The organism is Dasania sp. GY-MA-18 (genome assembly GCF_024734385.1).
In the GTDB taxonomy this organism is placed as follows: Bacteria; Pseudomonadota; Gammaproteobacteria; order Pseudomonadales; family Dasaniaceae; genus Dasania; species Dasania phycosphaerae.
In genome coordinates, this window is the sequence record NZ_JANHAP010000003.1 from 287,739 (window position 1) to 345,409 (window position 57,671).

The 57,671-nt window shown below is 48.8% G+C and carries 52 protein-coding genes (2 of these 52 cut by a window edge); 24 read left to right on the top strand and 28 right to left on the bottom strand.

Annotated features, from left to right (window positions below):
* Window positions 1-153, top strand: the final stretch of a protein-coding gene (gene dbpA / locus NO559_RS05475) for an ATP-dependent RNA helicase DbpA (protein ID WP_258330790.1). Its footprint begins 1,239 nt before the window's first position; only the last 153 of its 1,392 coding nucleotides appear in the window; the start codon falls outside the window, past its left edge; it ends in the stop codon at window positions 151-153.
* A gap of 62 nt (window positions 154-215) precedes the next feature.
* On the top strand, window positions 216-1,361 hold the full coding sequence (locus NO559_RS05480) for a MalY/PatB family protein (RefSeq protein WP_258330791.1): 1,146 nt from the start codon (window positions 216-218) through the stop codon (window positions 1,359-1,361).
* Here NO559_RS05480 and htpX read toward each other — a convergent pair.
* The 6 genes from htpX to NO559_RS05510 form a co-directional block, all read right to left on the bottom strand.
* Entirely contained in the window at window positions 1,358-2,248 is an 891-nt protein-coding gene (gene htpX / locus NO559_RS05485) for a protease HtpX (protein WP_258330792.1), read from the bottom strand. The genes NO559_RS05480 and htpX overlap by 4 nt on opposite strands.
* 107 nt (window positions 2,249-2,355) lie before the next feature.
* Window positions 2,356-4,794 (bottom strand): acyl-CoA dehydrogenase, encoded by a 2,439-nt coding sequence (locus NO559_RS05490; protein ID WP_258330793.1) that lies wholly within the window; start codon window positions 4,792-4,794, stop codon window positions 2,356-2,358.
* A gap of 72 nt (window positions 4,795-4,866) precedes the next feature.
* Entirely contained in the window at window positions 4,867-5,484 is a 618-nt protein-coding gene (locus tag NO559_RS05495) for an exopolysaccharide biosynthesis protein (RefSeq protein WP_258330794.1), read from the bottom strand.
* A complete protein-coding gene (locus tag NO559_RS05500) occupies window positions 5,481-5,864 on the bottom strand; it encodes a GFA family protein (protein ID WP_258330795.1) in 384 nt (127 codons plus the stop codon). Before NO559_RS05500 ends, NO559_RS05495 begins: the two co-directional genes overlap by 4 nt.
* Window positions 5,865-5,937: 73 nt before the next feature.
* Complete coding sequence (locus tag NO559_RS05505; RefSeq protein ID WP_258330796.1) at window positions 5,938-6,600, bottom strand: YoaK family protein; 663 nt, start codon at window positions 6,598-6,600, stop codon at window positions 5,938-5,940.
* A 155-nt stretch (window positions 6,601-6,755) separates the two neighbouring features.
* Window positions 6,756-8,666 carry an ATP-binding cassette domain-containing protein gene (locus tag NO559_RS05510; protein ID WP_258330797.1) on the bottom strand — a complete coding sequence of 637 codons (1,911 nt, stop codon included), beginning with the start codon at window positions 8,664-8,666 and terminating at the stop codon, window positions 6,756-6,758.
* Between the two features lie 58 nt (window positions 8,667-8,724).
* On the opposite strand from NO559_RS05510, the gene NO559_RS05515 reads away from it, so the two are divergent.
* On the top strand, window positions 8,725-9,234 hold the full coding sequence (locus NO559_RS05515; protein ID WP_258330798.1) for a TIGR02444 family protein: 510 nt from the start codon (window positions 8,725-8,727) through the stop codon (window positions 9,232-9,234).
* A gap of 49 nt (window positions 9,235-9,283) precedes the next feature.
* Here the strand turns inward: NO559_RS05515 and NO559_RS05520 are convergent, their stop codons facing one another.
* The gene (locus NO559_RS05520; RefSeq protein ID WP_258330799.1) at window positions 9,284-10,195 is read right to left on the bottom strand and encodes a hypothetical protein; all 912 of its coding nucleotides are present in this window, start codon (window positions 10,193-10,195) and stop codon (window positions 9,284-9,286) included.
* Window positions 10,196-10,539: 344 nt separating this feature from the next.
* Here NO559_RS05520 and NO559_RS05525 point away from each other — a divergent pair, with 344 nt between their 5' ends.
* Complete coding sequence (locus NO559_RS05525; RefSeq protein WP_258330800.1) at window positions 10,540-11,262, top strand: FKBP-type peptidyl-prolyl cis-trans isomerase; 723 nt, start codon at window positions 10,540-10,542, stop codon at window positions 11,260-11,262.
* Window positions 11,263-11,458: 196 nt separating this feature from the next.
* On the opposite strand, the gene NO559_RS05530 is transcribed toward NO559_RS05525, so the two are convergent.
* From NO559_RS05530 to NO559_RS05550, 5 genes are all read right to left on the bottom strand, one after another.
* Complete coding sequence (locus NO559_RS05530) at window positions 11,459-12,457, bottom strand: WD40 repeat domain-containing protein (protein WP_258330801.1); 999 nt, start codon at window positions 12,455-12,457, stop codon at window positions 11,459-11,461.
* 161 nt (window positions 12,458-12,618) lie between these two features.
* Window positions 12,619-13,089, bottom strand: a complete 471-nt coding sequence (gene rsd, locus NO559_RS05535) for a sigma D regulator (RefSeq protein ID WP_258330802.1) — start codon at window positions 13,087-13,089, stop codon at window positions 12,619-12,621.
* Between the two features lie 156 nt (window positions 13,090-13,245).
* A complete protein-coding gene (locus tag NO559_RS05540; RefSeq protein ID WP_258330803.1) occupies window positions 13,246-13,974 on the bottom strand; it encodes an LrgB family protein in 729 nt (242 codons plus the stop codon).
* Window positions 13,967-14,308, bottom strand: coding sequence for a CidA/LrgA family protein (locus NO559_RS05545; RefSeq protein WP_258330804.1), 342 nt, complete (start codon window positions 14,306-14,308; stop codon window positions 13,967-13,969). The genes NO559_RS05540 and NO559_RS05545 overlap by 8 nt, the downstream gene beginning before the upstream one ends.
* Entirely contained in the window at window positions 14,305-14,799 is a 495-nt protein-coding gene (locus tag NO559_RS05550) for a disulfide bond formation protein B (RefSeq protein WP_258330805.1), read from the bottom strand. Before NO559_RS05550 ends, NO559_RS05545 begins: the two co-directional genes overlap by 4 nt.
* A gap of 122 nt (window positions 14,800-14,921) precedes the next feature.
* Between NO559_RS05550 and NO559_RS05555 the strand changes: the two genes are divergently transcribed.
* Entirely contained in the window at window positions 14,922-15,356 is a 435-nt protein-coding gene (locus tag NO559_RS05555) for a flagellar basal body-associated FliL family protein (RefSeq protein ID WP_258330806.1), read from the top strand.
* On the opposite strand, the gene NO559_RS05560 is transcribed toward NO559_RS05555, so the two are convergent.
* The 6 genes from NO559_RS05560 to moaA all read right to left on the bottom strand — a co-directional run bounded on the left by NO559_RS05560 (window position 15,327) and on the right by moaA (window position 21,595).
* A complete protein-coding gene (locus NO559_RS05560) occupies window positions 15,327-15,941 on the bottom strand; it encodes an ACP phosphodiesterase (protein WP_258330807.1) in 615 nt (204 codons plus the stop codon). The genes NO559_RS05555 and NO559_RS05560 overlap by 30 nt on opposite strands.
* Window positions 15,942-15,959: 18 nt before the next feature.
* Window positions 15,960-17,546: a glutamate--cysteine ligase gene (gshA, locus tag NO559_RS05565; protein WP_258330808.1), complete on the bottom strand. Its 1,587-nt coding sequence runs from the start codon at window positions 17,544-17,546 to the stop codon at window positions 15,960-15,962.
* A 140-nt stretch (window positions 17,547-17,686) separates the two neighbouring features.
* A complete protein-coding gene (locus NO559_RS05570; protein WP_258330809.1) occupies window positions 17,687-18,049 on the bottom strand; it encodes a PilZ domain-containing protein in 363 nt (120 codons plus the stop codon).
* Between the two features lie 10 nt (window positions 18,050-18,059).
* Window positions 18,060-19,781: a DUF1631 domain-containing protein gene (locus NO559_RS05575; protein ID WP_258330810.1), complete on the bottom strand. Its 1,722-nt coding sequence runs from the start codon at window positions 19,779-19,781 to the stop codon at window positions 18,060-18,062.
* Between the two features lie 178 nt (window positions 19,782-19,959).
* Window positions 19,960-20,427, bottom strand: a complete 468-nt coding sequence (locus tag NO559_RS05580) for a hypothetical protein (RefSeq protein ID WP_258330811.1) — start codon at window positions 20,425-20,427, stop codon at window positions 19,960-19,962.
* Between the two features lie 154 nt (window positions 20,428-20,581).
* Window positions 20,582-21,595, bottom strand: a complete 1,014-nt coding sequence (gene moaA, locus NO559_RS05585) for a GTP 3',8-cyclase MoaA (protein WP_258330812.1) — start codon at window positions 21,593-21,595, stop codon at window positions 20,582-20,584.
* Between the two features lie 59 nt (window positions 21,596-21,654).
* Between moaA and NO559_RS05590 the strand changes: the two genes are divergently transcribed.
* Window positions 21,655-23,046 (top strand): SLC13 family permease, encoded by a 1,392-nt coding sequence (locus NO559_RS05590; protein WP_258330813.1) that lies wholly within the window; start codon window positions 21,655-21,657, stop codon window positions 23,044-23,046.
* 80 nt (window positions 23,047-23,126) lie between these two features.
* Window positions 23,127-24,344, top strand: a complete 1,218-nt coding sequence (locus tag NO559_RS05595) for an EAL domain-containing protein (RefSeq protein ID WP_258330814.1) — start codon at window positions 23,127-23,129, stop codon at window positions 24,342-24,344.
* Between the two features lie 49 nt (window positions 24,345-24,393).
* On the opposite strand, the gene NO559_RS05600 is transcribed toward NO559_RS05595, so the two are convergent.
* Complete coding sequence (locus NO559_RS05600) at window positions 24,394-24,870, bottom strand: peroxiredoxin (protein WP_258330815.1); 477 nt, start codon at window positions 24,868-24,870, stop codon at window positions 24,394-24,396.
* A gap of 99 nt (window positions 24,871-24,969) precedes the next feature.
* Between NO559_RS05600 and NO559_RS05605 the strand changes: the two genes are divergently transcribed.
* The 3 genes from NO559_RS05605 to NO559_RS05615 are packed head-to-tail and all read left to right on the top strand — an operon-like array spanning window position 24,970 to window position 26,783.
* Window positions 24,970-25,620, top strand: coding sequence for a class I SAM-dependent methyltransferase (locus NO559_RS05605; protein ID WP_258330816.1), 651 nt, complete (start codon window positions 24,970-24,972; stop codon window positions 25,618-25,620).
* Window positions 25,607-26,152, top strand: a complete 546-nt coding sequence (locus tag NO559_RS05610; RefSeq protein WP_258330817.1) for a cytochrome b — start codon at window positions 25,607-25,609, stop codon at window positions 26,150-26,152. Before NO559_RS05605 ends, NO559_RS05610 begins: the two co-directional genes overlap by 14 nt.
* Window positions 26,153-26,156: 4 nt before the next feature.
* Complete coding sequence (locus NO559_RS05615; RefSeq protein WP_258330818.1) at window positions 26,157-26,783, top strand: YceI family protein; 627 nt, start codon at window positions 26,157-26,159, stop codon at window positions 26,781-26,783.
* 67 nt (window positions 26,784-26,850) lie between these two features.
* Here NO559_RS05615 and NO559_RS05620 read toward each other — a convergent pair whose 3' ends face one another.
* Entirely contained in the window at window positions 26,851-27,462 is a 612-nt protein-coding gene (locus NO559_RS05620; RefSeq protein WP_258330819.1) for a Yip1 family protein, read from the bottom strand.
* Between the two features lie 288 nt (window positions 27,463-27,750).
* Between NO559_RS05620 and hemH the strand changes: the two genes are divergently transcribed.
* The 8 genes from hemH to NO559_RS05660 all read left to right on the top strand — a co-directional run bounded on the left by hemH (window position 27,751) and on the right by NO559_RS05660 (window position 39,178).
* Window positions 27,751-28,794 carry a ferrochelatase gene (gene hemH, locus NO559_RS05625; RefSeq protein WP_258330820.1) on the top strand — a complete coding sequence of 348 codons (1,044 nt, stop codon included), beginning with the start codon at window positions 27,751-27,753 and terminating at the stop codon, window positions 28,792-28,794.
* 55 nt (window positions 28,795-28,849) lie between these two features.
* Window positions 28,850-29,620 (top strand): enoyl-CoA hydratase, encoded by a 771-nt coding sequence (locus NO559_RS05630; protein WP_258330821.1) that lies wholly within the window; start codon window positions 28,850-28,852, stop codon window positions 29,618-29,620.
* A gap of 136 nt (window positions 29,621-29,756) precedes the next feature.
* Complete coding sequence (locus NO559_RS05635; protein WP_258330822.1) at window positions 29,757-31,589, top strand: PLP-dependent aminotransferase family protein; 1,833 nt, start codon at window positions 29,757-29,759, stop codon at window positions 31,587-31,589.
* A gap of 136 nt (window positions 31,590-31,725) precedes the next feature.
* Window positions 31,726-32,574 (top strand): carbon-nitrogen hydrolase family protein, encoded by an 849-nt coding sequence (locus NO559_RS05640; protein WP_258330823.1) that lies wholly within the window; start codon window positions 31,726-31,728, stop codon window positions 32,572-32,574.
* Window positions 32,575-32,708: 134 nt separating this feature from the next.
* Complete coding sequence (locus NO559_RS05645) at window positions 32,709-35,198, top strand: TonB-dependent receptor (RefSeq protein WP_258330824.1); 2,490 nt, start codon at window positions 32,709-32,711, stop codon at window positions 35,196-35,198.
* Window positions 35,199-35,295: 97 nt separating this feature from the next.
* Entirely contained in the window at window positions 35,296-36,318 is a 1,023-nt protein-coding gene (locus tag NO559_RS05650) for a C45 family peptidase (RefSeq protein ID WP_258330825.1), read from the top strand.
* A gap of 125 nt (window positions 36,319-36,443) precedes the next feature.
* Window positions 36,444-37,652, top strand: a complete 1,209-nt coding sequence (locus tag NO559_RS05655; protein WP_258330826.1) for an MFS transporter — start codon at window positions 36,444-36,446, stop codon at window positions 37,650-37,652.
* A gap of 158 nt (window positions 37,653-37,810) precedes the next feature.
* Window positions 37,811-39,178: an APC family permease gene (locus NO559_RS05660; RefSeq protein ID WP_258330827.1), complete on the top strand. Its 1,368-nt coding sequence runs from the start codon at window positions 37,811-37,813 to the stop codon at window positions 39,176-39,178.
* A gap of 14 nt (window positions 39,179-39,192) precedes the next feature.
* Here NO559_RS05660 and NO559_RS05665 read toward each other — a convergent pair whose 3' ends face one another.
* Window positions 39,193-39,819 (bottom strand): TetR/AcrR family transcriptional regulator, encoded by a 627-nt coding sequence (locus tag NO559_RS05665; protein ID WP_258330828.1) that lies wholly within the window; start codon window positions 39,817-39,819, stop codon window positions 39,193-39,195.
* A 166-nt stretch (window positions 39,820-39,985) separates the two neighbouring features.
* Between NO559_RS05665 and NO559_RS05670 the strand changes: the two genes are divergently transcribed.
* The gene (locus NO559_RS05670; RefSeq protein ID WP_258330829.1) at window positions 39,986-42,025 is read left to right on the top strand and encodes an NADPH-dependent 2,4-dienoyl-CoA reductase; all 2,040 of its coding nucleotides are present in this window, start codon (window positions 39,986-39,988) and stop codon (window positions 42,023-42,025) included.
* Between the two features lie 54 nt (window positions 42,026-42,079).
* Here the strand turns inward: NO559_RS05670 and NO559_RS05675 are convergent, their stop codons facing one another.
* Window positions 42,080-42,766, bottom strand: a complete 687-nt coding sequence (locus NO559_RS05675; protein WP_258330830.1) for a porin family protein — start codon at window positions 42,764-42,766, stop codon at window positions 42,080-42,082.
* A gap of 209 nt (window positions 42,767-42,975) precedes the next feature.
* On the opposite strand from NO559_RS05675, the gene NO559_RS05680 reads away from it, so the two are divergent.
* Both NO559_RS05680 and NO559_RS05685 read left to right on the top strand, forming a co-directional pair.
* Window positions 42,976-43,800 carry an aldo/keto reductase gene (locus NO559_RS05680; protein ID WP_258330831.1) on the top strand — a complete coding sequence of 275 codons (825 nt, stop codon included), beginning with the start codon at window positions 42,976-42,978 and terminating at the stop codon, window positions 43,798-43,800.
* 14 nt (window positions 43,801-43,814) lie between these two features.
* Entirely contained in the window at window positions 43,815-44,201 is a 387-nt protein-coding gene (locus NO559_RS05685; RefSeq protein WP_258330832.1) for an MmcQ/YjbR family DNA-binding protein, read from the top strand.
* On the opposite strand, the gene NO559_RS05690 is transcribed toward NO559_RS05685, so the two are convergent.
* The 6 genes from NO559_RS05690 to NO559_RS05715 form a co-directional block, all read right to left on the bottom strand.
* Window positions 44,196-44,588 carry an MAPEG family protein gene (locus NO559_RS05690; protein WP_258330833.1) on the bottom strand — a complete coding sequence of 131 codons (393 nt, stop codon included), beginning with the start codon at window positions 44,586-44,588 and terminating at the stop codon, window positions 44,196-44,198. The two genes, NO559_RS05685 and NO559_RS05690, sit on opposite strands and share 6 nt — an antisense overlap.
* A 15-nt stretch (window positions 44,589-44,603) precedes the next feature.
* The gene (locus NO559_RS05695; RefSeq protein WP_258330834.1) at window positions 44,604-45,395 is read right to left on the bottom strand and encodes an ABC transporter substrate-binding protein; all 792 of its coding nucleotides are present in this window, start codon (window positions 45,393-45,395) and stop codon (window positions 44,604-44,606) included.
* A gap of 61 nt (window positions 45,396-45,456) precedes the next feature.
* A complete protein-coding gene (locus NO559_RS05700) occupies window positions 45,457-47,298 on the bottom strand; it encodes an ABC transporter ATP-binding protein (RefSeq protein WP_258330835.1) in 1,842 nt (613 codons plus the stop codon).
* Window positions 47,299-47,465: 167 nt separating this feature from the next.
* The gene (locus tag NO559_RS05705) at window positions 47,466-48,986 is read right to left on the bottom strand and encodes a hypothetical protein (protein ID WP_258330836.1); all 1,521 of its coding nucleotides are present in this window, start codon (window positions 48,984-48,986) and stop codon (window positions 47,466-47,468) included.
* Between the two features lie 126 nt (window positions 48,987-49,112).
* The gene (locus tag NO559_RS05710) at window positions 49,113-49,913 is read right to left on the bottom strand and encodes a TSUP family transporter (protein WP_375542736.1); all 801 of its coding nucleotides are present in this window, start codon (window positions 49,911-49,913) and stop codon (window positions 49,113-49,115) included.
* Window positions 49,914-49,940: 27 nt separating this feature from the next.
* Window positions 49,941-50,570 (bottom strand): LysE/ArgO family amino acid transporter, encoded by a 630-nt coding sequence (locus NO559_RS05715; protein ID WP_258330837.1) that lies wholly within the window; start codon window positions 50,568-50,570, stop codon window positions 49,941-49,943.
* Window positions 50,571-50,694: 124 nt separating this feature from the next.
* On the opposite strand from NO559_RS05715, the gene NO559_RS05720 reads away from it, so the two are divergent.
* The 3 genes from NO559_RS05720 to NO559_RS05730 all read left to right on the top strand — a co-directional run.
* Window positions 50,695-51,585 carry a LysR family transcriptional regulator ArgP gene (locus NO559_RS05720; protein WP_258330838.1) on the top strand — a complete coding sequence of 297 codons (891 nt, stop codon included), beginning with the start codon at window positions 50,695-50,697 and terminating at the stop codon, window positions 51,583-51,585.
* Between the two features lie 139 nt (window positions 51,586-51,724).
* Window positions 51,725-56,629, top strand: coding sequence for an NAD-glutamate dehydrogenase (locus NO559_RS05725; protein WP_258330839.1), 4,905 nt, complete (start codon window positions 51,725-51,727; stop codon window positions 56,627-56,629).
* A gap of 55 nt (window positions 56,630-56,684) precedes the next feature.
* Window positions 56,685-57,671: the 5' portion of a metal-dependent hydrolase gene (locus tag NO559_RS05730; RefSeq protein ID WP_258330840.1), read on the top strand. The gene runs 12 nt beyond the window's last position; the window shows 987 of its 999 coding nt (coding positions 1-987); its start codon is at window positions 56,685-56,687; the stop codon falls past the right edge of the window.

A 57,671-nucleotide genomic window follows, 5' to 3' on the forward strand; every position in this document is an offset into this window, starting at 1 on the left:
GAGGCCGGTATAGACGGTAAGGCGGTAGGTAAAATTAATGTGCTGGATTATGTGGCCTACGTGGCGGTAGAAAACAAACTAGCAGATAAAGCCTTGGGCCGTTTAATCAACGGTAAAATTAAAGGACGTAAATTTAAAGTTAGAAAATTGTAGCCGGTGTGGTGTTTATTAAAGGATTAAAGATTAAAGATTAAAGGTTTAAAAGTTAACAGCTTATGAGCGATTTAATAGCCGAACATTTTGATCGCAGCCCCGATAGAAAAAGCAGCGGCGCTATGAAGTGGAATCACTACGATGAAGCTTTATTGCCGCTGTGGGTGGCCGACTCCGATTTTAAATGCGCCCAGCCTATCATTGATGTGTTGCAGCAAGCGGTAGCTCAAGGTACTTATGGTTATCACTTGCCCAGTCGTTCAGCGAATGCGGCGGTAACAACGTGGTTGCAGCGCAGGCATGGCTGGGTCATAGAGGATGACTGGCTAGTGTGGTTGCCCGGGGTGGTGTCGGCTTTTAATGTGGCCTGTTGTGCTTACTCTCAGCCCGGTGACAAAGTGCTGGTGCAGTTGCCTAATTATAAGCCTCTGCGTTTATCCCCAGGCATTAACCAGCGTGAATTAGCGCCTATCGCTACGGTGAATGTGGCCGGGCGCTGGCAATTAGATTTGGATGATTTAGAGCGGCAGGCTGCCGATCCGCGCAGCCGTTTATTACTGTTGTGTAATCCCATGAACCCCTGCGGTTCGGTATTAACCGCGGCAGAGTTGCAACGCATAGCAAGTATTTGTTTAAAGCATAATGTCATCCTGTGCTCAGACGAAATTCATTGCGACTTAATTCTTAATCCTGATGAGCAGCATATACCCGCTGGCAGTTTGCCCAATATAGGTGAGCAAAGCATCACCATTATGGCGGCCAATAAAACCTTTAATGTGGCGGGTTTAAGTTCGGCCTTTGCCATTATCCCCGATAAAAAACAGCGACTACGTTTTCAAAAAACGGCTATGGGCATAGTACCCTGGGCCAATTATATGGGGGTGTTGGCTACCGAGGCGGCGTTTACCCTGTGCGATGATTGGTATCAGGCGCAGCTGAATTATTTACGCGGCAATCGCGATTATTTAGCGCAGCAGTTTGCACAGTTAGCGGGTTTTGAATACCAGCCAGCGGCGGCGACATTTTTAGCGTGGGTGGATGCCAGTGGTTTGGGGGTGTCGGATGTGCAGGCGTATATGATGGCTAAGGGCTTGGCGCCTTCGCCGGGCAGCGATTTTGGTTGGGGGCAGTTTACTAGAATTAATTTTGCCTGCCCTAGAAAGCATCTAGAGCAGGCGATAGCGCGCTTACAAAGTAAAAGCGATTAGTAGGATTGCTGTTGCTGCAACGCCGCAATGCGCTGATCTAAGGGCGGGTGGCTGGCAAACAGTGCGGCAAAGTTCATTTTACCTTCACCACGTATGCCAAAGGCCACTAATTCGCCGGTCATTTCACTGGGCTGTTCGTACTCGGCTTTTAAGCTGGCCAAGGCACTAATCATGGCAGCGGGGCTAACTAAGTGCGCGCCAGCTTGGTCGGCTCTAAACTCGCGGCGGCGACTAAACCAAGCCACTACCACCGAGGCTAAAATAGCTAAAACAATTTCGGCAGCAATGGTAGCAACATAATAACCTATGCCGTAGCCGCGTTCGTTTTTAAGTAGCACGCGGTCGACAAAGTGACCGATGATGCGAGCAAAGAACATCACAAAGGCGTTGACCACCCCTTGAATTAACGCCAGCGTAACCATATCACCATTGGCGACGTGGCCTATTTCATGGCCAATAACCGCTTCAACTTCATCGCGGCCCATGCGCTGTAATAAGCCAGTGGATACCGCTACCAGCGCGTTGTTTTTATTCCAGCCGGTGGCAAAGGCATTGGATTGTGGCGAGTGGAATATACCCACTTCCGGCATACCTATACCGGCTTTTTTGGCCAGCCTAGCTACGGTGTCGTAAATCCACTTTTCCTCTTGGGTGCGGGGTTGCTCAATAATCTGTACCCGCATAGCGCGCTTGGCCATCCACTTGGACAGCAGCAGCGATACCATGGAACCCGCCATACCAAACACCAAGCAGAAAATTAGCAGTGAGTTGAGGTTGAGGTTGCCGTTGGCTTCTAAATAATGCCCCACCCCTAAAAGATTAAGGGTAATAGATGCCACCACTATAACGGCTAAGTTGGTGAGTAAAAATAAAGCGATTCTTAGCATGTTTGCTCTCGTCTAAAAGTTAAGCGCCATAAGGGCGGTTGCAGACTATATGGGTACTAGTAGATGAATTTCAATGTTTATAGTTCCTAGTTCTGGTTGTAGAGGTACTAGCCCTTAGTAAAAAAATCTTTCTCAAAATCGTCCACCTGTATGGCATCGTCCACGGCTGCCAGCGCTTGAGTATACAGCTCAGCCTCCTCGGTGGAGAGTATCTCGCCCGCTACCGCTTGTTGCGCCAAGGTGGCCGTGTCGTTAAGCGGGTGTAGTTTGCCTTGTTTGATAGCGGCCTTAATTTTTTTGCTGGCAGCGGCGGCGGCCAGGGTTAGGGCGAAGGCATTTTCTACGCGGCCCACTGGGTCGTTGGGGTCTTCGTTGCGGTATACCCCTGCTACCAGCCGGTCGCGGCTGACGCTTTGGCTTAGCAGTATGGCCGCGGCCTGTTTATCTAAACTGTCGCTGGGCAGGGAGTAACAGCGGCCATAGGGGAATAGGGCAAAGCGCAACATGCCGCCCAAGTATTTAACCGGGTAGTTAGCCAGGGTGGCAAATAAGGCCTGCTGCAATTGGTAGATGCAATACTGCATGGACCAGTGCATTAAGGGCTCATCTTCTGCCGGGCAGCCATCGTCGTGGTAGCGTTTTAATATGGCCGAGGCTAGGTATAAATAACTTAAGCCATCACCTAATCTCGCCGAGGTGCGCTCTTTAAATTTTAATTCGCCGCCTAATAAGGCCAGGGTAACGTCGCTAACAAAGGCAAAGTCGGCAGATAAGCGGGTGAGCTGTTTAAAGTAGGGCTTGGTGGCCGCTACGCTGTTTTTAGGTGTAAACACGAAACGAGCACAGCTTAAACCCAGCCACACACTACGTACTTTTAAACGCAGGGCATGGCCTAGGTGGGCGAACAGAGCCTGGTCAAAATCCATCAGCCCCAGTTCGGGGTTGTCGTTTTGTATCGCCTGCATCTCTTGCAATAAGTAGGGGTGGCAGCGTATAGAACCCTGGCCAAAAATCATCAGGTTGCGAGTGAGTATATTGGCGCCTTCTACGGTGATGCTAATCGGCACCGATTTATAAGCATTGGCTAGATAATTACGCGGCCCGCAAATAATACCGCGGCCGCCGTGTATATCCATGGCGTGGTCTACCACGCGGCGCATGGTTTCGGTGTTGTGGTATTTTAATACCGCCGACAGTACCGAGGGCTTCTCTTTATTGTCTACAAAGCTGACCGTGAGCACGCGCGCACTATCCATTAAATAGGTGAGTGCGGCTATGGGAGCCAGCGCCTCTTCTACCCCTTCAAAATAACCTATGGGGGAATTAAATTGCTCGCGTATGCGGCTGTAGGCGCCGGTGGTTAAACAGGCTAGTTTGCCGGCACCGGTGCTAAGGGCGGGCAATGATACCGAGCGCCCTACCGATAAGCAGTTCATTAACATAGACCAGCCGCGACCTATGCCGCTACTGCCGCCGATAATGTAATCCAGCGGTATAAACACATCTTCGCCTGAGGTGGGGCCATTCATAAAAGGGGTTTCTAAAGGCCAGTGACGGTTGCCGGTATTAACACCGGGTAAGTCGGTGGGGATAAGGGCGCAGGTGACTCCCAGCTCGGGCTCATCGCCCAGTAGGTTGTCGGGGTCATAGGCTTTAAAGGCCAAGCCTAACACTGTAGCTACCGGCGCTAAGGTGATATAGCGCTTGCTCCAAGTGAGCGATAAACCCAGTACATCGTCTTGCCCCTGCCAGCTGCGCTTGCACACTATGCCTTGGTCAATAATGGCACCAGCATCAGAGCCTGCTTGGGTTGAGGTCAAGCCAAAGCAGGGGATGTCGTCACCACAGGCCAGCCTAGGCAGATAATGTTGGCGCTGTTCATCGGTGCCGTACACCATTAATAATTCGGCGGGGCCTAAGGAGTTGGGTACCATCACAGTGACCGCGGCAGTAATGCTGCGGGTAGAGATTTTCATTACCACGGTAGAGTGGGCCAAGGCCGACATGCCTAAGCCGCCGTAAGATTTGGGTATGATCATGCCCAAAAAGCCCTGCTCTTTAATAAAGGTCCAGACTTCGGCGGGTAAATCTTTATGCTCGTGGGTAATGCGCCAGTCGTCTAGCATTTGGCACAGCTGCTCGGTGGGGCCGTCTATAAAGGCCTGTTCTTCGCTGCTAAGGCTGGGTTTGGGGGTGTCTAAAAAACTTTGCCAGTCGGGGTCGCCGCTAAAGAGTTCACCGTCCCAGCCTACTGTGCCGGCCTCCAGGGCTTCGCGTTCGGTGCTGGATAGCTCGGGTAAAATTTTGCCAGCCCATAAAAAAACCGGGCGGCTAATAAATTGGCGGCGTAACTGTGGCAGGCCTAAAATAAAAACGGCAGCGGCGGCGATTAGCCACAACATAGCGGCGCCCAGCCAGCTAGCCTGTGGCCACCATAGGCTGTAGGCCAGTGCGCAGGCAACAAAAAAACCTATCCATAGATAGCGGTTAATACCCCAATAAATGAGGGTTAAGATTAAACCTAAAAACAACAGTAGCAATAACATCAAGCAACTCCCTGCAAGTGTATGTATATATCTCTTATACCTTAGTTGATTTTGGCAATAATAAAATAAGGATTAGTGGCTAACTTGATTGAAAAACAACAGCAGACTTTCAATGGCGACTGAGGCGATAACATAACCTATAGCTAAAGCAAGCAAGGCCGCGACCAGGCTAATAATAATAAACAGGCCATCGCGCTCCAGTAAGCCCATGGCCATAATAATAATGGCAATAGCGGGCGGCAGATTGCTAAAAGGCAGCGGTAACATAATCACCAGGCATAGCGTAAACACAATAGCGCCTAAGACGTTGAGTGCCGGCGGCTGAGTCAACTGTAGGGCGCGGGGTTTGATATAGGCTTCGATTTTAATGATTTGCCCTAAGCATTTTTCACCTATGCGATGAACCATGGCACTATCAATTTGATAGCGTCGAATAAAAACCGGAAAGGCTGGTGTCGTATAACCGGCTAGCATTTGCAGGCCTATCACTGCCATCGCCAAACCGGAAAAAATCGATACCCCCGGTATTAAGCTAACTGCGGCTAACAGCAGTAATACACCACCAAAAGAGCGGCGCTGAAATGGCGCCATGAGTGTTTCTATACTGACATTGTCTTCTGGCAGCTCGGCTAAGATACGCGCCAATAGTGCAGAGGTTTGTTCGTTACCATTTGTGGTTTTTTTGCTCATAGAGTTTTGCTTTTATGGGCCAGTGTGTGCGCATGTTGCTCCCAGTTTTGACCATCAAAGTTACTAATGTTGATAGAAACTGGGCGGGTGTCCAGGCAGTGTACATTGATGTCTATGCCGTCGGGGTTGGAGCGTGGCGTGTAAAAAGGTTTGATGCCGCAGTGGCGACAAAAAGTGTGTTTGGCTATGCCAGAGTTAAAAGTGTAAGTGCTGAGGTCCTGTTCGCCGCTAAGCAGTTTAAAGCGATTGAGGGGCAGGATTAAATGTAGGTAATTAGATTTAGCGCAAATAGAGCAGTTGCAGTAATCCGCTTCTAAATGCTGGTCAGCTTCGATCTCAAAGCGTATAGCCTGGCAGTGACAGCTACCTTGGTAAATCATAGGGGGTCCTTGTAATATTCTCGCCGCTTTGTTGTTGGCTTATGGAGTATAGATCACAACCGGGTAGCCAGGCTTAGTGGCCTGTTTTACTCGCGTAGCTGTGATAGCTAAGTGCTAGGCAAAAGCAAATCAGTGCGGGTATTAACAATGCTAAAAATTGATAATGCGCATAGGCGACGGCGCCCAGTGTGCCACCACTGATAAAACCGCTAACAATTAATAAAAATAATATGGCCTTTCTTTTATCAAAGCCGCCCCCTTTGATTGCGCTGCCTATCATAATGCCCAAGTCGGTAAAGATGCCGGTAACATGTGTGGTTCTTACTACCGCACCGCTATAGGTAGTGGCGAGCGCGTTTTGTAAGCCGCAAGCTGATGAGGCTAGGTAGTGGCCGTAATACGAGCCTTGTCGTAATAACAGTAGTGCGGTCAGTAATAGGCAGCCCTCTATAAATAATAAAGTGCCATAGTGGCGCCCCAGTTTTAATGAGTTACCAGAAAGTAATAGTCCGGATAGTACGGCGCCTAATAAAAAACTTAGTAGCACCGCTAGCAGATGAAATACATCGCTTAGTGAACCATTAATCAGACCTGCACCCACTAAGGTGGCGGTGCCGGATAAATGTGAAATCGCTTGGTGTTTAAACCCCAGCAAACCCACGGCGTTGACCCAGCCGGCAGTGAGCGCGAGCACGAAAGCGCCGTATTCCACCCACTTAGGTAATTTAGAAATCACATTTAACCCTGCTAAGTAAAAAATATTAACACTGCATTAAAGGGCAACTACTATAGCATTAGTGCTGTGTTTTAAGCTATGTGCTGTTATAGGGGCGAGGGTTGGACTCCGGCTTGCGCCGGAGTGACAATCATTAAGGAACTAGGAACTAGGAACTAGGAACTAGAAATCGTCTCCAGTTCATCATTAAGCTCAAACCATTGTTCTTCTGCTTGCTCGTGAGCCAGTTTCAGCTCGCCTTGCTCTTTGAGTAAACGCTGCAAGTTTGCCTTGTTGTCGTCCTCGTATAGGCTGCTGTCGGCCAGCGACTCTTCTATGCGGCTGAGTTTGGTTTCTAATTGCGCCATATTTTTTTCAATATTTTTAATGGCGTTGGTAATAGGCGCTAGCTTTTTGCGTTGTTCGGCAGCTTGTTGTCTTTGTTCTTTTTTATTACTGGCGCTGTTATCAGTTTCGCTGGCTTTGCTGGTGTTTTTGTTTTCGCTATTGGCGATTTTACGCTGTTCCATAATCCAGCGGCTATAGGCGTCTAGGTCGTCGTCAAAAGCTTGCGCTTTACCATTGGCGACTAATAAAAACTGGTCTACGGTGTTACGCAATAAATGTCTGTCGTGAGAGATCACCACTACTGCGCCTTCAAAACCTTGCAAGGCAACGGTGAGGGCATGGCACATTTCTAAATCTAAATGGTTGGTAGGCTCGTCCAATAATAATAAATTGGGTTTTTGCCATACCACTATGGCCAAGGCCAGGCGTGCTTTTTCGCCACCGGAGAAATGCCGTATGGGTTCTACCGCCATGTCGCCGTGAAAATTAAAACCCCCTAAAAAATTGCGTATCTCTTGCTCGCGGGCCTTGGGGGCTAGCCTTTGCAAGTGCAGGGCCGGGCTGGCATCTAAATCCAGGGCCTCTAGCTGGTGCTGGCTAAAATAGCCCAGCGCCAAATGCTCACCCTGGGTGCGCTCGCCCTGTAACAGCGTCAGCTCTGTGGCCAAGGTTTTAATTAAAGTGGATTTACCGGCACCGTTGGCGCCCAGCAAACCTATGCGGCTGCCGGGGTGTATGCTGAGGTTGAGCTGGTCGATAATTATGCTGTCGCCGTAGCCCAGCTGGCCGTGGCTAATATTGAGTAACGGATCGGAAAATCGCTCGGGCTTGGGAAAGCTAAAATCAAAGGGCGAGTCTATATGCGCAGGAGCGATTGCTTCCATGCGCGATAATTCTTTTAAGCGGCTTTGCGCCTGTTTCGCTTTGGTAGCCTTGGCACGAAAGCGGCGCACAAAATCATTTATTTCGCTGATGCGCTGTTGTTGTTTTTGATAATTAATTTGTTGCTGGGCCAGCCGTTCGGCGCGCTGGCGCTCAAAAGCGGAGTAGTTGCCAGTATAGGTGGTGAGCTGCTGGTGCTCTATGTGGACTATGCCGTCACATACGCTGTCTATAAAGTCGCGGTCGTGAGAAATTAATAGCAGGCTGCCATCGTAGTTTTGCAGCCATTGTTCCAGCCACAGCTCAGCATCTAAGTCTAAGTGGTTGGTGGGTTCGTCCAACAATAATAAATCAGAGGGGCTCATTAGGGCTTGGGCCAAGTTGAGGCGTATGCGCCAACCGCCGGAAAAACTATTGGCCGGTTTTTGAGTGTCGCTAATGCTAAAGCCCAGCCCCAGCAGTAATTGTTCGGCTCGCACTTTGGCGTTGTAGCCGTCTATATTATCCAGCTGTTCGTGCAGGCTGGCGATAAGCTGGTGTTGCTCATTGCGCTCGGCTAGTTGCAGCTCATGCTCTATGCGGCGCAGCTCGCTGTCGCCATCAATAATATAGTCTAGCGCTGGGCGTTGGCTGGTGGCGACTTCCTGCGCCATATGCGCTATACGCCACTGCTTGGGTATGGCAACGCTGCCGCTATCGCTGCTGAGTTGGCCTAAAATAAGTTGGAACAGGCTGGATTTGCCACTGCCGTTACCGCCAATTAAGGCGTTTTTGTGACCAGTGTGAAATACCGCACTAGCCTGCTCTAGCAATATCTTGCTGCCGCGTTGTAAGCTTACTGAATCGAGTTTTATCATGGCGGCGAAGTATACCTTGCCTGTTGCGACTAGAGTAATGAAATCACAAGGATGATGTATGGATAACAACCCTTTTTGGCAGTATTCATTAACAGTGTATAGACGGCCAGCTGTAGCTGAGCTGTGCCTGCAATTACAGGATGATTATGGCGTGGATATCAATATGTTGCTCTGTGCGGCGTGGTTAGCCTCTATAGGTCAGCCGCTAACTGCAAGCCTGCTGCAAACCCTGCAAACAGAGTCTGAACAGTGGCAGCAACAATGCGTGCAACCCCTGCGAGAGGCGCGGCGTTTTTTAAAACATAATAGTAGTGCAGATATTTACCAACAGGCTAAGGCCTTAGAGTTGCAAGCCGAAGCGGTACAGCAGCAGCGTTTGTATTTGCATGTGCGGCAACTGCCCTTGGCCGCCGCACAACAGGATTTATTGCCCGCTAATGTAGCAGCCTATTTAAGTGGCTGCGTGGCAGACAAAACAGTCTTAGACCAAATCGTGCAGCAATTTACAGGCCTGCTTAGCCAGCATGAAGTAACAGCTGTGAATACGGCAGCAAACCAGCGCGTCTAATTGAGTTATGCGCCAGCACTTGCTGCTGGGTTTTATCGTTACAGCTCAGTTAAAAATCAAATAAGCTTTTAATCACCGGGGAGTCATCCTCGGTTTTTTTCTCTTTAGGCTTTTTTTCTACCGGCTTGGGCTGGGGAGTAGCTATAGGCTTAGGGGCGGCAGGCTGTTGTGTATTCGCCGTGGCGCTAGGTTGCGGGCTAGGCTGAGAACTAGCTTGAGAACTAGCTTGAGAGCTGGGTAGTTCTGTCGGTATTTCCGCTTGTTTAGGCGTGGCTATTGCTGCTGGGGCTGTAGCTTCGGGCTTGGCGATAGCGCTGGCTGCCGGCGCGGCTTTGGCAGCAGGCTGTTTAGTATCAGCTTTTTTAGCCGTGGCCTTTTTCGGGCGGGTGGGTTTAGCCTTAGCGGGCTTGGGCGCTTTGGCTTTAGTCGTTGTGGTTTTAGTTGCCTTAGCTTTAGGCTTGGCGGCTGCAGCTTTACTGGCGGCTTTACTTTTAGCGGCCTTAGCGGCGGTTTTAGGCTTAGCTTTGGCAGTAGGTTTAGCTTTAGCTGCAGGCTTTTTCTTGGCGGCAGGTTTGGCCTTGCTGGCAGAGCTTTGCTTAATAGCAGCCGCTAAGGCTTTGGCGTGAGCGATATCGTTTTTCGTGGCGGCCAGGCTGGCTTTATCATCGCTAGCGGTTTGTTGGCAGCGGCTCACGAGTTTTTTAGCGGCAGCAACAGCGCTCTTGCTAGCTGCTTTTTGCTTAGCGGTGCTGGCTGCTTTTTGCTTCTTCATAGCGGCAGCTAGCTGAGTTTTGGCTTTGTTAAGCGCAGCAGCTGACTTTTTAGCGGTAGTGGTTTGTTGTTTTAAGAGTGCCGCGCGCGCTTTGCTAAGTTGGGTTTGGGCTTTAGCGAGTTGTTTTTCAAGCTCGGCAACGCTCAGGGCCGAGGCTTTGCTGGGCGTCTTTTTTGCTTTACTTGCCATGGTGTTAATCCCTTTTGATTATTATTGGCATAGATTGCTTTATACGATAAATATCAACTACTTATCAATGGTATAGTACAAAATTTCGACAAGCGACAGTATAGCCTTTAATTTCAGCCTTGTAGCAGGTCAGCCTATAGCTGGGGTGTGAGTGATTTTTTTCAAGCTTGGCGCTAAAACTAGGGCCGTGTACTATAGGGCTTTGCAACGCTGTTTGCTTGGGCTGGCCTAATTTATAGCAGCCCGGCTGCTGTGCAGGGAACTTACGAAGTTGTTCACAGACTTATAGCACTAGCAATGACTACAATAACAATCTTTATTTTAAAGCCTTAAAAGGAATATCAATGAAACGCAATTTACTGGTTGCTGCAGCAATAACTGCAGCATTGGCGGGCTGTAACCAACAAGCCGCAGATAAAACGGTTAAGTTAGATGACTCAGCCAAGCGGGTGAGCTACGGCATGGGCATAGGCCTGGGTGAGCGTATTGCACAGGAGAGCATAGAAGTTGATGCCGATGCGTTTGCGCTAGGCATGAAGCATGCGCTAGAAGGCAGCGAGCGTTTAATGACGCAAGAAGAAGTCATGGCTGAAATGCAGACCTTCCAGCAGCAGCAAATGGAAAAACAGCAAGCCGCGCAAGCTGCCATTGCTGACCAGAATCAACAAGCTGGCGAGGCTTTCTTAGCAGAAAATGCCACTAAAGAGGGTGTCGTTACCTTGGATAGCGGCCTGCAGTACTCAGTGATTACTGAAGGCAGCGGTGCCAAGCCCAGTGAGACCGATACCGTAGAGGTTCATTACCGCGGTACTTTAATCGACGGCACTGAGTTTGATAGTTCTTATAAGCGCAACTCTACCGTTAGCTTCCCCGTCAATGGCGTGATTGCCGGTTGGACCGAAGCCCTGCAGCTAATGCCTGTGGGCTCTAAGTGGAACCTGTATATCCCCTCTGACCTAGCCTACGGCCCCGGCGGCACAGGCGGCCCTATAGGCCCCAATGCAACATTAATCTTTGAAGTGGAGTTGGTGTCGATTAAGGATGACTCAGCGGAAGCTGAAGGCTAAGTCATAGTCGCTAGTTCCTAGACTATAGTCTCTAGTAAAAAAGGCCTACCCAAATAAAGGGTAGGCCTTTTTTTTATGTTAGCTGTAAGTGACAAGCTACAAGTGGCAAGATTAAAACACTAAGCCCTTGGTTAAGCCTGATGGTCCCAGCTAGGCTACTTGTAGCTTGTAGCTTGTAGCTTGTAGCTAAAGCGCGTCAGCGCTTTAAAACAAGACTAAAGCCATTGGAGGCCAGTGCTAGGTATTTACCGCTGGTGGCGCTAAACCCTACTGCCACGATGCTGGCGCTGGTGGGTTTAACTGGGTCGCGTTTGGGTACGGTCCAGCTGGCCAGGGGTTTGAGTGTGTTGACGTCCCATAGCTGTACTTTTCTATCAGAGCTGCCGGTAAGTAATTGCTTACCATCGCTGGAAAAACTGGCTGCTGTAAAGGCTTGGCCGCGACGCAGGCTGCTGGCGCGCAGCGGTAGCTCGCCTAGTAGCTTGCCGCTGCGGGTGTCCCACAGTGCGGCCTTGTCGTATTTGGCTACGGTAAAGGCTTTATCGCCAGCGGGGCTTAGGGCCACGGTTACGACTTCGTCGGCGTGGGTCCAGGTAAATAAGGCTTGGCCGTTACTAACATCCCAGAGTTTGGCGTCGTTATCATCTGAGCCGGTAAGGGCCATTTTGCCGTCGTCACTGAGGGCGACGGCGGTGACTCTATTACGGTGGTAAAAGCTGCGTTTAATACCGCCGCGCTTAACATCAAATAAAACGGCGCTGTCGTCGTGTAGGCCTAAAAAGGCAAAGTTACCATTGTTGGTGAGGGCGATGTCGTGTACTTGGCTGGGGGCTGTCCAAAAGGTTAGCGCTTGGCCGTTTTGGGTAGACCATAGCACCATGGTTTGGTGGTCGGCGGTGAGGGCAAAGTCGCCCTCCGGTGAGAAACCGCTAGCAATAATGTTGCTGTACTCGCCCTGTTTGTGATTCCAGTTAAACAGCCGTTCGTTTTGGCTGCTGCGCCACAGGCTGCCACCGTGGTGTATGGAGCCTATCACGCTGAGTTTACCATCCTGGCTAATGGCGCCGCTGTACAGGCCCTTAACCGCGACTTCTACGCTGTGCTCAGGGGTTTTGCTGTTATCACAGGCGCTGAGCAGTAGGGCCGCTAATAGTAGCGCGCTAAGTTTGACGGGGGTTATATAAGATTGCAGCATTCGTGGGCTACGACTGCTGTGCAGTACTGGCATTGGCCGTTCTCGCCTTGGTCATAGTTTTACGCCATCTCTGGCAGTGGCACCAGAGCATGGCAATAAGAGTTAAGCCTTTATATCGGCAGGCTGAGCTGATTCGCTAGGGTGTTTTTTTACCCGGCCGTTTAGGCTTCGCTGGCAACCACGGCCTTGTGAGCGTTGTGCATCACATCGATTAAGCGGTCTTCTATTTCAAAGCGCAGCTCTAGCGTTTCGCCCAGTTTAGAAAGTTTAGTCGACAAATCATTGAGTGGGGTGCTGGGGTCAGTTTCGGCGTATTGGTCGTGAAACTCCATCGCTATAGAGGTGTTTTCGTTTAGCTCGGGTAGCAGGCCTTGGGCGATGTTGGCGCTGCCGTCTTTAAACTCTTCGGCCTCGCGCAGTAACTGGTAATACACTTCAAAGTGGCCGGCACAAACATAGTCTACTAATAATTGGCAAAAGTTCTGCAGGCGTTTATGCAGCTGTTCGGCGCTTTTGTGATCTTCACCGGCGGCGCAAAACTCAACAATGAGTTTTTGGCGCTCTTCTAACCAGCGCTCTATCATATCGTTAACGCCGCTCCAGCGCTCTTCTATGGTGCATGTGTCTAGCATAGTAAGTCCCCTAATACCTAACTGCTTGATGGGAGGTGCTTCCCTACGTCAGTAGCCAATATTAACTGTAACTGCGTATTCTTGTTATAAGCATGCTTGCTGTTGAATATAAGTGAGCCGGACCTGGCTGGCAAGGCATACTTGCCCTGGCCGTGCTTATTTCAAGCAGCTTACCACTATGGGTATAACAATGGCGCTAAAACTGCCGGTTAAGCATAGCGCTAAGCTGGCAAAGGCACCGGCCTTGCTGTTGCGCTCAAAGGCTAACACGGTGGCGGTACCGTGCGCAGTAATACCTAAGCAAAAGCCCCAAATCCTATCATCGTGTATGCGCAGCCAGCGCAAAATCAGCGGCCCAAAGCATAGCCCGGTGACGGCGGTGACCATCACGCCGCCTGCCGCTAAAGCGGTATGGCCGCCAATCAGTTCGCTGACGTTCATCGCAATGGGAGTGGTGAGTGATTTGGTCGATAGCGATAATAAAGTTTCGTTGCTGGCCCCCATGGCATAGGCCAGGCCTACGGCTGAAAGGGCAGCAAAGCTAGCACCAAACACCAGAGTGATGGCTATGGGGGCAAATAGCTGGCGTATGTATTTGGCGTTTTGATACAGCGGTATGGCCAGTGCTACGGTGGTGGGGCCTAGTAATAGGGTGAGTATATAGCTGCTCTCAAAGTACTGCTGGTAGCTAATCCCTAGTAGTTTAATCAACAGGGCGATAACAGCCGCGCAAACTATGGTGGGGTGCAGTAGTGCAAAGCGCTGGCTGCGCAGGTATAGCTGCTGGCTAAGTTGAAAGCAGATGAGGGTGAGGCTAATGGCAAACAGTGGGCTGTAAATAAAGTCGTTATACCAAGCACTGCTGGGGCTTAACAAATCACTCATGCATTTTTACCAGCCGTTTCATTAACAGGGCGTTAAAAATGAGTGACAGCACTGTGCCTGCAACCAGCGACACGGCTATAGCCAACCACTGTGACATAATTTGGGCGCTTAAAAAAAACAGGCCAGTGGTAGCCGGCACAAATAATAAGGTCATCAGGCCAATCAGCGATTGGCTGGCGTTTTGTAAGGATTTAGCAACGCCGCCGCGCAGGCACAGCGCGGCAAACAATAGCAGCATACCTATCACCGGGCCTGGCAGAGCGACTTGGGTGTAACTGCGGATTAACTCACCTAAGCATTGAAAAAATAATAAAATGCTAAGCCCTTTAATCATGCGGCTGAAGGCTGCTTGCGTAAGAGTTGCCACAGGGCTAGGCCGAAAAAGCCAACAAACCAGGCCAACGACCACTCGGCCATGCTCAGGCCTATAAATGACCAATCCACTTCCGCGCAGTTGCCATCACCCAGTACTAGCATTTTTAAGGCTTCGGCAAAGGGGAAGGTTTCCAGCATGTACTCTAAGCTGGGTCCGCAGGCGGGCACTAACTCGGGGGGCAGATGCTGCATCCATACTTGGCGGCCAGCGGCGGCGAGGCCACCTAGGCTGGCCAATAGGATAAGCGCGCTGTAAATTTTGTAGCGTTGATTGTCGATAATAGCGATAAGCGCAAATGCGCCAATTAAGCAGTAGGCTATGCGCTGTGTCATGCATAGTGGGCAGGGGATTAGGCCCATGACATATTGGCTATAAAGTCCATAGCCCATCAGGCCGATAACAGAGACTAGAAAAAAAATATTGATATGACGTGGGCTGCTGGCAATCATTAATGAGTTCCTCTATGTGGTCTGCTACATTAGGGCAAATGAGCTTTTTGCTCAAGGCTAAAGTGGCGTTGTAGGCGCTCAGCGCATATCATGTGCCGCATCACTAAAGATAGGGAATAATCATGCAAGCTATGTTCAAGCTGCTTACTGTATTGTTGATTTTATTATGTGGCTCTGTGGCATTTGGCCAAGAGGAGGAAGCTGCCGAAGGCGATGAGGCGGCACCGACTACCGCTTATTTTGCATTAAAGCCAGCCTTTGTGGTGAACTACGGTGGTGTAGGGCGCTTACGTTATTTAAAAACGGCGATTACCTTGCGGGTGAAAACCGGTGGCGGGGCAAACGGCATGGCACAGGTGCGTCATCATTTACCTTACATCCGCCACACTTTAGTCATGTTGTTGTCGCAGCAAACGGATGAGCAAATGTCTTCTATGGAAGGGCGTGAGTTATTACGCCAGTCGGCTTTGGCGGCGGTGCGTGAACTGTTGATAGAGGAAGAAGGTGAAGAGTTTATTGTCGATTTATTATTCGACTCTTTTATTGTTCAGCGCTAAGTCTTCACCCATGGTTAATTTTTCGGCGCTAGCAAACTGCTGTAGCTGTGGGTAAAACTCAGTAAAAGCCTGTGCCATATATTGATAGTGTTGAGGCAGTATCTGATCAGCTTCGGCCAGCGGATTAGCCACGCGCAGGCGTCGCCCTATGCTGGCGATGACTTCAAGTATAAAGTCCCATTCCTGGTAATGATTAAGCAAATCATGTTTGGCTATGCGCTGGGCATGAGCTTGTGCCGTTGCTGGCCAGCGGGTGTTATCGAGTAAAGAATAAACTTCGGCGTTGAACTGTGGCAGGGCTTGCGGGTGAAATTGCTGCCAGTGCTGGCTGAGAAAATGATCAAAGGCTACATCCAGCATAATGCCGCTAAAACGCCGAAACTTTTTGGGGAAGCGAGCCTGGCAGGCCCGCACTAATGGATGGCTGTCAGTATAGGCATCTATGCGGCGATGCAGCTGTATACCCTGCTCCCACTCGCTAGGGTATACGCCTTTTAAGGGGCCTTTAACGACATCCCCCAATAATGCACCTATCATCAAACCCTGTTTGCCGTGGCTTAAATGAAAGTGGGCAAGATAGTTCATGGTGCAGGGGCAGCGTTATTATAGCTGCTGATACTGTTGGTAGAAATTGGCCAGGTACTGATCGAAATCTATATTACATTCGCTTTCTATGGCTTGGCGACGCTGGTTAGATTCTTTAGCTGCACTTTGAAAGGCATCCATTAGCTCGCGGCTGACTGCAGCCTGGGTAAAGTTGGCGTAGTGTTGCTGTGATTGCGCCAGCGCAAATTCAAAATAGCTTTGTTGGTTTTGTTGCATGTCCGCTAAAATTTTAGCCGATGGCGTGAGCGCTGGGTTGTGCAGTTTTTCTAATTGTTGTTGGCATACGCGTTGGTAATTATCGCCGCCGTGTAACTGGTCCAAATGTTTGGCCATGGCTGTCATGCCTTGTAATAATTCTTCGGCCCAGTCGGTCATGGCAATATTGCCCGAGCGTTGTTGCAGCTGTAGCCCGGGTTGGCGGCCGTGGTTTACTACCGCTTTAAAATTTGCGTCTATGCGGGCTCTATCGTCGGCATCGCATTTAGGGCTGTCATCGAACAGGCAAAATAATAATAAACAGTCGATAAAGCGAATTTGATCTTTGTCTATGCCCAGCGGTAAATAGGGGTTTACGTCTATGCTGCGTACTTCTATGTATTCAACACCGCGTTGCTGTAGAGCACCTAGGGGAATCTCCCCTGATTTAGTGACGCGCTTGGGGCGTATGGTGCTATAAAATTCATTTTCAATTTGTAATAAGGCGGTGGATAACTGTTGATACTGGCCGTCTTTTTTAATGCCGATTTTTTGGTAGTCGGGGTGCTCGGTCACTATCGCTTGCTTGAGCGTTTCTATGTAATTGGCAATCGTGTTGTAGCAAATCGCTAAGCCATTTTGAGCATTGCTTTGGTAGCCGAAGTCGCCCATACGCAAAGCGGTAGCATGGGGTAGGTAGAGAGTGCTTTCGTCCAGCGCTTGCAAATTATGTTGCTGACCCTGTAAAAAACATTTGCTTACCGCGGGGGAGGCGCCATAGAGATAGGGCAGCAGCCAGGAGATGCGGCGGAAGTTGCGAATTAAATGAAAGTAACTTTCGGTTTTATAGTCTTGCAGTGATAGCGCCTGTAACTCGGCTGTGCTTTGCTGTTGCAAATGTGGCCACAAAGCTTCGGGTAGTGAGAAGTTGTAATGTATGCCCGAAATGGTTTGCATGGCTCTGCCATAGCGATTGCCTAAGCCTATACGGTAGGTGGTTTTCATTTCTGCAACATTGGAGCTGCCATAGCGGGCCACCGGTATCTGCTCATCAGCAGGTAGTTGGCAGGGCATACTGGCGGTCCATAGCAGCTCATTGTCCAGCTGTGAGTACACGTAGGTATGCACTTCATCCAATGAGGCTAAAGCCCCATCAATAGTAGGGAATACTGGGGTGATTAATTCTAATAAGGCTTCAGAAAAGTCGGTGGTGATTCTGGGGTGAGTCAGTGCCGAGCCCAGGCTTTGGGGGTGGTCGGTTTGGGCTAACAGGCCGCTAGTATCGGTGCGTAAGCTCTCTTTTTCTATGCCGCGTTGCAGCTCTTTTAAATACTGGAAGGCGTCGGTTTGGCTAAGTTGTTGTATGCGCTGGGTGGCTAACTCTGGCAAGGTCTTACTCCGTTGCCTTTCGACGGCTGGCGGTGGTCTGTAGCGTTGCGAAAGGAAAATTGATGATTGTGCGCAGTGTAATGATGCCGTTAGCGCTATACAAGCGCGTACGGGCTTTTTTTGCCTAGGCTGGCAGGGGGCTAGGCGTTATCCTCGGGCTGTAGCCGCTGGGCAATTAATTGTTTCCATTGGATAATATCGGTGTCTTCGGCGTCGTAAATCGCAAAGCCTATATTAAAGTCCTGCCCCTGAGGCACCACCCACTTAACTTCACCTATCAGCTGCATGGGCGCTTGCTGGTCGTTAAATTCGGCGAATAGGCGCAGTATGCTGCCTAACTCCGGTTTTTCATCCATTTGAAATTGCAGGCCGTTAGCGGAGATATCCAAGCTGTTACAGATCACCACTTTGGTGCCGCCAAATGAGCCGCTGCTATAGGTTTCTACAAAAATGGTGGCTTGCTCGCTGACTCGGCTTTCGCTGCGTTTCTCATTATTATTCATCGCTGGTGCCTTATTTACGGTTACGTATGCTGTTGACAACTTTTGATAGGGCATCTTCAAAGTGGTCGCCATTATCCAGAATTTCAGCTTGCTTGGTAGCTAGCTGCGCGATTAACTCTTGTTTTAAAACTTCGCAATCTTTAATGCCCTGCTGGTTTACAAAAATATAATTGCTGGCTTGCTTGGTAATGGCCGCAAGCTTGCACTCGCGTGCTTGGCCATTGCGATAAAAGCGTACTCGGCCGCCAGTGTTAAGTTTGTGTAATAGTAGGCTGTATTTTTGTTGCTCGTTGAAGGAAAGCTCGGGCTGGCGTACGGCCGCCAGACGCTCTTGTTGGCGCTGTTTTTGTTGGGCTAAAGCCTGGGCTTCGGCCAGCGCTTTTTTCTGGTCGGCTAAACGTTGTTGTACTTGCGCCTGTTGTTGCTTTTTCTTTTCGTTTGCTAGTGCTAGGTTTTTTTGCAGTGCCTGTTGTTGAGCGCTGAGTAGTTTTTCTAACAATATGGAGGCGGTTTGCATAATACGGCACTGATGCGGTAGTGCAGTAATACTATTGTTAGAGAGTTTGTAAGCCATTTCTTCATAGCTGTATTGGCAGGCTTTTACCCCTAGGTAATTGCTGAACAATAGTTGTTGGCTGTCACTGAGTTTTAATAATAATTTAATCGCCTGTACTTGCCCGTCTACTTTATGGCTAAGCCAAAGTTGTGGCTTTAGTTGGTTCACTTTTTTTAATAAGTTGCCGCTAATTTTGGTGTGGCTGTCATTGAGTGGATTATTGTCTAGTAGCACGCAGGGGCTGCGCTCTATAGCTTCGCCTTTTAATATGCGCAGGTGTTGGCTTTCTATAGTAGCCAATGTTGATGCGAGTTTGTCGGGTTGGTGTTTAAGGCTGGCTAAATTTTCGGCCAGCTCTTCCTGTAAATGCCCTATCACTCTATAGATACGCTGCTGGGTGTCGTTATCTTCTGGGTCGTAGGGTTTAAAAGTCCAGATAAAGGTTTCGGTAAGTTTTTTTAAACGGTGAAACTCGGCCTGCATATTTTCGCTGTTAATCAGCAGCAAGATAATGGATTCGTGCCAGCTATTTTGTAAAAAATCTTGTATACAGCTAGGTAGTAGCTGTTGCTCCATTTTCTCATTAATAATGCGGGTGGCCATTTGTTGGCTGCGTTTGGCTTTTAAGGCACCGCTTTCGGCGGCGATAACGCGCTGCTCTAATTTGCTAATGCGGGCATCGTGTTGCTCAAAAAACACCTTGAGGCTGTTGTGCTGATAGTCCAGCTTGTCTTGCTGCCAGTTGGTTATTAGCTTGGCAATGGCTTGCTGTAATTGCTGTAAAAAACGTTGACTGGCTCTGTTGTCATTGGCATACCAGCCTATACAGTGTTGTTGTATATTGGCTAGCAAGTCTATAAAGGGGTGTGGCTGCCAAGCCCACTTTGCGTTGTTTAATTGTAAGTCTGCCATGATGAGCAGTAGTGGGTTTAGTGCCTGCTGTATTTCGCCAGCTAACTTATGGCCTAGGCAGTAGTTGCTGAATAATTGCTCGCAAAAGCGCAGCTGTGCGTAGTGCTCTTGGCTCAGGCTTTCTAAGGGGTCTAGCTGTTGCTCTAGAGTGGGTAGTAATTGTTTGCTGTCTAGATGGTCTATTTTACGCAGTAGCGCCAGTAGCTGAGCGAGGTTTAACTGGCTGGGTTTTTGCTCGGCTTGCGGGTAACAAAAATTGAGCAAGCTAGAGAAAGCGCCATTGTCATTTTGAATTAGCGCATCTAAGGTTTCGAAGTGGCTGCTGGTAGTACTGATGGCTAGGCTCTCGCTTGCTGGTGTAGGCGGTGGTTAGTTGTGTTGGCTGGGTAGCACTTAGTCATAACGGCTAAGTATATAGTAAAAAATTGATTTGGCTGAGGGCTTAGCCGCTGCTTTTTAAAGGGCTAATTAAAGCTTGGTGTTCGGCGGCTGCGAGGTTTTTGAGATCGTGCAGGGCCAAGTCAACTTTTTCAAAGGCCTGGCGCAGAGCCGGGTCTTTTTTGAGTATGAGGTTGTTGCCTAAAATTTGATTGATATAGCTAATGGCGCGTTCGGTTTTTTGTTGGTAGTCGTTATAGCTATCGGGCTTGTTGGCGGGCAACTGTTCTTCTACCAAGGTGTGGCGGCCGTTGATAATTTGTTGCTGCATGGCCGGTAATCTAAAGGCGCTTAAAAAAGCTTGTATATCATTGCGTAGGCCGGCGGTGTTAACCCCCATGGGCTCAACGGGGTTGTCATTCCAGCACTCTATTGCGCCGTTGCTGCTGTAATACACTTCATGCACTTGGTAGACCTGCTCATTATTGAGCGGGTCGGTTTTTTTGATGATGCGATAGTTCCAGCTAGTCATGAGCGAACCAACAGGCCTGTTAGAGTTATTGGAGTGACTGCGTGTTATGGGCCATGTGCCGCCTATGATAGAAGCGGCGTGTTTGTCTAGGCAAGTCTTTTTAATAATGAGGGCTAAAAGGCTGTGGTTTTGTTATGGCGGTCACAGATTGCGGCTAGCCGCCGGTCATATTCATAAAGCGTAGGATTTGGGGGCTGTCGTCTAGCTCAAAATGATGGCGCTCGGGTTTTAAGTCCATAGCCGCGATGATGGTTTGTTTTAAGGCGGCTTTGTCGCCACCGTTGCGGATAATGGCGCGCAAGTCTACCGAGTGTTCGTTACCTAGGCAGAGCAATAAGCGGCCTTCGGCAGTAACCCGCACGCGGTTACATAAATGGCAAAAGTTATGGCTGTGCGGTGAGATAAAGCCCACCCGCGTATGGCTATTGGCCAGTGCATAATAGCGTGAGGGGCCGCCGGTGTGTTCGTCTATGGGGCTAAGCGTATGTTGCTGGCTTAGTTGCTGCTGTATTTCATCACTGGAATAGAAGCTGAGCTGGCGATTGTGTTCGTCTATTAAGCCCAGCGGCATCTCTTCTATAAAGGCGATGTCTATGCCTTTGTCACAGGCGAAATTCACCAAGTCTAAGACTTCGTGCTCGTTGCGGCCTTTTAATATCACCGCATTGATTTTGATGCGCTCAAAACCTGCCGCTATGGCGCTGTCTATGCCTTTAAGTACTTGCTGTAAGTCGCCAGTGCGGGTGAGCTGCTTAAAGCGCTGGGGGTCTAGGCTGTCCAGGCTAATATTAATGCGCTTTACGCCTTTGGCTTTGAGTTCACCGGCATATTTTTGTAGCTGTGAGCCATTGGTGGTGAGGGTAAGCTCATCTAAACTGGCGATGCCGCCTATATGTTCTATTAGCGATAAAATATTTTTGCGCACCAAGGGCTCGCCGCCGGTGAGGCGTATGCGCTTGACCCCTAACTCAGTAAAGGCATCTGCCACTAAGGCTAGCTCTTCTAAGCTCAGTACCTGCTGCCTCGGCACGAAAGTCATGTCTTCGGCCATGCAGTAAACGCAGCGAAAATCACAGCGGTCAGTGACGGAGATGCGTACATAGTCCACGTGGCGACCAAATTTGTCGACCAGGGTGTGGCTGGGTAGAGCTGAGCTAGGCGTATTCATAGCGTCAATGGTACCCTTGCGGCCTAATAAAACAAATAAGCACGGTCAGGCATAATCAAATGGTAGTTATACGTAACGCCCTACTTTATCTAGGGCCCTTATTAGCGCTAACGCTTTACGGGGCTTTAATTGCACTGGAATTTAATAGCCAAATTGCTATCACAGCGGCGGTGGGCCTGCTCTGTGTGCTGTGGTGGATTTTTGAACCCATACCCATACCGGTGACGTCACTGCTGCCTCTGGCCCTGTTTCAGCTCACCGGCGTATTGGATAAAAACCAAGTGGCGCAGGCCTATGGCAGCCCTTTAATTCTATTGCTGCTGGGGGGCTTTATGCTATCCAAAGCCATGGAGAGCAGTGGCGCTCACCGGCGCATGGCCCTGGCTATGGTGAGGCTATGCGGTGGCGGTTCCAGCCGCCAGTTGTTGCTGGGGTTTATGCTGGCCTCGGCGGCATTAAGTATGTGGATATCCAATACCGCCACCACCTTAATGTTGTTGCCGGTGGCAATCGCGGTATTGGAAAAGTCTGAGGATAAACAGCTGGCGCTGCCGTTAATGTTGGGGGTGGCCTATGCCGCCAGCATAGGGGGCATAGGCACCCCTATAGGTACGCCGCCTAATCTGGTGTTTATGCAGGTCTATGAACAGAGCACCGGTGAGGTGATTACCTTTAGCCAGTGGATGGGCTGGGGCTTGCCGGTGGTGCTGTGCATGATACCGCTGGCGGCTTGGTGGCTGGGTCGCTCGCTGCACTATAAAGAGGGCTTTCATATAGAGGCTGTGGGCCAGTGGTCGGTGGCAGAGCGGCGGGTACTCACTATTTTTGCGCTTACGGCATTGGCCTGGATCACCCGGCAAGAACCTTTTGGTGGCTGGAGCCATTGGCTGAATATGCCTGAGGCCAATGATGCCTCGGTAGCTTTATTGGCCGTGGCTTTGATGTTTATTGTGCCCGGAGCTAACAATGCGCAGGGTGAGCCGCAGCGGCTGCTGGATTGGCCTACGGCCTGCAGTATTCCTTGGGGGGTGTTGCTGCTGTTTGGTGGTGGTATCTGTTTGGCCAAAGCCTTTTCAGTGTCTGGCTTAAGTGGCCTGTTAGGTGACAACTTGGCGGGCTTGGCTTACTGGCCTGTGTGGTTAATGGTGATAGCCATTAGTTTGGGGGTGACCTTTTTAACGGAGTGTACCAGTAATACTGCCAGCACTGTTTTGCTGATGCCGGTATTAGCCGCTGCAGGTTTGGCTGCCGGTATCGATATTAAATTATTAATGGTGCCCGCCGCCATGAGCGCCAGTTGCGCCTTTATGTTGCCGGTGGCTACGGCCCCTAACAGCATTGTGTATGGCAGCGGCTATGTCACAACTAGGCAAATGGTGCGCGAAGGGGTGGTGTTAAACATCATGGGCGCGGTAATTATAAGCACGGTTTGTTATTGCTTGTTAATCTAAGGAAGGCCTTATTTTTTAAATCGTCGTGGGCGCATATGCGCTAGGCTTAAGCTAATGGAAGCGAGATAAATGGAGTAATCGTGATTTTATCGCAGCTGAAAGTATTAATAGCCGAAGACGATCTATTCTCACAGCAGCTATTGGTAGGGCTTACTAAGGATATAGGTGTTAGCGATATCCATACCGCCAGTTCTGGCACTCAAGTGTTAGCAAAAATTGATAGTGAGCTTAATCCCGATATTTTGCTGTGTGATTTACAGATGCCAGGGGGCGACGGCATAGATCTGTTGCGTTCACTGGGTGAACGGAAATTTAACGGTGAGATCATTATTATTAGCGGCTGCGATAAGCGTATTATTAAAGCCGCTTGCAGCACCGCTTTAAATCACCATTTGAATTTAACCGGCAGCATAGAAAAGCCGGTAGATGCCAATAAGTTGCAGCGTTTACTGCGCTATTGTGGCGGCGCAAAACCGCCTAGGCCGGTAATAGATGCGGGCCTGGTTTTTACTAGAGAAGAGATCAGTGGCGCAATACGCAGTGGCCACATCCTGCCCTATTTTCAAGCTCAGGTAGATATACACAGCGGGGCATTAATCGGTGTTGAGTGTTTAGCCCGCTGGCAACACCCAGCTAGAGGTCTATTACAGCCCGCCGATTTTTTACGGCAGGTGGCTGAGTTTGATTTACTAGAACCTTTTAATGAGTTGATGTTTACTTCAGCCTTAAAAGATTACAAGGCGTTGTGTCAGCAGCATGAGGTTCCTTATTTGGCTTTTAATATGCCCCCCGAAAGCCTGCACCATAGTAATGTGGCGGCTAAATATCAGCAGTGGGTAAAGTCAGCGGGCTTAGAGCCTAGTAATATAGTGATAGAGGTGCTGGAAAGTGATTACCATGCGGGCCATGAATTGCCCGTGGTGGTGTTAAATCATTTTCGGCTTAAGGGCTTTGGTTTATCGGTAGATGACTTTGGCACAGGCTATTCCAGCTTAGACCGGGTGAGTAAAATCCCAGTTACCGGTATAAAAATTGATAGGCGTTTTGTTACAGAGGCGCATCAAGATGAAGTGGCACAGGCGGTAATACGCAATACGGTACACTTGGCCAAAGAGCTTAATATCCCCGCCTTGGCAGAAGGCGTAGAAACCAAAGCCGAATGGGATTTAATGCGGGAGCTGGGTTGTGATGCCATACAGGGCTTTGTTGTGGCCAGGCCCAAGGTCATCCGCCAGTTTAAGCTATGGCTTAATAGCAGGGATAATTCCGGTTTTACTATGGGCGGGGTGGCAAGTTGACAGCGCTGTGGTGTGACGGCAGCTGAGCTGCCGCCAAGCACCGCCAGGCTTATAGCTGCGCTAATACGGTTTCAGCTGAGCTAACATCTATACCTTTTTGATCCACGCCTATATAACCCACGTTAGCGTTATCAATAATCATAGCGTAGCGCTTGCTGCGCGTGCCCATACCGTTGCCGCTGGCATCTAAGCTTAAGCCCAGTGCGGCAGCCAGTTCACCATTGCCATCGGCAGCCATAGTAATAGCGTTAGCCTGATGCGCTTCACCCCAAGCCGCCATGACAAAAACATCGTTAACCGAGGTGCAAATAATTTCATCTACGCCCTTGGCCTTAATCTCTTCAGCCAGGCGTACAAAACCCGGTAAATGGGTTTTAGAGCAACCCGGGGTAAAAGCGCCGGGTACTGCAAAAAGCACGACTTTTTTACCTTGGCAGCGTTGTAGCAAATTAAATTTTTCAGGGCCTTGCTCGCCCATAACAGTTAGATCAATAGCGGGGATTTGCTCACCGGTTTGTATAGTCATAGCCTTAATTCCTTTAATATAGTGGTCGTAGTAGCCTAGCAGAAGGGCTCGCTATTATGAGCTTAATCAACAGGGACGACAACAACGAGGAGAGTTTCATTGCCGTGTACTTTATGCGGGCTGACGGGCAACCCAGAATTTCATCGCGACCGGCGCCGTAGTTATCAACGCTGCCAGCGTTGCCATTTAGTTTATGTGCCTGCGGAATATTGGCTAAGCGCCGAACAAGAAAAAGCAGAATATGACTTACACCAAAATCATGCCCAGGATGAAGGCTATAGACGCTTTTTATCCCGGCTGACGGACCCGCTACAAAATAAAATTGCGGCGAATGCCCAGGGCTTGGATTTTGGTTGTGGCCCCGGCCCCGTGTTAGCTCAAATAATGGGCGAGGCGGGCTGGCCTATGAGTGTCTATGATATTTTTTATTATCCGCAAGAGCAGCGCCTTAGCCAAACCTACGATTTTATTACCGCCACGGAAGTGGTGGAGCACTTACACAGCCCCGCTACTGTATTGCCGCGCTTGTGGGAGTTAATCAATGAGCAGGGCTATTTGGCCATCATGACTAAGCTAGTACAAGATCAGGCGGCCTTTGCGCGCTGGCATTATAAAAACGATCCCACTCATATCTGTTTTTTCTCCAGGGAAACCTTTTGCTATATAGCGGGTCTATGGCGGGCGCAGTTGGAGTTTATAGGTAATGACGTCATTTTTTTCAAAAAGGTAACCGGGCATGAGGGCAGTTAATAGTCGCGCTACTTATGGTTGGGTGGCGGTGTTATTACACTGGCTGCTAGCTCTGTGGCTGCTAGCTTTATTTGCGCTGGGCTGGTGGATGGTAGAGTTAGATTATTACAGCGCCTGGTACCAGCGGGCACCGTGGTGGCATAAGGGGCTGGGGGTGTTAGCCACCCTGCTAATGTTGCTGCGTTATATTTGGCGCTTAGCCAATCCTTTACCCGACCACGAGCCGGGCATACCCGCTTACCAGGCTAGCCTGGCACTATGGGGGCAAAGGCTGTTTTATGTTTTGGTGTTTGCCCTCGCGCTTAGTGGTTATTTGATAGTCACCGCCAGAGGCGAGAGCCTGTCGGTGCTGGATTGGTTTGTGCTACCGGCTACACTCAGCGTGGTCCAGCAAGAGGATGTGGCGGGCTGGGCGCATAAGTATTTGGCCTGGGGCTTTATGGTAATGGTATTACTGCATACGGTTGCCGCTTTAAGGCATCACTTTGTGGTAGGCGATAAAACGTTATTAAAAATATTAGGAAGGAAATAAGCTTATGTTTAATCGATTATTAAAAACCCAGTGCTGGGGCATAGTGTTAAGCTGTTTAATCGTCCTGCCTGCTTGGGCTGAAGCCGAACGTTATATTATTGATATCAAAGGCCAACATGCCTTTGTGCAATTTAAAATTAAACACTTGGGCTATAGCTGGTTACTGGGTAATTTTAAAAAGTTTGACGGTGAGTTTAACTACGATGCCCGCAATATAGAAAACTCCGATGTGAGCGTAGTAATAGACACAGCTAGCTTAGATAGCAACCATGCAGAGCGTGACAAGCATTTAAAAGGCAGTGACTTTTTAGAGGTTAAAAAATTCCCCAAGGCTGTTTTTAGCAGTAATAAAGTGGTTGCCACTGGCAAAGAGAGCTTTGACATACATGGTGAGCTAGATTTGCACGGGGTTAAAAAGCCTATAGTCATACAAGCTAAAATCATAGGCCAAGGCCCAGACCCCTGGATGGGTTATCGCGCAGGTTTTGAAGGGTTTACCACACTAAGGCTGGCTGACTTTGGCATTACCCGCGATCTTGGCCCAGCTTCTACCCATGTTGAGTTGCAGCTGTATATAGAAGGTGTACGCCAAGCTAAGCAACAAACAGGTGGCAGTGAGTTTTTTGAATAATATTCTGCATTATAAAAAAGGGGATGCATGGCATCCCCTCTATATATAACAGTGCTAGCAGCGCTGATCAGCCGCCGATAAACTCTGGCGCAAAGCCCACGCTCCAAATCAACACGCTGCCTACGCGAGTGCTCACCAAAAGTACCAGTGCCACGGCTAAAATAGCGCCGCCAAAAAATACCGCTCGGTCTTTTTCTATATGCATGACTATGGGAATGCCGTCTAGCATTAAAAAGCAGGAGTATAAGGCCGCTGCCACAAATACCAGCAGGTTAAACCAAGGGGCGGGGTAGAGTAGTGCCAAGCCCGCTAAAAAAATAGGCGTGGAAGAGTAGGCCGCCAGGGCTATGCCTGAGGCCGCGTTGTTTTCATGCTTGCCGCCGTAGGTTTCGGCCATCCAGTCTATCATCCAGCCCAAAGCAAACACCCCGATTAGCATGGCAAAGTAGGTTAACAGACACAGCTCTACGGCGCTGGCCGATGACAGTTTAATTAAGGCACCATCGCCTACGCGCCAACCAATTTGAGTCGTGGAGAAATAGGCGCATAAGGGGGCTATGGCAGCCAGTATGCAAGTATAAGCGGTGATGACGGTCGTTGGGGGGGCGTGTTCTTTTTCTATACTTTCCCACTCGTCGTCGGGGTGGGTCATTAGGCCTAGGGCGTGCTGCAATATCATCTTAAACCTCACTAACTATTGTTGATTTTATCGTTATCGTGCTGGGTTAAACGTGTTTATCATGCGTTCACTCTATAAGATATAGCGCATTAAGCGGGCTTTACCAAATGGGCTTAATAGGGCTAGCTCCTGTTTATCGATGGTAAACCATGTTTGGAGTTAGGGTCATCATAAATAAATGCTTATGTAGATATGATCTAAAAACCCATTCGTGAATAACTGGTTGTTGTTTTCCATCATGGTTTACAATAGCGACGCACAAATTAAGCTAACTAATAGAGAAACATTATGAGTGATAAAGCGGTACTGCTGGCTAACTTGGGTTCACCTGAGGCCCCTGAGGCAGGCGCAGTAAGAAGCTATTTAAATCAATTTTTAATGGACCCCTATGTTATTCAGTTGCCTTGGCCATTAAGGCGCTTAATTGTTAGCCTGTTTGTATTGCCGCGCAGGCCTGCTCAGTCTGCCCATGCTTACGCCAGTGTATGGCGCGAAGACGGTTCGCCACTGGTAGCCTTATCCCAGCAATTACTGGCAGCGTTGCAGCCGCAAGTTAATGTGCCGGTAGCTTTGGCCATGCGTTATGGCCAGCCCAGCATAGAAAGCGAATTACTCAAGCTGGCGCAAAACCCCGCCTTAAGAGAAGTGTTATTCATCCCCTTATACCCGCACTACGCCGACAGCACAGTCACTACCTCGGTGGAAGAAGTGAAAAGAGTGGTGCTTAAGCATAAGCTCAATATACGCATTAAAGTGTTAGAGCCCTTCTACCAGCACCCCAACTATATTCAAGCCCTAGTAGCTACCGCTCAGCCTTATATGGCAGATAAAAAATACGATCATATTTTGTTCAGCTACCACGGCCTGCCCGAGTCACACCTAAAAGTGGCCGACCCAACGTTAAAACATTGTTTGCAGGTAGCTAACTGCTGCGAACAGCCCTCCGAGGCACACGCTAGCTGTTATCGGCATCAGGTATTTAAAACCACCCAGCATTTTGTTGAGTTGGCAGGCTTGCAAGAGGGTGAGTACAGCCAGGCCTTTCAGTCGCGCTTGGGGCGCAATAAATGGCTGGAGCCCAGCACCGAAAACAGCCTGCGCGAGCTGGCGGCTAAAGGCGTTAAAAACCTGCTGGTGATCTGCCCGGCCTTTGTCACCGATTGTTTAGAAACACTGGAAGAGATAGAAATGCAGGGCGCGGAATTATTTAAAGAGGCTGGCGGTGAGTCGCTAACGCTAATCCCCTGTTTAAATAGCCACCCAGAATGGGTAAAGCTGCTAGTGTCATGGTGTAATGATTTCACTAATATTTTAGCCGCTAAAAATTTATAAGCGGCTAGGCTAAGTGTTGAGTCGCATCCCTTTTTGCTAAAAACACGAGACCGCCATGGCCGATACGATTATCGCTGAGCTACAAGACTCAGTCTTACAACTGACTATACACAACCCAGAACGCAAAAATGCCTTTACCCAAGCCATGTATGCCAGCTTGGCAGAGCAGCTAGAGCAAGCGGCGATCAACCCGGCGGTAAGAGTGGTGTTGCTAAGCGGTCACGGCGGCATTTTTACCAGCGGCAATGACCTGGACGACTTTAAAAAAGCCCCGGCCGAATTAAGTAGCAGTAGCAGCCCCACGGTGCGCTTTATGATGGCCTTAGCGAACTTTCCCAAGCCAGTAGTGGCGGCAGTAGAGGGCGTAGCAGTAGGTATAGGCACCACTTTACTGCTGCATTGCGATTTAGTTTATGCCCACCCCGATACCCGCTTTTGCATGCCCTTTGTTAATTTAGGTTTAAGCCCCGAATACGGCTCTTCATTATTATTGCCGCGCTTAGCGGGCAATGTAAAAGCCGCCGAGTTATTAATGCTGGGCGAAATGTTTTCGGCACAGGATGCGCAGCAGGCAGCAATTATTAATACGGTAGTGGAGCAGCCCTTGGCCTTGGCAAAAGTGCAGTGTGCCAAACTGACCCAAAAAGCGCCGGCAGCGTTGCGACATACCAAGGCTTTATTAAAAGCCCCCTTACAACAAAGCCTAGAGCAAGTCATGGCGCAAGAGCTGCAGTTATTTAGCCAGGGCCTGCAAGGCGAAGAATTTACCGAAGCGGTAACGGCATTTTTTGAAAAGCGAGCAGCAGATTTTTCGCGCTTTAGCTAGGGCTAATAGCCGCTAGCGCGTGTTTGCTCATACAACTCTTGCAAATTGCCTGTTGCTGGCCCAAGCTAGCCCTGATGGAACAGGGTTAGTAAAGCAGGATAATAATAAAATCTTCTGATGTGGGCGGTTAGTTTGTATGGCTACTAGCAAAGCCATTATTTATTTAGACCCAGAAAGCGAGCTTAACTTACAAAGCCAGATTCGACAGAAATTAGTCGAGGCTATTTCCTTGGGTACCTTTCCTATAGATAAGCGCTTACCTTCCTCGCGCAAACTGGCCGAGCAACTGGGTGTGGCCCGCAACACCGTGGTGTTAGCCTATCAGCAATTATTGGATGAAGAGTATTTAGTAAGCCGCGAACGCAGCGGCATTTATGTTAATGCCAAAGTCCTACAAGGCCGCGTGGGTTTTGAAGGGCGCGCTAGCAAAACCATAAAAATTAGTGCGGAATGGCAGCAGCGCTTAAAAACCAGTGTTAGCACGGCGGCGGGATTTTCTTGCCCGCCAAATTGGCAGCAATACCCCTATCCTTTTATCGATGGTCAATTCGACACCTCTTTATACCCCATTAAAGAATGGCGTGAAGCCTCACGGTTAGCGCTGGGGGTGCGTGAAATTTATGACTGGGCTGGTGAAAGTGGCGACGCTGACGACCCTATGTTGATAGAACAAATTCGCAGCAAAATTTTACCGCGCCGCGGCATACAGGCTGGCCCCGATGAAATTTTAATTACCGTAGGTACACAGCAAGCCCTGTACCTGGCAACCCAGCTATTGGTAGACCATAACAGCAGTGTTGCCATAGAAGAGCCGGGTTACCCCGAGATGCGCCAGTTGTTAACTCAGCGTGGCGCCAATATGGTTTATCAGCCAGTGGACACCGATGGCATGGTGGTTGATGAGCGCTTAGATCATTGCCAGTTAGTGTATGTAACCCCCAGCCACCAAACACCAACGGCGGTGACCATGTCTATGCAGCGCCGCAAGCAATTATTGCAAAAGGCGCGCAGCCACGACCAGCTCATTATTGAAGACGATTATGAATTTGAAAGTAATTATCTGGGTAATCCTCACCCAGCCTTGCGAGGCATAGATAAAGATAACCGCGTGGTCTATGCCTCTTGCTTATCGAAAGTGTTAGCGCCGGGCGTGCGCTTGGGCTTTATGGTGGCGGCCCCCGAGCTCATCGCCGAGGCCCGCAAGCTAAGGCGTTTAATGGTGTTGCACCCGCCGCTAAATAATCAACGCACAGTAGCTTATTTTTTATCCTTGGGTTATTACGATACCTTTTTAATGCATCTGTATGAAACTTTTCAAAAACGTTGGATGGCCTTGCGTTACGCGGTCAACTACTACTTATTACACGATGTGACTATTACTCCCTCGCAAGGCGGCACCTCTTTTTGGATGACCTTGCCTAGCGATTTAGCGGTGCAGTATTTGGTACGTGAGGCGGCAAAACGTGGCATTTTAATAGAACCTATGAATCATTATTATGCGACCAAAAATGTGCCCGAAAATAGTTTTCGCATGGGCGTAACCAGTATTAGTCACGATAAAATTCGCGATGGGGTGGTAAAACTACGGGAATTAATCCATGAGCTGCGCGCCAATACCATAGAGACCTTTGCCACCGCCAAGGGCAAGCAATACGTGGGTGAAGAGTTGCGCAAGCGGGTGTCCGATACCACTATGCGCTGCTTAATTGCCTATGGCGATCCCTGCACCATAGAGCTGCATGCCGATGGCAGCATGACTGGCCGGGCAGGTTATGCCAATGAAGATTGCGATACTGGCCGTTGGTGGGTAGCGGGGGATTACTGGTATAGGCAGTGGAGTCGCTGGGCTTGGGCTGAGGTAGGCGTCTACCATGTTAAGTTAGAGCGCAATCATATTAAGCTATTCGATGAGCAGGGGCATTTAATCGAAAACGCTATTCTTAAAAAAAATAAATCCGCTAAAAAATAACTGGACTCATATAAGCTGGGCAACTGGTTCTATTTTCCCTATCGCAAAATCATTACCTTACACTGCACGAATGGCATAAGCCGGTCGAACAATGTACGGCACAATAATGAGGCCATGTGAATACTAGGGGTTGGTAATGAGTCACTTCTCCATAGCGGGACTACAATTAGAATTATCAAATCAAGATAATTTTCACTTTATAGAGCAAGAAATAGAACGGGTTAAAAGAGTCTTTCCCTGGGTTGATATGGTGGTGCTTAGTGAGCTGTCTACTTTTGGCACCAGTACTAAATTGGCGCAACCCATGCCTGGCCCAGCTGAGCAACGCTACTGTGATATAGCTGTAAAAAATAAGCTGTGGATAATTACCGGCAGTTTATTTGAGCAGGCGGGAGAGCATGTTTACAACACCAGCTCAGTGATTAACCCGCAAGGGGAGGTGGTAACACGCTATCGTAAACTGTTCCCCTTTTATCCCTATGAAAAAGGCGTGACGCCGGGTGAGCACTGTGTGGTGTTTGATGTGCCCGAGGTAGGGCGCTTTGGTATATCCATATGCTATGACCAATGGTTTCCAGAAATTTCCCGCAGCTTGGCTTGTATGGGGGCCGAGGTGATTCTTTGCCCTACCTTAACCGGCACCATAGATAGAGAGCTGGAGTTAGCTATAGCCAGAACCAATGCAGTAGTCAGCCAAAGTTACTTTTTTAATATTAACGTGGCAGGACGCCTGGGTAATGGCCGCTCTATAGTGGTGGGCCCAGATGGACAGGTCATCCATCAGGCCGGTGAAAAAAACGAAATTATACCGATAGAGGTTGATCTCAATCATGTACGCAGAGTGCGCGAGCGCGGCGTGTTGGGCTTGGGGCAAACACTAAAAAGCTTTAGGGATAGCCAAATGCAGTTTCCGGCCTATCAACCGCAGGCTAAGCAAGCTGGTGCTTTAGCAGCGCTGGGGCCGCTAAAAAAACCGGGCGAGTAGTAAGCCTGTAATTAAAACTGGCCTCATAAATAGCAAACAACTGGTACTACGTGTACCGCTAAAGCTCAGCTAGTTTTATAACCATAGTCAATATTATTAATTAACAATAAAAATTAGGGTGTTGGAGAAATACTATGAGTAGTAAAAAATCATTCCAAAAAAATACACTGGCAAGTGCTGTAGTAGCGGCTACCGTTATGTCAGTTCATGCCGTACCTAGTTTTGCTGCCGGTATGATGGAGGAGGTGATAGTAACCGCTACCGCCAGAAAACAATCTGTGCAAGACATCCCCTACAATATTTCCGCCATGCAAGGCGATCAATTAAGCGCACAAAATATTAATAGCGAGGCAGATCTGCTGCGCGCCATGTCGGGTGTGTCGGTAGTAGATCGCGGTTACCGCAACTCAGGTACGGTGAACAGTATTATTATCCGCGGCCTAAACGTAGATAGCGGCGCTAATGGCGATATCTCACTCAATGCCGTGCCCACAGTTTCAACCTATGTGGATAACACACCGCTGTATGCCAATTTTGTATTAAAAGATATAGAGCGCGTAGAGGTGCTGCGTGGGCCACAGGGCACCTTGTATGGCTCTGGCGCCTTGGGTGGCACCGTGCGTTATATCAGTAACAAACCTAACCCTGCTGGTTTTGAGGCTTCGGTTAATGGCGATTTTAGCCAAACCGATGGTTCTGATGGCAATAATATCAATGTCGACTTTATGTTGAACGTACCGTTAAGTGATAAGGCAGCGGTTAGAGCTTCGGTAGGAAAAATCGATAATGACGGCGTGGTGGATTATATCAACGCCTATCAACTCAATGAATTTGGCGAGCCTTTGGTAGCCGTGGGTGATAACTGTGTGTCGCCGCGTGCGGCAACAGATGCGCAAGTGCTTAACAATGGTGCCTGCTATAAAAATGAAAAAGATGCCGACGATGTAGAGATAGATTATGCCAAAGTCGCGCTGTCCTTTGAGCCTACAGATAATTTAAGTTTATTGCTTAGCTATCAAACTCAGGAAGATGAAATCGGTGCAAGGCGTGCCGTGACCACCGGTAACAACGGCCAGCCTGTAGGCTCGCCATTGCGCTTTGATTACGGTGAATACGATAGTGGCCAAGTCTTGCTAGAGCCCTCATCCCGCGAGGTGGATTTACTCAGCTTAGATGTGGAGGTGGATTTTGGTTTTGCCACGCTAACCTCAAATACGTCCAGCTACGAGCATGAAGGCAAAGGCGATAGTGATAACGGTGGCCTGTGGGTGAGTGGCGGTCGCGACTGGATTAGTGGTTTTTACTATGAGGGTTGGCCCAGACCGGCACAACGGGCAGAGCGCGGCTATGAAGATGAAACTATCATACAAGAATTTCGTTTAGTTTCTAACGATGGCAGTGGCAGCATAGACTGGTTGGCCGGGGTGTTTTATTTAGACCAGGAGATGACGGTTTACCAAAATAGCTGGAACCCGGGTATGAATGAATTTGCCCAGGCCTGTGTGGGCACGGGCAGTGATGTATGCCCTGACTTTTGGCCCTCAACTTTTTATCCCGGCGCAACCTTAACTGAGCGTGACTTAGAATATCGCCGCGACGTTACCTTTGAAGAATTAGCCGTATACGGTGAGCTGACTTACCATATTACTGAGCAACTACATATTACTGCCGGTTTGCGCTGGTTTGATAATGAATCGGTTAACGACACCATTATGGGCTTTCCCTTAGTCGAGGGCTGGGTTTCTTCTGAGGTGCCGCAGGCTAAGCAGAAAGAAGATGATGTGCTGAAAAAAATCAATATTGCTTATGATATAAACGATAACAGCATGGTTTACGCCACTTACTCCGAAGGCTTTAGGCGCGGTGGCGCTAATGCCATACCCAGCTTGGCCAATGGCGATAATTTTGGTGAGCCTAATTCAGACAGCATAAATTTTTACGAAAAAGACAATGTGGAAAACTATGAGCTAGGTATTAAAGGTCAAACCGATAGCTTTAATTACACAGTCTCGGCTTTCTATGTTGATTGGCAAGATCCGCAGCTAAATGCTACCTCGGCCTGGTACGGTTTTTACATGGCGGTTAATGGTGAGTCGGCGGCTACTAAAGGGATAGAAGTTGAGCTGGAAGGCTACCTCACCGAGAGCTTACATTATCGCCTAGGCTACACTTATGTGAATGCCGAACTTACCGATGATTTTGTCAATCCACAAACCGATACGGTTATCGCCGAAGATGGCGCTACCTTGCCGGGCACGCCAGAAAATGTAATCAGTGCTAGCTTGGATAACACTTGGGCATTAAGCGATGGTTTGGATTTAGTGGCTAGAGTCAATGCCTACTATCAATCGGAATCGGAAAACTTTATTGACGATAAGTCAGTACTAGGTGAAACCCACGATGGTTTTGTATTGTGGGGAGCATCGGCCTCAGTGGTTGCCGATAATTGGACTGTCACCCTATACGGTAAAAACTTGGGTAATGAAGAAGGCATCACCGGCTCATTCCCCGAGGCCTATTTTGGTGCCGATACCGGTGTATTTGAAAACTGGTACGGTAACAGTAATAGGCAGATGATTTCGCAGCCGCGCACTATAGGTGTATCGGCGGCTTATAAGTTTTAAGCTAGCTCACTGTGTAATAGGTATGTTACCGGGCTATTAAGCCCGGTTTTTTTGTTTTAGCCTATACCCTAACAAGAGTGATAAACGGCGATAAGCTATGACAGCGTTACGATTTAAAGAAGTACATTTAAAAGGTGGGGCAGCAGAGCGGGGCTACCAGCAGGGTAAGGCGTTAAAGTCTGAAATAGCGCAGGCGCTGGCCTATTACAAGGCATTGTTTAATCTGCCAGATAGCGTCTTACAGGCTCAGCTTGGCCCGTTTCGGCAGGTCATTGAGCAGTTTAAACCCGCCTATATGGAAGAGATGGCCGCTATAGCCCAAGGGGCGGGTTTGAGTGCCGACGATATCTTATTGTTGAATGCACGTTCTGAGCTGCTTAATAATCTATCGGTGTCGGAGTGCACCACTGTTTATAATCAGCCTACCGGCTTATTAGCCCAAAACTGGGATTGGTCCAAAGCCTTAGAGCCCTTAATTAGCGTTTTGCATATAGAGCAAGCGCAAGGCCCGCGCATTACCACCCTCACCGAGCCCGGTATGTTGGCAAAGGTGGGCATGAACAGCGCGGGCTTGGCGGTATCGCTTAATATTTTAAAAAGCGCTACTCGCCTACAGGGCCTGCCGGTGCATCTTTTTTTGAGGGCGGTGTTGGAGTGCGAGTCTTTAGCGCAAGTAAAAGCGCTATTAAAAACTGTGGCGGTAGGTAAGGCCAGCCATGTATTGGTGGCCGATGCGCAGGGTGAGTTTTTAAGCATAGAGTTTGCCGCTGATAAGCATTACCTACTCGCCAGTGATCACCACGGTATAGTGATACACAGTAATCATTATTTGGCTGATACCCAGCTGAATACCCAAGAGGCTTTCCCCAGCACTTATGAGCGCTATAGGCGCGCTGCAGAAATTCTATCCTATGATAGATCCGACCGCGGTGTGCAATCGGTGCTGCTGGATCAAAGTGAAGGCTTGGCCTCTATATGCAGGCCTTACAGCCCCTCAGCCCTGGCTAACTTTGGTGAGGTAGGCACGGTGTTCTCAGTGTTAATGAAGCCCGCTAAAAAAACCATCAGCATCAGGCCTGGCTGCAAAGCCGATACGCCTTTTTATCAGTTGCAGCTTTAATACTAAGTGGCCTTATCAGTAGCGCGTAACTGGTACTATGTTTTAACGCTGCTGTTGTTAAGGTGGGAGCCTATACTGCTAGTTGAGTAGTCCTTTTTATATAAACCGATAATAAAAGAGTCACTATGAGTCATACTGCCGTGCCTGATGCCCCTGCTACTAAGCCGTCCTTATTAAAACGCCTGCCGGTAGCGCCAGCTAATGGTGAGCTAGCGCGGGTGCTGCTGTCGTTTTTGGCCACCGCAGGCTTGTTCTATGTCAACATCATGCCCGCGCTTATCGATGGTTTAATCGACGGCTTAGGTTTTAGTAATAAAGAGGCGGGCTTTGTGGGCTCGGCTAATGTCTATGGGGCTGCAGTGGGTGCCTTAGCGGCTGTTTTTATAGTGAAATTTATTAACTGGAAAAAAGCAGCGCTGTTGTTATTACTGGGTTTGCTGCTAGCGGATTGTTTTTCTATTTATTTAACGCAAGTTAGCGCCTTAGTTATTACGCGCTTTTTTCATGGCTGTATAGGTGGCATGTTGGTGGGCATAGGCTTTGCGGTGATTGCACGCACCACTGAGGCCGACAGAACCTTTGGCTATTTGCTTACCGTGCAGTTTGGCCTGGGTGGTGCTGGCCTAATGTTCTTACCCCCCTTGGTGCCGGAGTTTGGCACTACGGCATTGTTTCTTGCGCTCATGGCCTTTAGCGCTATCACCTTATGTATGCTGCCATTTTTGGCCGACTATAAAGTGGCCGAGTTACAGTTAGATCACAAAAAATTAGCGGCTCAAAAAATCAATTATAAATTATTAAGCTTGGCGCTATTGGCTACGTTTTTATTTCAGGCTGCCAATATGGGCGTGTATGCCTATGTGATAGGTTTAGGTAAAACCGCCGGGCAAGACATGTTGTTTATAAGTTCTACCTTAGGCTTCGCTGCTTGGATAGCAATTGCCGGATCGGTATTAGTGATTGTAATGTCCACCCGCTTTGGCCGTTTGTGGCCTATATTGATCGCCACCTTATTAACCATAGTGGGTACTTGGCTGTTTCATTACAGTGATAGTAAAAGCTATTATTGGGTAGCCAATGTTGGCGTGGGGATTACTTGGGCCTTTGTTATCTCATATTTACTGGGTATGTGTGCAGAGTTTGATAGCAGCGGCCAAATGGCAGCGCTGGGCGGCTTTGCCTCAAAAATGGGTTTGGCTTCAGGGCCGTTAACCGCGGCATTAATTGTTGGCGATAATAATTATGGCCTGTTAATTAATGTGGCGTGCATAGCCTTAATATTATGCATGGCGGCAGTAATGTTACCGGCCTTGGCTTTGGATAAGGCCAGGTGATGGTGGTTTTTCAGCGTTAACGGGCGGCTGTTTATTGCTGCCGGCTTAGCGGCATATTTTTTTCGGCTTACTAGCGCATGCTCTTGCGGCTGTCTTTTTTATCTTGCAATTTTATCGGTTAACATGGCCGCATACTAAGCATATATAAGAGAGCTAAGATGAGCGATACACAACAGGGCAACTTAGAACGCGTACTGTCACAAAAAGAAGTGTTGGCTTTGGCCTTTGGTGCCATGGTGGGTTGGAGCTGGGTGGCCTTGGCTGGCAGCTGGGTGATGGATGCCGGTGCCGGCGGTGCCATTGCGGCCTTTATTATAGGTGGCGGCTTAATGGTATTAATCGGCCTTACCTATGCCGAGCTGGCAGCTGCCATGCCCTTTGTTGGTGGTGAGCATGTGTATAGCCATAGGGCTTTGGGTGGGGCGGCGGCATTTGTTTGTACCTGGGCGATTATTTTAGCTTACGTAAGTGTGGCAGCTTTTGAAGCGGTGGCTTTGCCTACGGTGATGGAAGAAATTATCCCCGGTTTAAAAACCATAGAGCTGTGGACCGTGGCGGGTTATCAGGTGTACTTAAGCTGGGCCTTAATCGGCAGTGTCGCTGCCCTGTTAGTCACCTGGATTAATATACGCGGGGTAAAAGCTGCGGCACTGTTGCAAACGGTGGTGACGGTTTTGTTATTGGCTGCGGGCTTTATGTTTGTCAGCGGTGCTAGCCTGCATGGCACTACGGAAAATATGCCGGTGTTATTTAAAGACGGCATGGGCGGCTTAGCCTTAGTGTTAGTGGCCGTGCCTTTTATGTTTGTGGGTTTTGACGTGATACCGCAAATGGCCGAAGAAATTAACCTGCCGCATAAGCAAATCGGTCAGTTAATTATTGTTTCGGTATTAATGGCTGTGCTGTGGTATAGCCTGATTAGTTTTGGGGTGGGTATGTCCTTGTCGCCTGCGGAGTTAAGCAGCAGTCGTTTGGCTACGGCTGATGCCGCCGGTTCAGTATGGAGCTCGGGTTTTGCTAGGGATATGGTGATCTTGGCGGGCATAGCCGGCATAGTTACCAGTTGGAATGCCTTTTTTATAGGCGGTGCGCGCGCGATTTATGTGATGGCCAAAGCGGGGCAGTTGCCAGCGGCTTTGGGCAGGCTGCACCCTAAATACAATACCCCTCATAACGCCATTATTTTAATCGGTGTGCTCTGTGTAATAGCCCCCTTGTTTGGTCGAAAAATGCTGGTGTGGCTAGTTGATGCTGGCAGCTTTAGCGTGGTGATTGCCTATGGCTTGGTGGCGCTCTCTTTTGTGGTGCTGCGTTTGCGCGAGCCAGAAATGGAAAGGCCATATAGAGTGATGGGCGGTATTTGGGTGGGTGTTTTTGCGCTTATCGCCTCGTTAGCTTTGGGCGCTTTATATCTGCCCGGCAGTGTAGCCGCGCTGGCGTGGCCAGAGTGGTTGATAGTCTTTGCCTGGGCTGGGTTGGGTGTGCTGTGCTACTTACTGCGTAATATGAGTCGCAGCGGCCATTAAGTCACAGAGTTTTTTCAGCCTTTAGCAGCGCTTAAAAATTGTTTGATAGCACAGTCGCACATGGCTTTAACCTGGTGGCTGTTGCTATCGCTGCTATCGTAAATACCATCAATGACCAAGCGGGTTAAACCGTGCAAGGTGCTCCAAATTACCTGCGATAAGCGCAGCGTATCGGCTTCACTGTCTAGCACACCTTGTTGTTGCCAGCTTTTAATCAGCGCCAGCTGTTGTTGAAAAACCGGGTAGGCATGGCTTTGCAATTGCGGGTTGCTGCTACCGGTTTTCCATATAGGGCGGCCAAACATCAAATCATACAGCTCGGGGTTGGCGGTGGCGTGCTTGATGTAGTCATACACAAAATCTTTAAACTGCTGTGTGGGGTTACTGGTCGAGTGCAGGCTGAGCTGCGCTATAGCAGCTTGCTTGCGTTTAAAACCATCGGCAGCCAGAGCACACAGTAATTCGTTTTTATCTTTAAAGTGGTGATAGGGGGCGGTGCGGGAAACGCCTACTTGTTCTGCCAGTTTGCGCAGTGATAGGGCCTCTATGCCACCTTCGGCCAGCATGCTGTGGGCGGCATTGAGTAGGCTGTTATACAGCTCGCCGTGATGGTAGCTGGTTTTTTCTGGGCTGTTACTCATAAAGGCTGCTTTACTGTTGGCTGGGCATGCTATTAGCTGAGTCGCTAAGCTGGGGCGCTAAAATAGCAATCAATCTTGACGCTGTCAAAATATAAGGCTAAGGTGGCTTTCATATCTTGACGCCGCATAGATTGGCGTTATACATCTAGGCATAGAGGAATTACTCATGGCACAGTCTGCACCCGGCTTACAAAAATACCCCACGCTGCTAAAGCCCCTAGATTTAGGCTTTACCACCCTAAAAAACCGGGTGTTGATGGGCTCTATGCACACCAACTTAGAAGAGGCGGAGAACGGCTTTGAGCGCTTGGCAGCCTTTTACGGCGAGCGTGCCAAGGGCGGTGTAGGCCTAATCGTAACCGGTGGCATAGGTCCCAGCCCCCGTGGCGCGGTGTTTTTTAATGCCGCCTGTATGGCCACCCAAGAGGATGTGGCCAATCATAAAATTGTGATCCAAGCTGTGCATGCCCACGATAGTAAAATTTGTATGCAAATACTGCATGCTGGACGCTATGCCTATAACCCCAGCCCTATAGCCCCTTCCGAGATACAAGCCCCCATCAACCCCTTTAAGCCCCATGCGGTCAGCGAAGAGGAAATAGAAGCCGAGATACAAGGCTTTATCAATGCTTCGGTGTTGGCCAAAGAGGCTGGCTACGACGGCGTAGAGATCATGGGCTCGGAAGGTTATTTTATTAACCAGTTTATTGTTGAACGCACCAATAAGCGCAGCGACCAATGGGGCGGCGCCTATGAAAACCGCATACGTTTTCCCATAGAGGTAGTGAGCCGGGTGCGCGCGGCTGTTGGCGAGGAATTTATTATTATTTATCGTCTGTCCATGTTGGACTTAGTAGCCGACGGCAGTGATTTTGAAGAAGTGGTAAGCCTAGGCAAAAAATTAGAGCAGGCGGGCGTAACCATTATGAACACCGGCATAGGCTGGCATGAGGCCCGTGTGCCCACTATTGCCACCAAAGTGCCGCGCGCAGCCTTTAGCTGGGTAACGGCCAAAGTGCGCAAGGCCTTAACGGTACCGGTGATTACCTCTAACCGCATTAACACCCCCGAAATAGCCGAAGAAATTTTAGCCCGTGGCGATGCCGACATGGTGTCTATGGCTAGGCCCATGTTGGCCGACCCCGAGTTTGTGATTAAGGCCCAGCAAGACCGCGCCGATGAAATCAATACTTGCATAGGCTGCAACCAGGCCTGTTTGGACCATGTGTTTGAAGGCAAGCCCACCACCTGTTTAGTGAACCCCCGCGCCTGTTTTGAAACCGAATTAAATATCATACCGGCAAACGATAAAAAACATTTTGCGGTAGTAGGCGCAGGCCCCGCCGGTTTGGCTTTTGCGAGTACCGCTGCCAAGCGCGGTCACAAGGTGACGCTATTTGATGCGGGCAGTGAAATTGGCGGCCAGTTTAATATCGCCAAACAAATCCCCGGCAAAGAAGAATTTTATGAGACCCTGCGTTATTTCAAACGTCAGTTAGAAATAACCGGTGTGCGCTTGCAGCTAAATATTACTGTGGATGCGCAGCAGCTTAACCAAGGTGACTTTGATGAAGTGATTATTGCTGCCGGTATAGTGCCGCGCACTCCCGCGATTGAGGGCATAGAGCATAGCAAAGTATTGAGCTACCTCGATGTGCTGCGCGATAAAAAACCGGTGGGCAAAAAAGTGGCCGTGATAGGTGCGGGCGGCATAGGTTTTGATGTCAGTGAGTACCTCAGCCATGAAGGCGTATTACTAAGCCAGAATATCCCTGCCTTTATGAAAGAGTGGGGCATAGACATGAGCATGCAGGCGCGCGGTGGCGTGGCCAATGTGAAACCCGAGGTACACCCCTCACCCAGAGAGATCTATTTACTACAGCGCAAAAGCAGCAAAGTCGGTGCCGGCCTGGGTAAAACCACCGGCTGGATACACCGCGCCGGTTTGCAGAAAAAAGGCGTGGTGATGCTGCCCTCCTGCGAGTATCAAAAAATAGATGATCAGGGTTTGCATTTATTAGTTAATGGCGAAGCTAAATTGTTAGAGGTGGATAATATTATTATTTGCGCCGGTCAAGATCCGCGCCGTGAATTAGTAGCGGGGTTAGAAAAGCCCTATCAATTAATCGGTGGTGCCGATGTGGCGGTGGAGCTGGATGCCAAGCGGGCTATAGATCAGGGTACGCGTTTGGCGGTAGCTTTGTAATAAAAAAGGGCTAAGGCATAAATACCTTAGCCCTTTTTCCATAGGGTTTAGCAATTAAAACTTGTAGCCTAGTGAGATAGACAGGTTTTTAACTTCATGGCTAACATCAATACCATCTATATCGGCATCCGCATTTAAGACTGTGTATTCAGCAGCCACAAAAAATTGCTGGTTGATACTGTACTCAGCGCCTAGGCCGTAATAATAATCATGGCCATCGTCATCGGCTTTAGCCTGGCCGTAGTCAGGGGCATAGGTATAAACAGCGTCATAAAATGAAGAATCATAATCAGTATAATCTTCTGTGAGCACATAGCTTTGGCTAATCTCATAATCCCATTTTGAAAGGCCGGCGCGTAATATAAACGACAGGCCATTGCTAAAAGGTAAGCTGGCTTTAAAGCCTAAGTTGATCGCCGAGGTTTCAGATGTGTAGTCCAACTCTTCGGTTATTTGAGATTCACCGTCAAAATAGTAATAGGGGTAGCTATCTGAATAAACGGTATCTTTAGCCTTGCCGTAATCGTGATAGGATGCCTCAATGGCAAAGTTTTCATTAAAGGCGTAGGCGAATCTTATGCCTTTGGAGCTGTCTTTTTCTGAGGGCTCATAGCCGCCATCGAAGTCTGAGCTGTGATCCGCTTCGCCAAATAAAATTTCGGCTGAGAACCCCGGCTGAAATTCGGCTGCTGCTGGCAGTGCGCAGGCTGATAGGCTTATAGCGAGTGCTAATTTTTTCATCTATATCTCCATTCGCTCGTTGTTAGGTACTAGGCTATATGAGCGATTTATAACCTGACTTTTAGTATTATTACTCAGTGTTTTCCTACTGAGTGTGGGGCAGGAGTATGCCAGCTAAAACAGGGTTAGCATATAAAATGGCAGAAGTATTATTGTGAAATATTACCTATTATTAAAATCCTGAAAAATTGTGAGCATGCGGGTAGATCATGAAACAAATTAAATTAAACAATGGCGAACTAGTTTCAGCGTTAGGCCAGGGCACTTGGCATATGGGCGAGAACTCCGCTGAATTTAACCGCGAGGTCGCTGCTTTGCGTTTGGGCCTGGATTTGGGTATGAACTTAATCGACACCGCCGAGCTCTACGCCGATGCCGAGCTGGTGGTGGCCGAGGCTATTAAGGGGCGCAGGGCTGATGCTTTTATAGTGAGTAAAGTGTTGCCCAGTAATGCTAGCTATCAAGGCACGATCACGGCCTGTGAGCGCAGCTTAAAACGCTTGCAAATTGAGTGTTTAGATATGTATTTACTGCACTGGCCTGGGCTCACACCGGTGGAGGAAACCCTAGAGGTTTTTCAGACTTTGGTAGAGGCGGGCAAAATACGCCACTACGGGGTCAGCAATTTCGATTATTACGAAACGCAACTGGCTTGCCAGCAGCCCGGCGGTAAAGCTATAGCTACAAATCAATTGTTATATAACTTAAACAAGCGCGGTATAGAGTGGGATTTGTTACCGTGGTGTCGCAAGCAGGGTGTGCCGGTGATGGCCTACTCGCCTTTAGACGAAGGCCGCTTACAGCATCCTGTGTTGAATATTATCGCCCAGCGACATCAGGCCACTGCCGCGCAAGTAGCCTTGGCCTGGCTGCTACAGCAGGACTCAGTCATTGCCATACCCAAGGCGGTTAAGCCTGAGCATATTAAACAAAACGCGGCCGCTGCTGAGCTAGTGTTAAGCGCGCAAGATTTACATGAGATAGAGCAGGCCTTTCCCGCGCCCACCCAAGCCCAGCCTTTACACGTTTATTAACGATGGAGCGGTTAGTGAATACTGCAGCAGTCAAAGCTTATTGCTTAGCCAAGCCCGAGGCGCAAGAGGACTACCCCTTTGGTACCGATGTGCAGGTATTTAAAATCGCGGGAAAAATGTTTGCGCTGCTTAGCCAGCGCGCGGGTCAGCCTATAGTCAATTTAAAATGCGATCCTAATCAGGCTTTTATGTTGCGGGATTTATTTGCCGCGGTGCAGCCGGGTTATCACATGAATAAAAAACACTGGAACACGGTGTTATTAGACGGCTCCATACCGCGCGGTGAGCTAGAGCGCATGATAGATCACTCTTATGCTCTGGTGCTTAAGGGGCTAACTAAAAAACTGCGGCAGCGTTTAGAGTTACAGTACCCCGCCGATTCGCTGTATGCCGGTTTATAAAACTAATAACAGCCACAGCGCGAATACACAAACTATCGCCAACCAATAAGCCGTCAGCCTGTGCAGTACATGGTTGTAGGTGAGGTGTATCACCGCATGGGCTATGCGAAAAAATACAAAGGCCCAGGCGGCATAAACGGCATAGGGGTTTTCTATGCCCATGCTGATATACAGCGTGCACACCACATAAAACAGTACCGGCACCTCAAATTGATTATTAAAGGCGCGCGTTGTTTGGGTGACATAGTTGGGTACATCTTGCCCGCCCATAAGGCGGTAATAGCCAGCTTTAACATCACCGTTTTTAACGCTGGCAAAGCGGGTTTTAAGAGTGATTACGCCAATAATAAAGGTAAGTATTACCATCGCAAACATAGGGTATAGCATGGCTGGCTCCTTAAGCTATTGCAGGTACTTTTGTTGCAGGCGATTTATTGTGCCGTCGGCTTTCATGGCGGCTATGGCTTTATCAATCTGTTGCATTTTTTTAGCAAAAGGTGATTGTTTGCTAATTAATAGCCGCCTAAGGTTAGTTTCAACAATAAATGGGACTTGCACTATATTATTATCTAGTTGCATTTTTTTAATATTAAACTCGGTAATTTGCGCACTCTCTATAAAAATATCGGCTCGGCGCTGGGCTAAAAATTTTAATGCGGCATCTAGCTCTGGCACCATAGATATTTGCAAATCATCGGCGCTAAACCCCGCTAAGCTGCCACCTAAATATTCCACTAAGTGAAATTGTTTAAATCCTTCCACATCGGTTATAGCTAGCATTTCCTGTAGCTGCGGATGATCTCTATAGGTGTACACATAGTAGTTAACGGGAATCAGTACCTCTGTGCTGGCGTGGGTGTATAAGCTGCGCTCTGGAGTATTAGCCGTTAACATGGCGTCGTCTTGCCCGGTTTGCACCTGCCATTGTGCACGTTTCCAGGGGTAGGCCCTGTGTACAGTTTTTATACCTAGCCGTTTTTCAAAAAGCTCGGTGAGTATATCTACTTGCAAGCCTTTAACTTCGCCTTGCTGCAACCATGAAAATGGAGCGTAGCTGTGGCCATAGGCTAAGCGTATGCTGTCCTGAGCCAGGCTATAGCTGCACAGCAATAAGCCTACTATAGCGATAATACTGTTACGCAAGAGCTTAAGTTTTGTCTTGCTATAGCTGTGTGTGGCAGTAGATTCTGGCATGTTGTGTTTAGCTTAGCTGCCCTTATCTAACTGGCAAGTTCTCTGTGTATGGTGGCTGTGCTTAGTCTTCTATATCCAGGCCTAAAAAGCCGCCGGTTTGATGTTGCCATAGCTGTGCGTAAATGCCGCCCTGGGCAATGAGTTCACTATGAGTGCCCTGCTCAACAATCTCGCCTTCATCTAACACAATTAATCGGTCCATGGCGGCAATGGTTGATAAACGGTGGGCAATAGCGATTACCGTTTTGCCTTCCATCAGTTTATAAAGGCTATGCTGTATGGCCGCCTCTACTTCAGAGTCCAGTGCCGAGGTGGCCTCGTCTAAAATTAAAATAGGGGCATTTTTTAATAACACGCGGGCTATGGCGATACGCTGACGCTGGCCGCCGGAGAGCTTAACGCCGCGCTCGCCCACTTGCGCATCGTAGCCTTGGTTACCGCTGGGGTCGCTAAGGGTTTGAATAAAATCATGAGCCTCGGCCTGTTTGGCGGCGGCTAACACTTCTTCGTCGGTGGCAGAGTTGCGGCCATAGGCAATGTTTTCGCGTATGCTGCGGTGTAGCAGTGAGGTGTCTTGTGTCACCATACCTATATGTGCGCGCAAACTCTCTTGTTCTACCTGTTTGATATTTTGGCCATCAATAATAATTTCGCCGCCCTGTATATCGTGAAAGCGCAGCAGCAAATTAACCAGGGTAGATTTGCCCGCACCCGAGCGGCCCACCACGCCAACTTTTTCACCGGGCTTAATAGACAGGTTTAATTTGTTAAAGACTTGCGCCTCATTTTTTCCATAGAAAAAATCCACATCGCGCAATTCTATAGCGCCCTGTGCTACTTGCAGAGGCTGGGCGTCGCGGCTGTCTTGTACCAAGCGGGGTTGCGATAAGGTGTTGCGGCCATCAGCCACGGTACCTATGTTTTCAAATAGGCTGCTGACCTCCCACACTATCCACTGCGACATGCTGTTTAGCCTTAGCACCAAGCCTATGGCGATGGCGATAGCGCCTACACTTACCGCCTCTTTGCTCCATAACCAAATACACAGTGCCGCCATGGTAAACACTAGCAAATAGTTAATACACTGTATGCTGATGTTAATGCCCGTGCCCAAACGCATTTGCTGGTATACGGTTTGTAAAAATTCGCTCATGCTGCTTTGGGCGTAGTCTGACTCTTGCTTGCTATGGGAAAATAATTTTACCGTGGCAATATTGGTGTAACTATCAACGATGCGGCCAGTCATTTCGGCACGGGCATTGGCTTGTTCGGTAGAGACGGTTTTTAATCGTGGCACAAAATAAACCTGCACCAGAATATAGAGCAGTAACCAAACCATTAGTGGGATGATAAGTAAAATATCTAAGCTAAAAATAGTGACAAAGATGGTGGCAAAGTACACCAACACATAGGTTAGCACGTCTAATAATTTCATTACCGTTTCGCGTACGGCTAATGAGGTTTGCATCACCTTAGTGGCCAGGCGGCCGGCAAAATCGTGTTGGTAAAAAGCTATGCTTTGGCCCAGTAAATAACGGTGGGTTTGCCAGCGTATGGCCATGGGGTAGTTGCCCAATAGCGATTGGTGCATCAATGCCGAGTGCAGTAAGGCTAACAGTGGTAAGGCAACTAAGACTACCAGTGCCATTAGGGTTAAACGGTCAGCGTCTTCTGTTAGCAATTGGCTGGGGGTTTTGGCGGCCATTAAGTCTACTAACTCACCCATAAAGCCAAATAAGGATACTTCTAATATGGCCAGGCAGGCCGTTAATAAGGCCATGGCGATTAAAGGCAGCTCCATGCCACGGGTGTAATGGCGGCAAAAAGCAAACAAGCCGTGGGGAGGTTGTTGTGGCGCTTGCGGAGGAAAGGGTTTGGTTAAACGCTCGAAAAAGCTAAACATGAAAAAGCTGGCCTGTCGCTGTTTGCTGGAGGCGAAATATTAACAGAAACGGCCGCGACTAGCCTGAGTAATTTTTGTAATTAAGCCGTTTTTAACGGCTTTTATTGCTAGGCCAAGTGGGCTTAGATCGAGCTAGGGCTATAGGGCCCTCGCTCGATCTAAGTTTGCTATTTATCGTCCAGTGCAGGGTCCAGGCCGCGATAATTGCGCAGTGCTCCGGTAAATCCTATGTCAGCATTTTTATCGGCTGCCTGAGTGTTGCGGTACCAACTGGGCAAGGATTTAAATGCGTAATTCATACCGTAGTCCAAGGCGATTTGGCCGGGGTCTTGCGGTATGTTTCCGGGGCGGTTTTGGAACCAGCGCATAAAATCGGCACTGGCGGTTTGGTGGTATACCAGCTCTTTATCGCCAGGGGCCGAGGGCGGCACGACTTTGCAGTTAGCTGGTATTGCCTGATCACATTGGGCAAAGGTCGGTGTGCAGCTATCGCCGCTGCAGCTGGAGGGCGAGGGTAGCAAAAAAGACTTCATAGTGTATTCGGCAGAGCCATGACAGCCCATGCACGATGACATGGCATAACGTTTAGGGGCTACCAACGCTAAACTGCCATCAGTTTTTAATACCACCGCGTCTATATCCACCGCGCCGTCGTTGGGCCCAGATAGGCGCCCACCCCAGCCCAAGGTTTCTTTGGCGTATAAGGGGGCGGCGGGGTTAATCCAGGTTTCTGCCAGTGCCGGGCAGCCGTTTTTGACAGTGTAATCACAAAACTGCGGTGAATTAATATTGGGGTCGTTACCCCACATAGCACCCAGCGGTACCATCTTGTCCCAGTTATCGCCGGGGGCATTTTTATCGTATACCAAGGTGGTAAACACCCACTGGCTTTGGGGCGATGATTGGCTGTCTTTAACAATAATGTCGAACTGAAAAAACTGCACGTCCATCATCTGGCGCGGGCTGCTGCCATCGTTGTTGGCATATATAGTTACTGGGTAAGCGCCAGCCATGGGCGGCCACGTACTGGCATCGGCGGTGGTGAAGGCAGGCTTTACAATAATGCCGCCCTCTGGAAATTGCGCGCCGCCAGCCGCTAAGCCCGGCATGGGATTTGTGCCACTGCTGCCCCATACATTGTTTAGGCTAACCGCCGCTACGCTATCGTAATACACCGCTACATGGGTGGTCATTTCGGCGCTGAGTTTGGATTGCGGAAACATCGCAGGGGGAAACGTAGAGCCTATGTAGCTGCCGCGTATAGGGTCGCGTATATCACTTAGCCAAGGCTGGTTATACCAACCCGCTTTGGCTGGCTGCCAGTTAGGGTAATCGTAAATCAGCTGACGCATGTCTTTAGCGATGGCAGCCTTTAGCGCTAGGGTGTATTGCTGGGCGTTGTTAACGTTGATGCGCGAGCTATTAATGGCTTGTTGCCAGGCTGTGGGCAGGGGCTGAGTATAGGCTGCGGGGTAATTGTGGCTAAGGCTAAATAATGGCCCTTGGTAATTAGGTGGTGGGGGCGGTAGTTGCCACGGGCCTTGCTGCTGAGAGCTGGCCATATTGCTGTTGCTTTTAATGGGCGGGGAGGCTGGAGCTTGATCTTTACTGCAGGCGCTAAGCGCCAATAAGCTAGCCAGTGATAAAGCCCATAAAGGCTTAAGGGATAACATCTGTGTTGTATTCATAACTACTCCTTAGTTATTTATTGTTGTGTTTTAGTGGTGGTTAAAATCCTGTGTTGAGTGATAGGTGTGGTAGCTTTGGAAACAGGCAGTTCGCTGCCTTCGGCTCATACTAGCAACTGTGTTTGACTATGCAAGCCACAGCAGCCGCAGCGCTATGGCCAGGGTAGTGAGCAGCAGTAGGGGTTTAATAATGCGGCTGCCCTTGCTGATGACTAGATTAGAACCCAGCCTGGCTCCCAGTATTTGCGTGGCTGCCATGCATAGGCCTATAGCCCATAACACCTGCCCGCTAAACATAAAAATAATTAACGAGCTTAAATTACTCACTAAGACTAGCGGCTTGGCATGGGCGGTGGCTTTGCTGAGTTTGTAACCCAGTAGGCTGGCAAATAGCAGGGCGGCAATGGCCCCCATGCCAGGGCCAAAAAATCCACCGTATAAACCTATACCCGCACCGCTGATTAAGGTAAAGCTGGGTGCCGAAATTTTAGCGGGTTTATCGGTATCGCCTAAGTTGGGCGACAGCCAAGTGTATAAGGCTATGCCAATTAAAAAATACGGCAGCAGCTGCGCTAAGGTTTGATTGGACAGCTGTTGCACCCCCCAGGTGGCCAGTGCGCTAAAAACGGCAACAATGGCCATGGCAGGGGCAATGCTTTTTAGATCTATATACCCTTTTTGAAAAAAGTTAATCGATGATGACAGGGTGCCAAAAACACTTTGGCATTTATTGGTCGCTAGCGCCTGCAGCGGTGGCACCCCCGCCCACAATAAAATTGGCAGGGTCAGCAGGCCACCGCCACCGGCAATGGCGTTTAAAAAGCCCGCAACAAAACCGGTGCCGGCAAATAAAACATATAAACTGAGTGAGAGTTCGATAATAGCCAGCCCGCATAATTGAGAAAGGCGCGAGTATAGCCTGCTCAGCTTGCCGGGTTAATAATAATTACCCACTTACAGCAACTCATGGCCCCATAAGCCAGCCGCCACCCACCACATAAATAGGCACACCGACAGGTCCAGCACTCGCCACGACCAGCTATTAGCAAATAAAGGCGCCAAAAAATGCGCGCCAAAAGCCAAGCTGTAAAACCAAATAATGGAGGCCATAGCCGCGCCCACAATAAAGCTGGTTTGCGCTACACCGTGAAACTGGCCGCCCACGCTGCCGATTAACATCACGGTATCCAAGTAAACGTGGGGGTTGAGCAGGCTCATGGCCAAGGTAGTGATAATGGCGGCTTTAAAGGTGATGGACGGACGCTCTTCTACTTGTAGGCTATGAGGGAATAATGCCCGCCACAAAGCCATGCAACCATAGGCCACTAAAAAGCTAATACCAAACCACAGCGCGCCCTTTAAAAACAGCGGGTACTGCTGGATAAGCAGGCCCATGCCCAATACGCCCACGGTGATTAACAAGGCATCTATTACAGCGCACACGCTGGCTATGCCTACGGCATGCTGGCGGCGCAGGGCGTAGCTCAATACAAAGGCATTTTGACTGCCTATGGCAATAATTAAGCCGGCGCTAGTGAGCAGGCCGGTTTGCCAGGCGTTAAGTATTACGGGGTCTAACAACATATCAGGCTCTAAAGGTTTGCATATGGGAGCGGGCAGTGTATAAGGATTGGCGGCAGCAGAAAATCTAATATTTTTAATCTTGCATTAGAGATTCTAATTAACGAGATCTATAAAGGGTGAGGCCATGGCAGCACTAGAAATCAAGCAATTACTGGCCCTGGTAGCGGTGGTAGAGGAGCAAAGCTTTGAAAAAGCCGCCTTGCGCTTACATGTTACCCAGTCGGCGATCTCCCAGCGTATCAAGCAGCTGGAAGAGCAGCTGGGCCAGCCCTTGCTTAAGCGCGGCACACCTATGGTGGTGACGGCCTCTGGCCAAAAGGTGCTGCGCTATGCCAAACAAGTAGAGCTATTACAGGGCGAGTTGTTACAAGAGCTAGGTTATGGCGAGCTCAAATCTACCCGCTTGAGCATAGCCATCAATGCCGATAGCTTAGCCGCGTGGTTTTTAGAGGCCATACAGCCTTTAATAGAACAGCAGGATTTGTTGATAGAGCTAAAGGTCGACGATCAGGAAAAAACCCACGAGTTTTTAAAAAGTGGCGAGGTGTTGGGTTGTATCAGCTCCAGCGACTCAGCGATGCAGGGCTGCGACTGCCAGTACTTAGGCGATATGCGCTATTTGTGCGTAGCCAGCGAGCGCTTTTATCAGCGTTATTTCCCCCAAGGGGTGAGCGCTGCGGCTTTTAAGCAGGCGCCCGCGGTGGATTTTAGCCACAGTGATGAGATGCAAAGCCGATACCTAGCACGTTATTTTCAGCTGCAGCAGCACGACTACCCCCAGCATCACATACCCTCCTCCGAAAAATATGTAGAGTTTATAGGCCGGGGGCTGGCCTGGGGGCTGGTGCCCGAAATGCAATTTCAGCAGTTTTCCAGGGATTATGAGCTGCGCGATATCAACCCCGGTAAAGCGATAAGCGTACCGCTGTATTGGCATAGCTGGAATGTGAAATCCAGCTTAATCGCACAGTTGTCAGAAACCTTGCAGGGTTATGCGCAAAAAGCGCTACGCTAAAAAAGTTAAAAAAATGTATAGACATAGACGTGTACTAGAACGTAATAGTCTATGCTGTAAAGCAATGTGGCTAGGGTGTTTGTCGCTAGCCGCATGTTGAAGATCAGCAACTCGCAAACTAATAAGAGAGTTATTTATTGTGGATACCACTACCGTCGCCCCCATGACTAAAACCGAATTTAGCAGCAGCTTAAATGAGCTGATTGCAAAAAAATTGAAGGCCAAAGAGGCCAAGGCCGTACAGAGCTTCGCCCAGCACTATTATGCTCTGACACCACTATCCGAATTAGAGGGGCGGGAGTGGGATGACCTGTTTGGCATAGTCTACGGCTGGTGGAATTTTATCCAAAATTACAAGCGCAAAGCCCCCAGCATTACAGTATTTAACCCTACGGTGAGTGAGCACAGCTGGAAGTGCGGCCATACCGTTATTATGGCGCAAATGCGCGACATGCCTTTTTTAGTTGATTCCTTACGCATGGAAATCAACCGACGCAATATTGCCATCCATAGTATCAGCAGCTCGGTATTAACCATGGTTAGGGATGGCAAGGGTGAGCTGTTAGAGGTACTGCCCAACAATGACCATACTAAAAGCAGCAAGGGCCGCCGGGTAGCCAAAGAAGCCCTGATGTATTTTGAAATCAACCTACATACCTCTGAGCAGGAAATGAAACAGCTCACCAAAGCTTTAGGGGATGTGGTTAAAGAGGTGGCGTTGGCGGTAGATGATTATCAGCCGGTACTAGAGCAAGTACAAAGCACCATAGCCAATCTCAGTTTGGCTAAAGCGGCTACCGATAAAATTAAAGAGGATATCTCCGAGAGTAGCGAGTTTTTGCAGTGGATGGCCGATGGCTACTTTACCTTTTTAGGCTATTCAGAATATGAGTTTTACACCGTTAAAGGCAAAAAATATTTACGCGAAGTAACCGATAGCCGCTTGGGCTTATTTAAATGCGATAAAAAAACGGACAAAAGCATAGCCGTAGACGATTTTAATCCCGGTATGACTCGCCACCACTTATCGACCCAGGCAATTGCTTTTTCAAAGTCGTCGGTGCGCTCTAGAGTACATAGGCCGTCCTACTCTGACTATATTGTTGTTAAAAAATACGATAGCAAAGGCAACGTCTGTGGTGAGTGCCGCTACTTAGGTTTATATACCTCGCCTGTTTACCTGTTGAGCCCCACCAAAATACCCCTAATCAGAAAAAAATATGATGAGGTTATTAAACGCTCAGGCATGGACCCCAATAGCTATGAGGGCAAGCTGTTAAGACAAACCTTGGAAACTTTTCCTAGGGATGAGCTATTTCAAAGTGGCAGTAGTGAACTGTATGAAACCGCTCTAGAAACAGCTTTTATTAATGAGCGCCATATGGTGCGCTTATTTATGCGTAAAGATAGTTATGGCAAGTTTGTAACCAGCACCGTCTATGTGCCCAGGGATGTATTTAGCTCAGACATTAGAAAACAAATACAGCAGCTAATCAGCAAAGAAATAGAGGCAGAGGAAAATGAATTTACCACCCATTTCTCCGAATCTATCTTAGTAAGAAGTCATATCGTTTTTAAGGTTAACCCCGATAAACCGGTAAATTATGATGTTAAGGCGCTAGAGCAAAAAATCATTGATCTGACTCGCACTTGGAATGATCACTTGTTAGATGCTCTGTGTGCCACCCATGGTGAAGAGAAAGGCACCAATCTTTATAATGATTACAGCACAGCATTTAGAAGTTCCTATAAAGAAAACTTTGATGCCCAGTTAGCGGTAGATGATATAGAGATTATAAATACCATTAACGACAACAATAAGTTAGCAATGAGTTTTTACCAGTATCAAGGTGCTGATGAAGATGACTTGCGCTTTAAGGTATTTAGCGTCGATGATGTGGTCGAACTATCCGACGTAGTCCCCGTATTAGAAAATTTAGGTTTGCGGGTGGTGGGTGAGCACCCTTACAAAGTAACCCGTAAAGATGGCAGTACTATATGGATACATGATTTCTTCTTAGTGTTTGGCTTGCCGGTTAGTGTTGATGTTGAAGTGGCAAAAAGCACTTTCCAAGAGGCGTTTGCAGCAGTGTGGTTTGGCGAATCCGATAGTGATGCCTTTAACCGCTTAGTATTGGGCGCGCGTTTAAACTGGCGTGAAGTGGCATTGCTAAGAACCTATGCCAATTACATGAAACAAACCATGTTCAACTTCCCCAAAAGCTATCTGGCTAATACCCTGTCTAACCACTTAGATATTACCCGTAATTTGGTAGCACTGTTTAAATCCATGTTTGACCCGCGGGTTAATCGCCTAACAGAAAAAAGCAGCGATCGCATAGAGCGCCTAAAAGAAAAAATAGAATCGGCTTTAGAGTCAGTAGATAACCTGGACGAGGATAGAATTTTTCGCCGCTACTTAGAGATGATTAGCGCTACCCTAAGAACCAACTTTTACCAAGACGACAGTGAAGGCAAGCATAAACCTTACATCTCTATAAAGCTTAGCCCTAAAAAAATTAGCAATATACCCGAGCCGCGGCCACTGTATGAAATTTTTGTGTATTCGCCGCGGGTAGAAGGTGTGCATTTGCGTGGGGGTAAAGTGGCCAGGGGTGGCTTGCGCTGGTCTGACCGTTTGCAAGATTATCGCACCGAAGTATTAGGTTTAGTTAAAGCCCAACAGGTAAAAAATGCCGTCATCGTGCCCAGTGGTGCCAAGGGTGGCTTTGTCGCCAAGCAGCTGCCTACCGAGGGCGGTAGGGAAGCCTTTATGAAAGAGGGCATAGCCTGCTACAAAATGTTTATACGCGGCCTGTTAGATGTGACTGATAATTTATCCGAAGGCGGCGTGGTGCCTCCAGAGCAAGTGGTGCGCATGGATAAAGACGACCCCTATTTAGTCGTCGCGGCTGATAAAGGCACGGCAACTTTCTCCGACATAGCCAATAGCCTGTCGGCGGAATACGGCTTTTGGTTGGGTGATGCTTTTGCTTCCGGCGGTAGCCAGGGCTATGACCATAAGGGCATGGGTATTACCGCACGTGGTGCATGGGTATCAGTGCAGCGCCACTTTAAAGAGAAGGGCTTAAATGTACAAACCGAAGACTTTAGCGTTATAGGCATAGGCGATATGGCCGGCGATGTGTTTGGTAATGGCATGTTAATGTCCGAGCATATTAAATTGGTGGCCGCCTTTAACCATATGCATATTTTTATAGACCCCGATCCCGATCCAGCCAAAAGCTTTATCGAGCGCCAGCGTTTATTTAATACGCCGGGCACCAATTGGGAGGACTACAATAAAAAATTAATATCCAAGGGCGGGGGTATTTTTAATCGCTCGGCAAAATCGCTGACTATTACTAAAGAGATGCGCGCCACTTTTGCGATTAAAGAAAAGTCGCTAACCCCCACCGATTTAATTAACCGCTTATTAAAGGCGCCAGTAGATTTAATTTGGAATGGCGGCATAGGTACCTATGTTAAATCTGCCAAGGAAAGCCACGCCGAGGTTGGTGATAAAGCCAACGATAACCTGCGGGTTAATGGTAATGAACTGCGCTGTAAGGTGTTTGGTGAGGGCGGTAACTTAGGTTTAACGCAGTTGGGTCGTATAGAGTTTTGCTTAAATGGCGGAGCCTGTAATACCGACTTTATCGACAACTCTGCCGGGGTGGATTGCTCTGACCATGAGGTCAATATCAAAATTCTGCTAAATGAAATTGTTGCCAAAGGCGGTATGACAGAAACGCAACGCAATAAGCTCTTGGTAAAAATGACCGATAATGTTTCTGAAATGGTGTTAGCCAATAACTACAGGCAAACCCAGGCCATTAGTTTGGCCGAGCATCAGGGGCGGCATAGGGTAGGCGAATACAGACGATTTATTATCGAGCTAGAAGAGGCGGGGCAGCTTAGTAGAGAGTTAGAGTTTTTGCCTAGCGATGAAGAGCTTAGCGAGCGCTATAGTGAAAATAAACTACTGACCAGGCCAGAGCTGTCAGTATTGATTTCCTACGCCAAAGTGCAATTAAAAGAATCGCTAAGCCAGTCGGATGTTAGCAACGATCCCTATGTGGTGAAGTATGTGGAAAATGCTTTTCCCACGGCACTGCGCAAAAAATACAATGACAATATTTACGCTCATCGCCTGCGCAAAGAAATTGTTGCCACCCAAGTTGCCAACGATATGGTCAATATTATGGGTATTACATTTTGCCAGCGCTTAATGGCCGCCACAGGTTGCAAGCCCGGCCATGTCGCCAAAGCTTATATTACCGCTAAAGATATTTACCACTTAGAAGACTGGTGGAGCGAAATTGAAAAGCTGGATTATGAGATTGCTGCCGATTTGCAAATGACCTTGATGGGACGCATATCTACCAGAGTACGCAGAGCCACGCGTTGGTTCTTGCGTAATCGTCGCGGCAGCTTAAATCCGCAGCAAGAGCGCGATGCGTTTGAAAAACCCTTGCATGAAATCATAGAGGTAATGCCCGGCTTATTACGCGGCGAGCAGAAAAAGCTATGGCAAAAAGAATATGACGAACTAAAAGAGCAGGGCCTTAGCGATGCTATGGCACGCAGGGCGGCCTCGCCCATTATCCAATCGGGTTTAAATATGGTTGAAGCCGCTAGGTTGAGTGGCGAAAGCGCTACCCGCGTCGCCGAAACCTATTTTAGTTTAGGTGACCGCTTAGGCTTCCATTGGTTTGCTGGCCAAATTTCAGAAGTAGGAGTAGAGAACTACTGGCAAGCCATGGCCAGAGAAGCCTTTATGGATGATCTGGAATCGCAGGTGCGCACCATCGTAGTATCAGTGCTTAACTGCGCTAGGTCAGAGCAGGACGTCGATGAAGCCATAGATCAATGGCAGCAACAACACCGCTTGTTAGTCGAGCGCTGGCTGCATATGATTAATGAGCTTAAAAACGCCACCGGCACTGACTTTGCGATGTTTTCTGTGGCCCTGCGTGAGCTGTTGGACTTGGCGCAGGTCAGCCATCACTGTCGTATAGACGATGCCAAAAGTAAAAAGTAAATTGCGACTAAGGCCAAGGATGGCAGTAACAAAATAAATATGAAGTAATACTACTATGGACCCACTTTCTCAAGCTGTACTGGGGGCGACCGCAGCGCAAACCATAGGCGATAAAAAAAACTTAGCTAAAGCCACCGTCATAGGTGCGTTGGCAGGTATGGCTGCCGATTTAGATGTGCTGATAAATTCCCCCAGCGATAGCTTATTGGCGCTGGAGTATCACCGTCATTTTAGTCACTCCTTAATTTTTATACCGCTGGGGGCTTTAATCTGCGCCTTGCTACTTTATGCGCTATTGGGTCGCTATTGGCAGCTGCGTTTTAAGCCTACGTATTTATATTGCTTGCTGGGTTATGCTACTCACGGTTTGCTGGATGCTTGCACTTCCTATGGCACGCAACTGCTATGGCCATTTAGCAACTATAGAGTCTCTTGGGATATTATTTCTATTATCGACCCCTTGTTTACCCTGCCCTTATTGATATTAATAGTGCTGGCGGCTAAGCGTAAGCAGCGAGCTTTTGTTTATTGTGCTGTGGCATGGTGCGCCATGTATTTAAGTTTGGGGGTGCTGCAGCATGAGCGCGCTATGCTGGTAGCCAATGATTTAATTAGCAAGCGTGGCCATAGCGCCAACCATATTGAGGTTAAACCCAGTTTTGCTAATTTATTAGTGTGGAAAATAATTTATCAAAGTGATGACCATTACTACGTGGCGGCAACCAGGCTGGGTATTAGCAGTAAAGTGTGGCCCGGGGAAAGCATCAGGCGCTTGGATAGGCAGCGTGACTTAGCCTGGCTGGATAACGCTAGCCAACAAGCTAAAGATATAGAGCGCTTTCGTTGGTTTTCGGCGGGCTTTATCGCCCTAGACCCGAATAACCCCTATCAAATTATTGATATGCGTTACTCTATGCTGCCCAATAAAATTGCCCCGCTATGGGGTATACGTTTAAACCCTAATGCAGCTGCAAATGAGCATGTGCAGTTTTATGCTGAACCCAGAAAGGCCAGCCCCAGAGCGGCCCCTTTATGGCAAATG

Coding starts and splice junctions, on each gene's coding strand:
- NO559_RS05560 (WP_258330807.1), bottom strand. CDS start 15,941: ATGAACTATCTTGCCCACTTTCATTTAAGCCACGGCAAACAGGGTTTG.
- NO559_RS05650 (WP_258330825.1), top strand. CDS start 35,296: ATGACAGCGTTACGATTTAAAGAAGTACATTTAAAAGGTGGGGCAGCA.
- NO559_RS05640 (WP_258330823.1), top strand. CDS start 31,726: ATGAGTCACTTCTCCATAGCGGGACTACAATTAGAATTATCAAATCAA.
- NO559_RS05530 (WP_258330801.1), bottom strand. CDS start 12,457: ATGCTGCAATCTTATATAACCCCCGTCAAACTTAGCGCGCTACTATTA.
- NO559_RS05670 (WP_258330829.1), top strand. CDS start 39,986: ATGGCACAGTCTGCACCCGGCTTACAAAAATACCCCACGCTGCTAAAG.
- NO559_RS05675 (WP_258330830.1), bottom strand. CDS start 42,766: ATGAAAAAATTAGCACTCGCTATAAGCCTATCAGCCTGCGCACTGCCA.
- rsd (WP_258330802.1), bottom strand. CDS start 13,089: ATGCTAGACACATGCACCATAGAAGAGCGCTGGAGCGGCGTTAACGAT.
- NO559_RS05600 (WP_258330815.1), bottom strand. CDS start 24,870: ATGACTATACAAACCGGTGAGCAAATCCCCGCTATTGATCTAACTGTT.
- NO559_RS05690 (WP_258330833.1), bottom strand. CDS start 44,588: ATGCTATACCCTATGTTTGCGATGGTAATACTTACCTTTATTATTGGC.
- NO559_RS05540 (WP_258330803.1), bottom strand. CDS start 13,974: ATGAGTGATTTGTTAAGCCCCAGCAGTGCTTGGTATAACGACTTTATT.
- NO559_RS05615 (WP_258330818.1), top strand. CDS start 26,157: ATGTTTAATCGATTATTAAAAACCCAGTGCTGGGGCATAGTGTTAAGC.
- NO559_RS05655 (WP_258330826.1), top strand. CDS start 36,444: ATGAGTCATACTGCCGTGCCTGATGCCCCTGCTACTAAGCCGTCCTTA.
- NO559_RS05720 (WP_258330838.1), top strand. CDS start 50,695: ATGGCAGCACTAGAAATCAAGCAATTACTGGCCCTGGTAGCGGTGGTA.
- NO559_RS05645 (WP_258330824.1), top strand. CDS start 32,709: ATGAGTAGTAAAAAATCATTCCAAAAAAATACACTGGCAAGTGCTGTA.
- NO559_RS05620 (WP_258330819.1), bottom strand. CDS start 27,462: ATGATATTGCAGCACGCCCTAGGCCTAATGACCCACCCCGACGACGAG.
- NO559_RS05660 (WP_258330827.1), top strand. CDS start 37,811: ATGAGCGATACACAACAGGGCAACTTAGAACGCGTACTGTCACAAAAA.
- NO559_RS05580 (WP_258330811.1), bottom strand. CDS start 20,427: ATGACTAGCTGGAACTATCGCATCATCAAAAAAACCGACCCGCTCAAT.
- NO559_RS05635 (WP_258330822.1), top strand. CDS start 29,757: ATGGCTACTAGCAAAGCCATTATTTATTTAGACCCAGAAAGCGAGCTT.
- NO559_RS05700 (WP_258330835.1), bottom strand. CDS start 47,298: ATGTTTAGCTTTTTCGAGCGTTTAACCAAACCCTTTCCTCCGCAAGCG.
- NO559_RS05695 (WP_258330834.1), bottom strand. CDS start 45,395: ATGCCAGAATCTACTGCCACACACAGCTATAGCAAGACAAAACTTAAG.
- NO559_RS05495 (WP_258330794.1), bottom strand. CDS start 5,484: ATGAGCAAAAAAACCACAAATGGTAACGAACAAACCTCTGCACTATTG.
- NO559_RS05550 (WP_258330805.1), bottom strand. CDS start 14,799: ATGATTGCCAGCAGCCCACGTCATATCAATATTTTTTTTCTAGTCTCT.
- NO559_RS05590 (WP_258330813.1), top strand. CDS start 21,655: ATGGTAGTTATACGTAACGCCCTACTTTATCTAGGGCCCTTATTAGCG.
- NO559_RS05525 (WP_258330800.1), top strand. CDS start 10,540: ATGAAACGCAATTTACTGGTTGCTGCAGCAATAACTGCAGCATTGGCG.
- NO559_RS05480 (WP_258330791.1), top strand. CDS start 216: ATGAGCGATTTAATAGCCGAACATTTTGATCGCAGCCCCGATAGAAAA.
- NO559_RS05705 (WP_258330836.1), bottom strand. CDS start 48,986: ATGAATACAACACAGATGTTATCCCTTAAGCCTTTATGGGCTTTATCA.
- NO559_RS05570 (WP_258330809.1), bottom strand. CDS start 18,049: ATGAATAATAATGAGAAACGCAGCGAAAGCCGAGTCAGCGAGCAAGCC.
- NO559_RS05715 (WP_258330837.1), bottom strand. CDS start 50,570: ATGTTGTTAGACCCCGTAATACTTAACGCCTGGCAAACCGGCCTGCTC.
- NO559_RS05680 (WP_258330831.1), top strand. CDS start 42,976: ATGAAACAAATTAAATTAAACAATGGCGAACTAGTTTCAGCGTTAGGC.
- moaA (WP_258330812.1), bottom strand. CDS start 21,595: ATGAATACGCCTAGCTCAGCTCTACCCAGCCACACCCTGGTCGACAAA.
- NO559_RS05630 (WP_258330821.1), top strand. CDS start 28,850: ATGGCCGATACGATTATCGCTGAGCTACAAGACTCAGTCTTACAACTG.
- NO559_RS05515 (WP_258330798.1), top strand. CDS start 8,725: ATGGATAACAACCCTTTTTGGCAGTATTCATTAACAGTGTATAGACGG.
- NO559_RS05545 (WP_258330804.1), bottom strand. CDS start 14,308: ATGATTAAAGGGCTTAGCATTTTATTATTTTTTCAATGCTTAGGTGAG.
- htpX (WP_258330792.1), bottom strand. CDS start 2,248: ATGCTAAGAATCGCTTTATTTTTACTCACCAACTTAGCCGTTATAGTG.
- NO559_RS05510 (WP_258330797.1), bottom strand. CDS start 8,666: ATGATAAAACTCGATTCAGTAAGCTTACAACGCGGCAGCAAGATATTG.
- NO559_RS05610 (WP_258330817.1), top strand. CDS start 25,607: ATGAGGGCAGTTAATAGTCGCGCTACTTATGGTTGGGTGGCGGTGTTA.
- NO559_RS05665 (WP_258330828.1), bottom strand. CDS start 39,819: ATGAGTAACAGCCCAGAAAAAACCAGCTACCATCACGGCGAGCTGTAT.
- NO559_RS05520 (WP_258330799.1), bottom strand. CDS start 10,195: ATGGCAAGTAAAGCAAAAAAGACGCCCAGCAAAGCCTCGGCCCTGAGC.
- NO559_RS05555 (WP_258330806.1), top strand. CDS start 14,922: ATGCAAGCTATGTTCAAGCTGCTTACTGTATTGTTGATTTTATTATGT.
- NO559_RS05490 (WP_258330793.1), bottom strand. CDS start 4,794: ATGTTATTGCTACTGTTGTTTTTAGGTTTAATCTTAACCCTCATTTAT.
- NO559_RS05500 (WP_258330795.1), bottom strand. CDS start 5,864: ATGATTTACCAAGGTAGCTGTCACTGCCAGGCTATACGCTTTGAGATC.
- hemH (WP_258330820.1), top strand. CDS start 27,751: ATGAGTGATAAAGCGGTACTGCTGGCTAACTTGGGTTCACCTGAGGCC.